This window comes from Flavobacterium kochi (assembly GCF_048286715.1).
GTDB lineage: Bacteria > Bacteroidota > Bacteroidia > Flavobacteriales > Flavobacteriaceae > Flavobacterium.
Map to the genome: position 1 here is coordinate 1 of NZ_JBLVPW010000025.1, position 51,526 is coordinate 51,526.

Consider the following 51,526-nt stretch of genomic DNA (forward strand, 5'->3'; position numbering starts at 1 on the left):
AGCCAATACAAAACGAGATTTACGAAGGGCTGGTTAAACAAAAACGTATAGCTGCCGTCAAACGAATGATGAAAAACTCAAACATTTCATTTGAAGAATTAGGTATAACTTAAAAACTACTGAATAGATGGTTTCTCTGAAGAATTAGGCAATATATTATTGTGAAAATCAGTATGTTATATAATTCCTTATAATAAGTTAGATAGAATAGGGTGTACACCCTATTCCGGGCAAAGCAAACATACTGCCAATGCTTTAGAAATCGGAAGAAGAATCCAGCATCAGAACGCTAGTGTACACTTTTACTGCTATAGGTACTAGTATAGCAGCTTAAAAAAACATACAAAACTTCCTTAGGTAACGTGTGTTTTGTTCAGACCAAAATCATGCTTTTTTTAACAAAAATCACCTAAAAATGAAAAACACCAACCTTGAGCAAATCAAAATTGGTGTTTTTTTATTTATTCTATTGAAATCTGAGCTTACTTCTGAATGTGTCTAAACAAAAAAAGTCGAAAAGAATAGTTCTTTACGACTTTTTTTTTAACGCTCTAAAAGCAATTGTTAGTTGTCTAATAATTCAAAACTGGAATTCATACTTTTAAACTCCGGTACAATTTTTTTCATTTTCATTACGATGTGATCGTTTTCATGGTGATTGGCAGCCTCTATCAGCTCCTCAATATCAGTATTAAGGTCTTCAAATTCATCTAGAATTTCTTCTGAAATCATAATTTTTTCGTGGTAAGTAGGTAATGTTTTTGAGGTATCATTAAGCAGTTCTTCATATAATTTCTCTCCGGGTCTTAATCCGACAATCTGTATTTTGATTTCTTTATCTGGAATAAATCCAGCCAGCTTAATCATCTTTTTTGCCAAATCAATAATTTTCACCGGTTTTCCCATATCAAAAATATAAATCTCTCCACCATTCCCCATCGCTCCCGCTTCTAAAACTAATTGACAGGCTTCCGGTATGGTCATAAAATACCTAATGATATCAGGGTGGGTAATCGTAACCGGTCCCCCATCAGCTATTTGTTTGGTAAACAAAGGGACTACAGAACCATTGGAACCTAAAACATTTCCAAAACGAGTGGTAATAAATTTTGTAGCATTTTTTTCCTCTTCATTCTTATTTTTTAATTGCAAGGATTGCACATATTTTTCGGCTATTCTTTTGCTGGCTCCCATTACATTACTGGGGTTTACTGCTTTGTCAGTAGATACCATCACAAATTTTTTAACTTTGTACAAACAAGACAAATCAGCAAGATATTTGGTCCCCTTTACATTCGTAAGAATTGCTTGACTAGGATTTTCCTCCATAAGCGGCACATGTTTATAGGCTGCTGCATGAAAAACCACCTGAGGTTGATAGCGTTTAAAAACCTTGTTCATGGCTATTTTATTTCTTACATCAGCGATAACATTATGAATTTTTATATTGGAATCCAGATTTTGCAATTCTAAACAAAGATGATGTAAAGGTGTTTCAGCCTGATCTAAAATAACGACTTTTTTTGGATTAAAAACTAATACCTGACGTACAATTTCACTCCCAATAGATCCTGCAGCACCGGTAATAAGTATGGTTTTATCTTTAAGCTGCTTAGAAATCAATTTACTGTCTAATACAATGGGCTTTCTTTCCAGTAAATCTTCAATTTGAATGTTTTTTACTTTTTTGGAAATTTCTTTTTGATTTTCCCAATCGGAAATCAATGGTACCGTATATACAGTGTAATTGAATTCTAAACATTGGTCAACAATAATTAATTGTTCTTCTTTTGACAAACTTTTATCGGCAATAATAACCGCTTGGGCATTAACGGAACGCATTAATGGTGGTAGCTTTTTCTTTTTAATTAATATTGGCAAATCCAACATGCGTTTAGTTGCATTTTGGTTGTTTTTATCAACAAATCCTACAATTTTAAATCGGGTAGGTGTCTCAAATTTTAAAGCGTTGGCAACTGATATGGCATTAGCATCCGTACCATAAATAATCGTTCTAATTAATTTATTTGTTCCTTGTTCTGAAAAATAAAACTCAAAAGTTTGCTTAATTATAACCCGGTACAAGAATAACCCGCAAAAAGAAAGCACTATATTGATAAAAAAAGCAGTATTTAAAAAAGCTTTATCGCCATACAACAACTCATACCCAAAATTAAAAAAAAGAAATATGACAAGCACTGCCATTTGTGAAAACAAAAGCTTAACCGCATCAATATAAGAAGAGTGACGAATAATTCCGGAATAGGTCCTAAACAACCAAAAAAAGAAAATATTAACCGTAAAAAAAGACCCTATGAATAAAAAACTATGTGGTGTAATTATATAGTCTAATCCTGTTCCTTTAAATATTAGAATAGTAAAAAAAAACGACAAAACTAAAACTGAAAAATCTATCATAATAATAATCCATCTGGGCAGATAGCTCAAATTATGAATATTAAATTTCAAGTTTTCTCTTGAAAAAAAATTAGAGTTTATAGGCGATGAACCAGAGTTAGTATCACTCAAAATAATGTTTTTTAAAGATTACTGTTTTTATTAAAAACAAAAATAACAATTAATTAATAGATAAAGGGAAACAAAGCAATCCAATTTAATTTTTAAAAGCAATTAAACAACAAAACTGAATCATGTCATCTTTTTTTTAGAAACAGCTTCTTCATTTCTATTTCCAAAACAATTGTAAGATTACGGATTTTATACGGTTACAATCATCCGGAGACATATTAGAACCTGATGGTAAACAAAGTCCATTATTAAAAAGGGTTTCGGCAATTTGATTGCCATAATAAGGGTAGTTGTAAAAGACAGGTTGTAAGTGCATGGGCTTCCACAAAGGTCTAGACTCAATATTTTCTGCTTCCAATGCCCATCTTAAGGTTTCTCTTGTAACCCCATTGGTTTCCAAAGGATTTATTAGAATAGTACTCAACCAATAATTAGAAAAATGATTAGCATTAGGGACTTTAAAAACGGTAACTCCTTCAATATCTTTAAATACTTCGACATAAAATTCATGCATGCTTCTTCTTAAGCCAATATGATGATCCAAAACTTCCATTTGTCCGCGTCCGATACCCGCACAGATATTACTCATTCTATAATTGTACCCTATTTCACTATGCTGGTAATGCGGTGCTACATCTCTGGCTTGTGTCGCCAAAAAAATGGCTTTATCTTTTAGTTCTTTCGAATGAGTTACTAACGCTCCTCCTCCAGAAGTAGTTATGATTTTACTTCCATTGAAAGAGAAAATCCCAACATCCCCAAAAGTACCGCATCGTTGTCCCTTGTAGCTACTTCCCAATGCTTCGGCGCTATCTTCAAGAATGGAAATGGAATACTTATCGGCAACCGCTCTGATCTCATCAATTTTATACGGAACCCCATACAAATGAACGGTGAGTATTACTTTGGGCTTTTTACCTTTTGCAATAGTATCTACAATAGCTTCTTCAAGTGCAATGGGACACAAATTCCATGTTTCCGATTCACTGTCTATAAAGACCGGAGTTGCACCCAAATATAAAATTGGATTGGCTGAAGCTGAAAAAGTCATACTCTGACAAATTACGATATCTCCCGCCTGCACTCCCAAAAGAATTAATCCCAAATGAATGGCTGCCGTACCAGAATTTAAAACGGCAACATGACACGAGCCTAAATAGGCCTCTAAATCTTGTTCGAAACAATCTATGTTTGATCCGACTGGAGCAATCCAATTCGAATCAAATGCTTGCTGTATGTATTTCAGTTCGCTCCCTCCCATATGAGGAGCCGAAAGCCAAATTTTATTTTTATGCATCTTCTAAAAAATAAAAACGATGGAAATCGTATTTTGCTAAATTAAGAAAAAAATCACTCTTAGATTCTGGTCATAACATTCAACTATTTGCTTTATTTTTTTCAAAAAAAAAAAAACAAAGCAAATAGTTTTCAAAATAATGGTGATATCTCCCCAAAAACTTCGATGATAATAATAGTCTAAATTCAGTTTTACTTTATCCGAAAAAATTACACTGTTGCAAGCAGTAGGTGATGTCTGCTTTTCTAACAAACACCCCTCTTTGCTATATTTTAAAGAGGCTAAACTGGTTAATCCAGGTTTTAATTCCAATATTTTACGATTTTCACCTTCTAACAAATCATAATAACCTGGCAAATCTGGTCTTGGACCTACTACACTCATTTCTCCTTTTAAAACATTAAAGAATTGCGGCAACTCGTCTAATTTATAGCGACGAAGTACCTTACCTATTTTGGAAATACGGACTTTTTCCGAATAGGGTAAAACTTGAATCGTGCGGAGTTTATAAATTTTGAATAGCGCACCAAATTGACCAATCCGCTCTTGGATGAAGATTCCACTAGTACGTGTATCTATTGCTGCAAGCAGCCAAGAAATTAATACAACCCAAAAAAATAAGAGAAGTGAAAGAGGGAGAAAATAATATCAAAAAAACGTTTTATCATACCTTTTAAAGTATTTTATTGTAGATTAAAATACAAGTAAAAAAACGTATTACAAATTTCTCAGAATCATTTTACGAATAACAAACTTTCGGACTAGTAAATAAATAAAAGTCAGTACTAGTAAAAATCCCCCTATAAAGAATAGGGTTAAATATCCTTTGATATCCATATAAATAATAAATCCATTTATTCCTACTTGAAATCCTGCATAAATTAAGGAAACTAAAATATGAGAATAGCCCATTTCATTGGCCAAATACTGATACAAATGAGAACGGTGTGGTTGAAATATATTTTCTTTTTTAAGTAATCTATTCACGATGGTAATAATGGCATCAATCCCATAAACGGAAAAGAAAAGAATATAGCCAAATTGCCCCGAATCAATAATAGTCTTTATCATAAAATAGCCTAAAAAAAGTGCCATACTAATACTACCAACATCCCCTGCAAAGGTTTTTGCTTTTTTTCTAACATTAAATATCCCAAAAGCAAAACAAGACAATCCCATAGTAATTAGCAATGGCAAACTGGCTTTGTTAATGGATAAAAAAGAAAAACTAACGATAGCCGTTAATGCATATAAAACGGTTATTCCATTAATACCGTCCATAAAATTAAAAGCATTTACCCAACCTATTAATAATACAAACACAATAGGAAGCAGCCAAATCGGTTCAAAAAATAAGTGTAACTCGTAAAAAACCAAACCAACGGCTATAACATGTGATACAAATCGAGGCAACTGGGATAACGGTTTGATATCGTCAATAAAACTAACAACCGCTACCAATACTACTGCCAGTGCTATTGACCAGGAAACATATCCCAGAAAAAAAGCGAGACTAATCGCTATTGGAAAAATAATACCACCGCCTCTTAAAGTAACGGAAGTATGAGACGATCTACTATTGGGTTTATCGATTATATTGTATTTATCTGCAATTTTGAAATAAATAAGTTCAATACCAACCAATAAAATAATTAATGTAATGTATACCATATTTTAAACTATGTGTAATCCGGAAATCTACTATCTAAATTCAGTCTAAAACTTGAACGATGCTACCTAAAACACTTACAACTTGTGCTTCAATAAGCTCAAAAGATATTCGCCATAGCCCGATTTTTTCAAAGGATCAGCCAGGTCTTTTAGTTGTTGCTCAGTAATAAAACCTTGCCTCCAGGCAATTTCTTCAATACAACCGACCTTCAATCCCTGACGTTCTTCAATAACCTGAACAAATTGTCCCGCCTGCATCAAGCTATTAAAAGTTCCGGTATCTAACCAAGCGGTCCCTCTACTTAAAATTCCTACTTTCAAAGCTCCTTTTTCTAAATACACTTTGTTCACATCAGTAATTTCATATTCTCCACGAGCACTGGGTTTGATATTCTTGGCAATTTCCACTACTGTATTATCATAAAAATACAAACCAGGCACCGCATAATTTGATTTCGGCTCCACTGGTTTTTCCTCAATAGAAAGCGCTTTAAAATTAGAATCAAATTCAACAACACCATATCGTTCAGGATCTGAAACGTGATAAGCAAACACAACCCCACCTGCCGGATTAGTATTGGACTGTAACAACTCATCCATATTGGAACCAAAGAAAATATTATCCCCTAAAACTAAGGCTACACTATCTTTTCCGATAAATTCTTCCCCAATAACAAAAGCTTGCGCTAAACCGTTAGGAATAGCTTGTTCAGCATAACTGAATTGACAACCTATTGTATTTCCGTCTCCTAATAATTTTTTAAAATTAGGCAAATCATGTGGGGTTGAAATAATTAATATTTCATTGATCCCTGCCATCATTAAAGTAGATAACGGATAATAAATCATAGGTTTGTCATACACCGGCATCATTTGTTTACTCATTGCCAATGTTAAAGGATGCAAACGGGTTCCTGAACCCCCAGCTAATATAATTCCTTTCATATTATTTTTAGCTTTTGATTAGTTATATTGTTTTTCGTAATACGTAGCATATTCCCCTGAAGTAATATTATTCAACCAAGTTTGATTTTCCAGATACCAGTTTACGGTTCTTTCCAATCCCTGCTCGAAAGTAACGGAAGGCTTCCATCCCAACTCTTTGTTTATCTTACTGGCATCAATAGCATAGCGCAAATCATGTCCTGGACGGTCTTTTACATAAGCAATCAATTGCTCGGATGTCCCTGGCACTCTTCCCAGTTTCTCATCCATTATCTTACAAAGCAACTTTACCAAATCAATATTTTGCCATTCATTAAAACCGCCAATGTTATAAGTGTCATGATTGACACCTTCATGGAAAACTAAATCAATCGCCACGGCATGATCTTCTACAAAGAGCCAATCACGGGTGTATTTCCCATCACCATAAACGGGCAAAGGTTTGTTTTGAATGATATTATTAATAAATAAAGGAATCAATTTTTCCGGAAAATGAAAAGGACCATAATTATTGGAACAATTAGTTAACACGTAAGGTAAACCATAAGTTTCGCCATACGCTCTGACAAAATGATCAGAACTGGCTTTTGAAGCCGAATAAGGCGAATTAGGATCATATGCAGTGGTCTCGGTAAATAATCCTTCTGCACCTAAGCTTCCATACACCTCATCGGTACTGATGTGGTAAAAACGCTTTCCTTCATAATTATTTTGCCAAATAGCCTTAGCAGCATTCAATAGATTCATGGTTCCAATGACATTTGTTTTCACAAAGGATAATGGATCAGTTATAGAACGATCCACATGTGATTCGGCAGCCAAATGCAAAACACCATCAAATAAATGCTCCGCAAATAATTGATTAATAAATTCTGCGTCAACAATATCTCCTTTTATAAAAGTGTAATTAGGGGCCGCCTCTATATCAACAATGTTTTCTAGATTTCCTGCATAAGTTAGTGCGTCTAAATTAAAAATTTGATATTGTGGATACTTGTTTACGAAACGCCTTACTACGTGGGACCCAATAAAACCGGCTCCACCTGTTATTAAGATTTTTTTCATTTGTATATTTTTATTACTTATCAGTTTGAGTGATTTTATAAAATAGCAAAAGCATTTTTATAAAAATTATATCGAGCACTGGTGAAACCTTTAACCTGTAACCTGTATGCATTTTTTCAAACTTTCTTTATATTCTGGCACTATAACTCCAAAAGTGTTTTTTATTTTGCTTTTATCCAATAAAGAATACTGTGGTCGTTTTGCAGGAGTTGGATAATTAGAGGACGATATTCCAATAATTTTACAGTCAAAATTACCAATTTCCTTTATCGCCAAAGCAAATTCATACCAGCTGATTTCCCCTTCATTGGAAAAATTATAAATACCTGCTTGCCAATTATTATGTGTTAGTATTGTCATAATGGCTTGCGCTAAATCCGCTGCATAAGTAGGGCTCCCAATTTGATCATTTACCACATTCAAACTATCTCTTTCTTGCATTAATTTCGACATAGTTTTTACAAAATTGTTGCCAAAGCTAGAATAAACCCACGAGGTTCTTATAATAATTGAATCTGGATTTTCTTGCAAACAAGCCTTTTCCCCTGCTAATTTTGTAATGCCATACACATTAATGGGATTGGTTTGAGCAGTTTCGGTCAATGCTATTGCAGCACTTCCGTCAAAAACATAATCTGTAGAAACATGTATTAATTGACACGCATTCGAATGACTCCATTTAGCAAGAACAGCTATCGACTGATGATTTAAAACATCTGACAATTCAACTTCCGACTCCGCTTTGTCAACTGCCGTATGCGCAGCACAATTTATAATTATCTGAGGATTAATAGTGCTTAGGTCAGATTCCAAATTTGTTAAATCACATAGATCGAGTTCCTCTCTGTCTGTAAAAACCCAATCAAATTGATTATAATTTTTTGATAATAATACTAATTCTGAGCCTAATTGCCCTTTTGCTCCTGTTACTAAAATTTTTTTCATATTATTCAAAAATCCAATCGATTTGATTAAAATTAGGCAATATCAAATCCTTTTCAGAAACAATAATCTCCCCTGGATTTACTTGCCAATCAATAGCTAAAGTAGCGTCATCATAACGAATCCCTCTTTCGCTCTCCTTGTGATACAATTGATCTACTTTATAAAGTACCGAAGCGGTTTCACTCAAAACTGAAAATCCATGAGCAAATCCGTGAGGCACCATCAATTGTTTTTTATTGTCTGAACTTAAAAGCACACTAAAATGTTGTCCGTAAGTAGATGAGTTTTTACGTAAATCTACTGCTACATCCAGAATTTCTCCTTGCAGTACTCGTACTAACTTCGCTTGAGCAAAAGGATTAATTTGCAAATGCAATCCTCGAATCACCCCACGTTTGGAGAAAGATTGATTGTCTTGTATAAATTGATAGTTGATTCCATTTTCATGGAATTTAGTCTGATTGTACGCTTCAAAAAAATAGCCTCTCGAATCTTCAAAAACTGTCGGAGTAATGATTACTAAATCTTCTATAATTGTTTTTTCAATGATCATATTATTATTTTATATTTCTAACTATCCCTTATTTTCAACCTGTTTTATCATCCGTGGTCTATTTACCATATGTAAACACATTTATAACCATTAGTTTTTAATTTTATTTTCACAATTTCAATTGATTTTCTACAGAAAATTGTATCGAAAAGAAGAAAACTAAGAATTAAGAAGAGCATATTATTCGAGGGACCAGTCATAATCTTTTATTTCCTGATATACTTTTTGAATGCCTGCTTCCAAACTAATTTTCGCTTTCCAACCCAATCTATTCAGTTTAGAAACGTCCATCAATTTACGAGGTGTTCCATCTGGCTTTGTAGTATCTGTCAAAATTTCTCCTTCAAAGTCAACTATTTTCTTTACTAATTTAGCTAAATCAAAGATAGAAATATCTTCTCCGATTCCAATATTAACCAATCCAGCTTCATCGTAATTTTCCATTAAAAAAAGGCACGCCTCTGCCAAATCATCGGCATGCAAAAATTCTCGCTTTGGACTACCAGTTCCCCAAATGGTCACAGCTGCATCTCCATTGTGTTTCGCTGTTATAAACTTCCGCAACATGGCAGGCAAAACATGCGAATTATTAAGGTCATAATTATCATTTGGCCCATATAAATTAGTTGGCATTACCGATATAAAATCGCAGCCATATTGATCCCTGTATGCATCACACATTTTGATGCCCGCAATTTTAGCAATTGCATAGGGTTCATTAGTAGGTTCTAAAACTCCCGTTAATAAATAATCTTCTTTCAGAGGCTGTGGCGCTAACTTTGGATAAATACAGGAGGAACCAAGGAACATCAATTTCTTAACTTTATTCGCATAGGCTTGATGGATCACATTATTCTGAATCATCAAGTTCTCGTAAATAAAATCGGCTTTATAGGTATTATTGGCGACAATCCCACCAACCTTTGCGGCGGCCAAAAACACGTAATCCGGTTTTTCTTGTATAAAAAAGTCAGCAACTGCCTGTTGATTTCTCAAATCCAATTCTGCTGAAGTACGCAATACAAAATTACTGAATCCCTGCGCTTGCAAAGCCCGAAAAATGGCAGAACCTACCATACCCCTATGACCTGCAATATATATTTTACCGTTTTTGTTCATATTTTATTTATTTTGTAAATGAAATAACAATAATATTTGTAATCTGAAATGTAATATCTTTAAAAACAACACGATCGATCTTTGTCTAAAAAACACTCCCAGTGACATTTTTAGTGTATCTAGAGTTCGTCAGTTCTTGTGTTTTTTATAAAAATGCGATAGCTTTTTTTGTATCGAGAAACGAGGACCTATTCAAATTGGTTTTTGATAAAATAACCTGCTTCTTTTAACATTTTCTCTTTTTGAAAATGCTCTACATCTGAAGCCATCATTTCTTTAACCAACATAGGTAAGTCGTACTTGGGTTTCCATCCTAATTTTGTATTAGATTTGGTTGGATTACCAATTAACAAATCTACTTCAGTTGGACGGAAATATTTATGATCTACCGCCACTACTTCTTTTCCTATTTCAATTTGATAATCACGATTAGAGCAAGAAACCACATATCCTTTTTCCTCCACTCCCTCTCCTTTAAATTCAATAACAATTCCTACTTCAGAAAAAGACATACGCACAAAATCACGAACAGTAGTCGTAACTCCGGTAGCAATCACATAATCTTCAGGTTCCTCTTGCTGCAAAATCAACCACATTGCTTCTACATAATCTTTGGCATGACCCCAATCGCGTCTAGCATCAAGATTTCCTAGAAATAAATTATCTTGCAATCCCAAAGCCATTTTAGAAACCGCTCTCGTAATTTTGCGAGTTACAAAAGTTTCTCCCCGCAAAGGACTTTCATGATTAAACAAGATTCCATTACAAGCAAACATACCATAAGCTTCCCTATAATTCACAGTAATCCAATAGGCATACATTTTAGCAACTGCATAAGGGGAACGTGGGTAAAATGGAGTAGTTTCCGATTGCGGAACAGCTTGCACCAATCCATACAATTCCGAAGTTGACGCTTGATAAATTTTTGTTTTTTTTGTCAAACCTAATATACGCATCGCCTCCAACAAACGCAATGTCCCAATACCATCTGCATTAGCAGTATATTCTGGAGTATCAAAACTTACTTTGACATGACTCATTGCTCCTAAGTTATAAATTTCATCCGGTTGCACTTCTTGGATAATACGGATTAAGTTAGTGGAATCACTCAAATCACCATAATGTAATTTGAAACGAACATTTTTTTCATGTGGGTCTTGATACAAATGATCAATACGATCCGTATTAAACAAAGAACTACGACGTTTAATCCCGTGAACTTCATACCCTTTTTTTAATAATAAATCGGCAAGATACGCCCCATCTTGGCCAGTGATTCCTGTTATAAGAGCTATTTTCATTTTTATGATTTTAATATTTTTATTTTTTAAACGACCCAAAAGTTTTCAGTAATCCATCCTTTGCCGAAACTGGTAAAGGTTTCCCAATTGCCTGCATGACTTTCCCATTACTTACAATATAATTCTCCGTTAATTTTTCCAACCGTTCTGAATTTAAAGGTAAATGGAAATAATCCCCTAGTTTTGAAATTGACTTTAAAAAAGAAGAATTAACAATCCAAATATCGCTTTTGCGACCAAGACTAACTCCCAACAATCTAATTAATTCATTGGTTGAGACCGGCTTATCATCGGCTGCTTGATAGATGCCAGAAGGAATCGACTCATTTTCCAATAATTCTTTAACTATAAAACAAAGATTTTCAATACTCAAAAAGGAGCGTTGATTCTCAAAAGCCCCTAAAGGCCACGGCAAACCTTTGGAGACCAATTGATATAATAAATTTAAATTCCCTTTGTTTCCTGGCCCATGAATCATACATGGTCTAAGAATATAAACTCGTTTTTCTTTTGGAATTTCTTTACCTAGAATATATAGTTCTGCTTGATGCTTGGCAATTCCATAATGCGTTTTGGGATTTGGAACTTGATCTTCAAGCAAAATTCGATTTACAACATCTGTTACGGCTTTTACAGTACTCATAAATATAAAAACCGGGGCTTTTGAAACTAAAAAAGCATCAAACAATTGCTTGGTCAACTCAAAATTGGAGTCATAATACTCCTTCGGAATAGAAACCTTCTTTAAATCATGCGCTTTACCAGCTAAGTGAATAAAAGCATCATCTATTATCTGGAACTCTTGATTGGTTTTGTAGCGAACACTCATAGGTGTCACTTCATGTTCTGTTTTTAGATAATTTTGAAGATTCATTCCAACAAATCCCGTCGCTCCTGTAATTGTTATTTTCATTTACTTAAATTGAGCTAAGGCACGTTTATTTATTTCTTTTCTATCCGAATCAAAAAACCATCCCCATTTATTAAAATAGACAATAGCCGAATTGATGAAAATTTTAAATAGTTTACTACTCTTATTAGCACCCGAATCATACCCATGATAAACTGAAACTTCAGGAAAATAAATAGTCTTGTATTTGACATGCATTCTTCTAGACAAATCCCAATCTTCAAAATACATAAAATAAGTATCATCATAAAAACCAATTTCTTTGATAGCCTTCAAATTAAGCAAAGTAAAGCATCCAGATAAAATAGGTGCGTTGTAGATTAATTCTTTAGGTACTTTACGAAGTTCATATTCATTAATAAACTTTTGGTAGGCCATCTCAGGTTTTTTTATTTTACGCCATAATATATTCAAAGGACTTGGCAATAGCTTTGGCAAGTTTTGAACCGTACCATCCAAATTTAATATTTGGGGCATCATCATACCTATAGTTGTATCATTTTTCATGTAATCAATCATAGGAGAAATGACATCACCCTCAAAATAAATATCGGGATTGATAATAAAATGATAATTTGAACCTGAATCTATCGCATTTTTGATGGCTTTATTGTGAGCTGCTCCAAAGCCTGGATTGGTTGGATTATGGATGTAAATTATTTTATCACTCGAGCATATGGAAATCAATCTATCTGATAAGGAATTATCAACAATGAAGATTTTAGCTAATTTAGAAACAGCCAAACAGCGCAACAATCTAGAAATTTCATCAAAATCATTATTATATAAAACAACTGAAGCAGTAATATTCATTTATAATAATATTATTTTTTATAAATATGCTTAGTCTCTACAATTCTTTTTCCTGTAATCTGACGAGCTGCTTGTCTTAAAAATGCATCAGCTCTTAAAAAAATATTCTTAACAGGTTCTTCCGGTCTTCCATAAAAAGAAGTAACATGGAAATATTCAGAAGCTTCAGCCGGTTTCTTAGAAAAATAATAATTAGACACACAGCATCGTTTTCCTAATGCACTAACTTTACTAACAGAATGTATAGAAGTTTTATTGGTAATCATCAGTACCAAACGATTAAATTTAGAATGGATTACTCTTTGAGGTTTACTCATACCATTATCCCAGAGTTCCAAATTACCCCCATTACTAATATCCCAATCGGGAGTTACATAATACAACAAATTTAAAACACGGTAATTTTCTCTGTCATTATCGTGTGAATTATCCAAATGAGGATTTAAAAAATTACCCATAGCCATCAAACTAATTCCTCCAGCGTACAAGTGCTCATCTGGAGTCATTTCTTTTAAACCAGTAATTTCTTCTACAATTCTTACTATTCTCTCATCTTGAAATGCAAATACTGCTTCTTCTAATATTGGATTATATAAATCCATCTGAGCTGCAATTCTCTTATTTTCCCTTAATGATTTATGCAATGCCATTTCCTCTGGAGTAGGATATGCTTCATAAATTTCTTTAGCTACTTCCTCTGGTAAAAGATTATCAATAGCACAGGAATTAATCCTTCCTGTTTGATTAAACTCTTTCTTTAATTCCTCCTTGTGAATTGATAATTTATCAAATATCAAGTCTGCCAAATATGTTCTAGTTAGTTTCATAATAATTTTATTTTTTTATCCATTTATTAATTTCAAAATCATACTCTTTAACTACTTTAGCTGGACTGCCTACTGCTATTGAATATGGAGGTATAGATTTCGTAACTACAGATAATGCTCCTATAACACATCCTTCTCCTATAGTTACACCAGGCAATACGCAAACAGATTCTCCCAGCCACACATTATCTCCAATTACAACTGGTTTACATGTTGCTTTTCTATCCATTGGTAAACTCATTGGGTGATCGCTTATTAAGTCATTATAACTTCCGTGGTTATGATCTGATATATATATTTTACTTGCCATAAGCACATTATCTCCAATTGTAATAGACCCAACAGCTCCAATGTGAACATAATCGTTTATTTGCACATTTTTTCCAATTATAATGCAACATTTGTTTTCATCATTTAAAGGAAATGCCTCTATTCTACAACCATAACCCGAAGTAAATCCTTCACCAATTTCAATGAATCGTTTATTCCTTATATCAAAAGGTAATCTAATCAATCGAGCTTGCCTAAAAAAAAGCTTTGTATAGATTAATGAAAACAACAACCTTGCTCCTCCACTTATACCGTATCTTTTTATCATATCATTTTTATTTTAAAAGGGTCGAAAATAATTCACCCCAGCCAAGAACATAAGGTTGCTCATACTTAATACCATTGGTTTTATCATAAATTGATTTATTTCCCAAAAAATCAATCATCAATTTAGATAACTGAATTGGATCATCAATATTGAAAAAATTAACAAAATCGTACCTTCCAACTGTTTCCTTTGCATAAGGCAAATCGGCAACCATCATAGGCTTATTAAATTGCTTAAATTCACTTATTGGCAATCCCCATGTTTCGAGCTTAGAAGGAAAAATCAAACAATTTACCTTTGAATAATAATCATATACTTCTTCTCTTTTTATTAATCCAATAAAATCAATAGTACTTATGTCTTTATAAGCTTTAACAATTGATTCAGAATATTTATTTTCAGAGCCATCAATTGTTATTACAACTCTGAAATTTTTGTTTTTTTCCAAAACCAATTTAGCAGCTTCACAGATAACCTCAATATTTTTGAAAGGCCTCGGAAAAGTAGGAAAGAAGAAAGTTTTTATCTTATTTTCCTCCTTTATTTTTAAATATTCTGATGGAATATTTGTGATTTGGGGAGGTGCAACAATGACTTTATCTTTATCCAAATTGAACATTTCTACAAATCTATTCTTCATCCACAACTGCTGTACAAATACATATTTATTCCTTTTTATATTTATCTGGTAAAGAAACCTATAAAATAACCTAAAAAAAAACTGTGTCGGTTGTATATGGATATCTTTAAAATTCACTGTATTAAAAGGAGAAGGGTTATGACAATATACTGCCTGAGGTATATTTCCAATAGAGGGAGTTATGTCATGCAATGAAAACCAAAATGAAACATTATTTTCTTTTGCAAATTTTTTAAAATAAATATATTCGTAATACAATCTGTAAAAATATGATTGCCTAGATTTCGGATATTCTACAAATTCTATATTCGGGTATTCTTCTTCTAAAAACAAATCTACCTTATGCACTAGGGCTATAAATTTATATTTATTTTGATATTTACTTCTACTTGCAAAATCTAAACAATCATTAAGTACAGATAACGGCCCTCCTTCAAAGAAATTTATTGCCGATATTATTATTATCCTTCTATTTAACATACTAATATTTTTAACCTAAAGTTTAGAAATTATTACAATAGTAAATTACCCATCGACATTACAACAAAAACTTTAACGCATTTCTCTATCAAAACCTGTGTTAATCAATATTCCTTTATAAGGCACAAATAAATCAGAATAAACTGAAATAGATTGAAATAATAAAAAAACACAAACGACTAACAACAAAACGAGAATGTAACTTCTTTCAAGTCTGGTTTTAATAATCAAAAATTGACTTGCCAAAAGAAAACATTCCATTACATTAAAATACAAACTACCTCTATTTACCAAAATTAATAATGTACTTGAGAATAAAAAATAAAAAATTAATCCAAAATAATATCCATTAAAAATTAATTTGTAATATTTTAATTTAGCAGTTAAAAAATTATAATTCAAAGAGAATAAGACAAGAAAAAAAAGTCTTTTGATTAGACCGAAAATCCCCAGCGGATTTTCAGCCAAAAAATCTTTTGCTCCTTCCGTATAAAAATCTGCTTTATTTGCACTTGCTCCACCAATACTATTACCGACAAAGGAAAAAATGAAAAAAGGAAGGTTTGTTTTGCCCAAAATAAAAGATAAAAAAAGAACGCCAATAATCCAAATTTTCCTTATGTCTTTGTTTAAAAAAAAGAAAACACAAAATATCAATGCTGTAGAATGAAATAAAAAAGCAATTCCAATCAACAAGAAAAATTTAAATGCGTTCTTATCGATAATATATTTTAGAGAATATAAGCAAATAGCCAATGCTATTAATTGTCGATTAGACCCCATTACACCTAAAGTTGTAACGTAAAAAATCATTAATGAAGTGAAATAAAAAGGACTTAATTTCTTAAATGCATGAAAAACAAGAAAATAATAAATCAAAGTATGTATCACTAGAAATACCGTATAATCATCCGACATTTTTTTTACAAGCAAAACAAAAAACGCATAACCAGGTTCAAAGCCAGACAGAATTGAAATCAAAGTATCAGATAACTCAAACGTATTGTTAAAATGATTTAAATAGGGTGGCCAATCTGTACCAGTCTTCCAACGAAATCCAACTTGAAAAACTAAAATCACAAATAGAATAATTCTCAAAATCCTTTTTTGCTTTTCAGTTAATTCACATCTAATTTCAAAAAAAGAGAATAAAAAAAACACTAATAATGTAATTATATAAACCTCCATTATTTAATAGTTTTATATAATTGATTAAAACTATTCATCACCATTGAATTTGAAAATTTACTTTCGTAGTACAATCTATATGAACCTTTTAGATTATCACAAGCAAACCTAATTTTTAGAACAATACTTTCTAGTGTATTTTCAAATAAAAAATCTTTATTACAAATAACCTCTGGAATAGCACATCTATCAGAACCTATAACCGGTTTATCAAACAAATAACCCTCAATAATTGGAAGTCCGAACCCTTCCCCATATTCTGCAGGCATTAAAACTATATCACAATCTTTGTAATATTGTACTAAGTCATTATCCGAAACATAACCTAAAAGCATGATGTTATCCAATTTTAGAGATTTGATTTTATTGCTATAAAAATCTAATAGCGGGCCTTTTCCAGCAATAAAAAATTCAAAATTCTCTTCTTTAAGATATTTCGCAACTTCAATAAGTAAATCTATTCTTGCTCTTTCCTCAATACTTCTTACTATAAAAATTTTAGTAGCTAAAGAATTAAACTTCTTTATTCTATTAGTCTGAATCAAAATTTCGATGTCAATTTTAAAATTTTCCAAATGCGATGTATTTGGAATTATTATCCATTTTTTATTTCCAGAAAACAAACTCATTTCCTTGGCATATTCAGAAATAAAATGAACAAAACGAGTTCTTTGATATAAAATTTTTTCTAAAAGAAAGAATAGCTTTTTAAATTTATAATTATTCGCACTTGTTAAATAATATAATGCATCATGAACGGTATATAGGTCACTTTGATATATACTAAGAATAGTCATTAAAGGATTGTGAGAATGAATAAAGACCTTCCTATCTCTTTTCTTTATTTTATATAAAACTGAATTTAAACGTAAAAACCAAAAAAAATTCTTCTTAATTCCTATGCAAATCAAATTTTCATAATGACAAATTGTTTCTTCAGAATCCCAATGAAGATAATAATTAATTGCACTAAAACTAGCCTTGGATTGAAAATCAATAACATTCTCAACACCCCTCTTGTGATGTTTAAATGAATTGAAACCTAAATATGTTATTTTCATTAAGAAGTTAATTTCTGATTTTAAAATCCTTCAAATAACTTTTATCAATCAAATAAACATGATTTTCTGTTTTTGAGTATAATCGCATTAATCGAATCAACATAAAAAACTTATTTGTTCCAATACATTTAAATACAATCTTAAAAAATCTATTTAACATTAAAGTTTTCTGTTCTACATTGTCAACAGTAGCAATTGAAATCTTATCTGTTTTTTGCATTTTTTCATTAATCAGTTTTGCCCCCTGCAAGGACAAATAAAACGAATTACCCGCATCAAATGGATTAGAAATGATTTTTTTATCTTCATATAATCTCCTAAAAAGTTTTCTATAAACACTAGATATACTTACATGATTAGAAAAATAATTATACGAATATCCTAATTTAATGTATTTTGAGAAGTCACTTTGTTTTATAAATTTGGCATATCTATCGAAGATTTCTTTAAAATCCTCGTACCCTTCAAAATTTTTAATATTCCCTTGTATTATTTCTCCATCAATCAATGCTTTATAATTGTATCCCGAAAAATGAACAAATGTTAGTGGATAAACAGTATTAACCTCTTTTTTTATACGATTCTTTACAAAAAGCGAATTGTCCCTATTTATAATTTCCCGTTCATAAAAATTCCACGGAGCAACATTCAAACCCAAATCATGAGAAATCAATAACTGAGTTGGAAAAAACGAGGGCAAAAAATCCATCCACTTTTGATCGGTAAAATAATTCTCCATCATATTTTGAAAACATCTGTCCTCTAGACGAATTTCCCACCAATCCAACATTTTTTTTGCGTTGGCATCGTTTTTTAAGGCTAAAAATCCTAGATTAAACATTCCCGAATACAATAAATTGCGCTCGTTTAGCTTACCTGTATAAACATCCTGTATGGTTGTGATATGTGGTGTAACAATTATAGATTTGTATTCCAATTCATCATAAATAGTATCTAAGGAATTAAAAACTAAAATGTCTGGATCAAAATAAACACAGGCGTCAGGTTTAAACCGCTCAAATAAATATTTAAAACAAGATGGCTTTATGGAAGTACAGAATTCCGTCAAATCATATTTAAATGACATTTGCTGCCACTGTTCTTGAGAAATACCAATTGTGTTTTTAGCTACAATAATATTATCCGGAAGGTTTTCTATCTCTTCTTCTGCTGAAAACTCATCTGCTACAAAAATAAAAAAATCAACATCATCATTGCGTTCCCTAATTGATTTTTCCAAAGCTAATGCTAACCCAATATAATTCTTTGCACAAATAGTAAAAGTTATTTTTTTCATTTTATCACTCCTATTTAATATTCAGAAATTTTAATCCATGAATTTGGATATACATCTGTAAAACTATCATTTTTTAAAAATCGGCTTGGCGATATAACTATTTTATTTGCAGCCTTATTAAGCCATGCCCCCCACCAACTAAAAGTACTATTTGAAATAACATTGTGTTTGCATAAACTCATTAAATACATATCTTTCCATGAATCTTTTCCCGAATTACAAGCAACATATGCTACATTACTAATTATAAGATTTTCTTTTACCCATGTTAAATCATTAGAAAAAACAAAAAAATGTGGTTTATTAACTTTAGATTCTATTAATTTTATTGCTTTTTCAAAATAAGCCTTAGTACAAACATCTCCAAAAAGATTAACATTCTCTTCATTCAAAAAATCACCTCTTCTTACATGTATTGATACACTGTTTGTTTCATTTATCTTATTAATGTATCCAATATTTTCCTGATCATCAGGCTCACTAAATTGAAAGGCTTTTATAACACCTTTTTTAGATTCTAGAAAATATTTTTCGGCATGCCAACCCCCATAGTAAAAAGTAATCCCTTTAGAAGGGATCATAAAATCTTTATTGAAATTATAATTGAAATTTTCTTTTACAATTTTACAGTTCAATAAATTAAGTAATCGTTTTATAGGAGTGCTAATTATTTTTACTTTATCTGTTAGCAGAATTCTAAACAAAATATAAAGCATTTCTTGAATAAGGGCTTCTTTACAATTTACTCTAAAAACTCTATCTAATTCCAGTCCATTGTGATCTCGACAAAACGGAATAAAATATGTCGATTCATTAATGTTTTTTTTTCGCAAATAAAATGCATACTGAGACATTTGGTTGCCCAATCCATTGAAAATTAAAACTACATCCATTTAAAACTTATTTTTCTCATATTCTACAAATGCATTTAAGCACAAAAATGGTATGATTTATTTTTTACCATATTAAATTTGTTGATGTCTATGAAATTTATAGATCAACTAATTTTTAATAATCACTATAACTTTTTTAATTATATTTTTTAAATTTAAAAAAAAACTAGAAATAAAATTACTTCCTATGTAGATTTGAAAATAAAACAATCTATATATGACAGCATCCTTTAAAGACCCGTTAATACTAAATACTGATTTATAAATTTTTCTGTACAAATATTTTTTTTGAAGATAGGATGAATTATAAAAATCAGTTGATACTGTCCAAAATGGATTCATTTTGAAAAAGTTACGAAAATCATCAAAATCCTTTTTAGAAAGATTTAACGGAATATCATTAATAGACATGGCACCAAGATAAACAGAAACTAAATAATTACTAGAAGCACAAATTTCTGGTTCTTTATATTCTACAATTGATAGTGGTATAAACTTTAGCTTATCATTATTGTTAAGGCCAATAATTAACGGAATTATATGAGGAAAATATGAATACGAATATTCAAACGCTGATCCCAAATATGGCTTAATAATTTCCATATTATATACATTATTAGACATAAAAATAAAATTACCTAAATCTATTTCATTCTCTTTACAAAAAAACAATAGTTCAGATATACTGCCCACATCAGTCTGAATATACTCTTTCCTATTTAAATCGTTAATATTAGTAAATTTAAGTCCCATAATTAATGGATACATTTCTATAAATTTAATTATTGTAGCTATAGAATCCTGGGTTGTTTCATCATCGTCAGAAAGCAGCCACATCCATTTTGTTTTTACCAATAAAAAAGCGCTAGAAATATTCCCAATCATTCCAATATTAAAAGATCTTTTAATAATTTCTATGCATGTTAATTCTTTTGAAGAAAAGGAATTAGACAAAACTTCAGCTACATTATAATCAGAACAATTATCACAGACAACAATATGTAAATTTTCGTATAGAGGCTGATTGAAAAGACTTTTCAATTGATTTATTAATCTATTTTCACGATTGAAAGTGGTTATTACAACTGTTAATTGTTTGTTCATATTAAATTATTTAAAAACTCTAATGCAATTTTAAGTTTTAAAAATTCTATTTTTAATTTTTGCTAATCTAGGTAAATAATTTAAAAATAAATCACTGTTAAAATAAATTAAACAAGTAGAAATTATTAAAAAAATACCTAGACAATGTAACAAAAAACGAAACCAGTCTTCTTTCATTAGAAAGAAATTCTGATAAAAAATTGCTAATATGATAAGCAAAATAAATTCAAAAAAACCAAAGAATAAAACAATATTCTTTTCTTTATTATCAAATCCCATCTTTCGTATAAATAATCTATTTAAAAAAAAACCTGAAAATATTGTAGCAATTAATTCCGAAACAGGAATGGAAATAACCCCTAAAAATTTGATTAAGAAAAAAATCAATAAAAGTCGCATAAGGGCTCCTATTTGATCAAACAACACCGTTTTACCAAAAATACCTAATGCAAATAAATTAAAATTGATATAGGAAAATCTGGAACTAACAAATAAATTCAAACACAACATTAAAGATAACAGAGTCCCCCCATATTTATCTGCACCAACCCACATTATGACAAAAGAATTATTTAATGCAAAACTAGTCGCAAGTATTAAAATCGAAAATAAAGTAAATAATGAAAAAATTTTTAAAACATTAGATTTTAAATGAGTCGAATTATTCTCACCAACAAGTTGAGATAAACTTGAAAAAATAGAGGAACCAATTGGTGCAAGCAAATTATTACATACTTGAAAAACTTTACTTGTCAGTGAATAAATGGCCGTTGCAGTGGGGTTAATGAAATTTGTTATGATCAGTAATTGTCCATTATCAATTAAGGACTTAGAAACAGTATTTCCAAATACTGGTAATGAATCTTTGAGTATTCCATAAATTAAATTTATTTCTATTTTAAATTTCGGATAATTGTCTTTTTTATAATTAATTATTAAAAAAGGTAGTAAACTCACTACACAGACAAGAGATTTAATAAGTATTCCAACAGAAATAGACATTACGCCAAAACCAAAATAAAGACTTACTATAGTTCCAATAATACCAAAAAAAGCTGAAGCGACATTTATAATACCAGAAATTTGAACTCTGGACCATGCTTGAAATATAGAAGTTATTGTGTTACTATAAATATTTAATCCAATACCCAAACTATTAATAATAAATGCATGTTTTATATCTAAATAATCTTTGGGAGAGGCTTTAACCCATTCTGGTACAAATGGTGATATTGCAAATGATAAAATCATTAAAATACTAACCAAAATAAATGAAGCTATTAATCCTGCACCCATTAGCTTAGAAAATCCGCCGTAATTTTTATTTTTATATAAAACAGATAATTTTTGAGTAAATACTAAACTTAGACCAAATTCCAACAACCCCAAAATACCAGCAATATTAGCAGCTGCCAAATAGGACCCATAAATACTTAATGAAAAATATTCGAAGTAAATTGGGACTAAAACTAGTCCGTTTAAAATTAAGAAAAATGTGTTTGAATAATTAACTACCAAGTTAATTATTGACATTTTTTTTTTGGAAGAAATTGCTCTTTTCATTTTATGCTACTGTTTATAAGCAAATAAAAGTTTAGAATATACATTATCCGGAGTATTTATTGCCAATAATGTTTTAAATCCGTTCTCCCCAATAATTTTTCTCAATTTTTCGTCTTGGTCCAATTCAACGATAGCTTTAGCAAAAGAAATAATATCATTAGACTCAATAACCATTGCATTAAATTTATTTTTAAAAATATCTCTATGCACTCCCACATTAAAAACAACAACTGGTTTTTTCATCAACAAAGCCTCACAAAGAGCATATTCCGTAGAAGTTGACCATAGCGAAGGCATTAAAACAGCTTTAGAATTTAGGATAGCATCTTCTAAACCATTTGACCAATTAACACCATTAATAATTTCTATATTACTATTCTTTATAGTATTTTCTGGCAAATTTGATAATGGATATATTTTTAGTTTTTGTTCTGGTAAAAGTTCAAAAATTTTTATCAGAACATTAAGTCCTTTATGAGAGTTGGCCTGTCCATAAAAAATAAAATAATCTTCCTCATTTTCTTCTTTTTGTTTTAAAAAACCGCAATCAAAAGGTATAGGAAATCTTGATATTTTATCTTCTTTTATGCCATATTTAAGTAATATTTTATCTAATTCTGTGTTACTAGATAATAAAACATCTGCTTCTAAAGCCCGATTATGTAAAATCTTTTTTTCAATCAAACTTGGGATCCCCTTATAAGTAACACATTTTTTTGTCAAAGCATTTAAAAAATTTCCATTTGCACACAAAGTACATTTTTCACCATCTCGAAATCCAAAGCCTTGGGCGCAATAAAATTGCATTGTCCAGGGCTGTAATACAACTTTAGCACCAAATTTCTTTGCATCACTTATAAACTGTGGTGGTTTTCCACTATCAAAAGAAGCAAAATGAACAATCTCAGGCGAAAATTCATTTAATACTTCTCTGAAACGTTTTAATTCTTTTGTCTTATAAAGTAAATTTCCAATCCTGAAACGTAGATTTTTTCTTAAAGGAAGAAATACAACATCATTTTCTTTATAAAAACAATTTAAATCAAAATCGTCTCTCTGTTCAGACAAAACAACCAACTTTACTTGGTTATTTTTTTCTTTAAGAAATTTTGTAATATAACGAACAACTCTCCCGCCAGATTCATAAATGTGTGAGGATTCGCAAACTAATAATATTCTCATTATTTTATTTTTCGACTTAAACTTATTATAAAAATCTACTGCAAATACTCTCTAATCACATCCGCAATATAGTCATAATGTGACTCGTTCAATCCTGGCCAAACCCCCAACCAAAAAGATTGATTCATAATCGTATCCGTATTACTCAAATCACCTACTACACGGTGTTCTATATTAGCGTAAGCTGGTTGGCGCAGTAAGTTTCCTCCAAACAACAAGCGAGTACCAATTTTTTTCTCTTCAAGATGTTGTACTAGCATGTGACGGTCAGCCGCATCGCCTTCTCTCAAAGTCAACAGGAATCCAAACCATGAAGGATCGGAATTTGGAGTAGGCTCTGGAAGAATAAATACTTCTTCAAACTCTTTCATACGCTCGTATAAAGCGGCATAATTTTCTCTACGCCTTTGTACAAACCCATCTATCTTCTTGATTTGCGAAACCCCGAATGCTGCTTGCATATCTGTTACTTTTAAATTGAAACCAATATGAGAATAGGTGTATTTATGGTCATATCCATAAGGTAAAGTTCCTAGTTGTTGTCCAAAACGACAGCCACAAGTATTATCTTTTCCTGGCTCACAATAGCAATCACGTCCCCAGTCTCGGAAACTTTCGGCTAACTTAGATAATATTGGATTGTTAATCAATACTGCTCCTCCTTCTCCCATAGTGATATGGTGTGCAGGATAAAAAGAGAAAGTGGAAATATCTCCAAAAGTTCCTGTTTTTTGTCCTTTGTAAGCCGCTCCAAGAGAATCACAATCATCCTCTACAACCCAAAGATTGTATTTTTTAGCCACTCGCATCACTTCATCCAGATCAAAAGGATTTCCTAGTGAATGGGCAATCATAATCGCTTTTGTCTTTGGACTTACTGCTGCTTCCAGCATATCCGCTTTCACATTATGCGTAGCAATATCTACATCTATAAAAACAGGAATTGCCCCAAACTGAATGATTGGGTTGATGGTAGTAGGGAAACCTGCTGCCACTGTAATCACCTCATCGCCTGATTTGATCGCACGCTCGCCCAATTTAGGGGAAGTCAAAGCATAGAACGCCACTAAATTAGCAGATGAACCTGAATTAACCAATAAAGCTCTATGAGCTCCAAAATATTTTGCAAAATCATTCTCGAATGTATTGGCGAAACGACCTGCCGTAAGCCAACCGTCTAAAGCCGCATCAACTCCCATTAAAATATCTTCTTCGTCTAATACTTTCCCTGTAACAGGAATGTAATTTTCCCCCGCAATGATTACTTGCGTCGATTTCTTTTTAGCTATTTCTCTCAAACTGTTTAGGAGAGTAGTGTCTTTTAAATTTTCTAACATATAAAATTATTATTTAATATTGTTTTAAGAATTTGAATTAGGTCGATTTAATGCAATCGTTTTTGTAAAATGCACTATTTCGTTAATGACCTTCAAAAAACAAATTCATCAAAAATATTCGTAATTCGGTTTAATTATTTTTTACAGCAACTGATGCCAATTATGTATTCATATTCATTCCCAAGCATTTCTAAGTGTCATTGAGGTTTACCTTCTGAAACAGCCAATTTATTCAATTCAATTTCAACCATTCTTTGAATTGCTTGTTTAATGCTATATTTTGCTTCCCAACCTATTTCTTTTAAACTAGAGACCTTAGCTACAGAATCTTGAATTTCTCCAATTCTTGCTGATAAAGCTCCAAATTTCAATTCGGATTTCGAATGAGTTACTTCCGAGAGTATTTCAACAAACTGACGCACTTTTATCGACTCCCCTCTTCCTACTTCAAATTCCGTAAAATCTTTGAGATGTTTATTTTTTCCTAGCACTTTTAGATACGCACTTACTACGTCTTCAAGATAAATAAAATCCCTTTTTTGCAATCCATCCGTCAATAAAATCTCCCGTTTATTTTGAATCAATTGATTTAAAATATTTGTTACAAATTTATTATTAGAATCATTTTCTCCAAAAACATGTTCCAAGCGCATATTTACAATTTTTAATTTGTCTTTACAGTCAGATAAATAATCTAAAAAATATTTTTTTGAAGTAGTATATTCATTTAAATAGGATGAATCTTTGTACATGGGTTTTCCAAAAAAAGTATCCGAATTAATAAATAATTTCAAATCATTTTTAATTCCCTCTTCAATTAATTTCACGGGAAAAATCAAATTAGCTTGTAATATTGAAGACATTGAACAACCTCTACCATATTCAGTTGCCGTATGAATTATAGCATCTATTTTATTATTAGAAAACAAATTATCCAAATTTCTATGATTTTCATCTAAACAAAACAGCTCGATTTCTTCTCTTAAATTTTCAATTCGAGATAAATCAGAATTCTTACGAACTAAAACAATAACATTGTAATCGAAATCCAACAAGCTTTTTAATATTTGACTTCCTAAAAAACCTGTCCCTCCAGTCAATAAAACATTCTTAATCATTTAAAAACTCATTTATTTGTTGAGAAGTAAATACAGAAATGTTTTCTTTATTTATAGCAAATTCACTATACCAATCCATAGTCATACTCACAGCTTTTTCCGCATTCATTTTGGGTTGCCATTTTAATTCAGAAATGGCTTTGCTAATATCCAATTTCAATAGCCCGGCTTCGTGCAGTTGCCCTTCTACTTTCTCCACTATATATTCCCCTTTGCCCCAGCTGGCGATGGCTAGTTTTAGCATTTCCTCAACACGAAGTGCATCGGATAAATGTGGTCCAAAATTATAGGCTCCGCTAAATTGTAATGGTTCAGTAGCTAAATTGATCCCCAACAGTAAATACCCGATAATCGGTTCTAATACATGTTGCCATGGTCTAACAGAATTGGGGTTTCGGATTAAGACAGGCTTTCCAGCTGCAAATGCTTTTGCAATATCAGGTATCAATCGGTCTTTCGACCAGTCGCCACCGCCAATTACGTTTCCAGCTCTTGACACTGCAATCGCTTTTTGATGGGTATCGTAGGTTTCTATATTGAAAAATGAATTACGGTACGAATCTATTACCAATTCGGCACAGGCTTTACTCGCGCTATAAGGATCATAACCACCTAATCTATCGTTTTCTCTATACGGATAAATCCATTCGTTATTATGATAGACTTTGTCGGTAGTGATTAATACTACATCACATTTTTTTTCTAATAATCGAACAGCGTCTAAAACATTGGCTGTACCAATTACGTTTACTTCAAAAGTTTCGGCTGGAATTTCATAAGATAAGCGTACCAAAGGCTGAGCCGCCAAATGAAAAACAAAATCAGGTTGAAATGAAACTAATTCGGCCTCTAATCGTTTTTTATCCCGTAAATCGCCAATCAACGAAGTACAGATGGAATCTCCATCAATTAAGTTAAATAAATCGTCTTTGGTTTGAGGCGCCAAAGCATAACCTTTTATTTCTGCTCCCAAAAGAGATAAGGCTTTTAACATCCAAGCTCCTTTAAAACCAGTATGACCTGTTAAAAAGACTTTTTTTCCTTTATAGTTTTTTTGTAGTTCTTCAAACATCATATTACCAAGTTTTCCATGCAGCTTCATTAGACTCCCAACTTTCCTCTAATTCTACCTTATCTCTAAGGGTATCCATGGGTTTCCAGAAGCCATCATGTAAATGTGCTCCCATTTGTCCATCAGCAGCTAAACGTTCCATTGGTGATTTTTCAAAAATAGTACTATCCCCTTCTATATAATTAAAAACTTCCGGTTGACATACAAAAAAGCCACCATTAATCCATGCTCCATCTCCTTTGGGCTTTTCTAGAAAAGAATCAACTTGATTTTCAGATCCCAAATTTAAAGCACCAAAACGTCCTGAAGGTTGAACAGAAGTTACTGTACAAAGCTTTCCATTTTTTTGATGCGTTGCCACTAAATCCTTGATATTTACATCCGAAACACCATCTCCATACGTAAGCAAAAAAGGTTTTTCACCTATATGCTTTTGAACACGTTTAATACGTCCGCCAGTCATCGAATTTAGTCCGGTATCTACCAGGGTAATTGTCCAAGGTTCCGCTTCCGATTCATGCACCTTAACCGAATTGTTTTTTAAATCAATCGTAACATCTGATTTGTGCATAAAGTAATTAGCAAAATATTCTTTAATCACGTAGCCTTTATACCCCAAACAAATGACAAAATCATTGTATCCATAAGACGAATAAATCTTCATAATGTGCCAAAGTATAGGCATTCCACCAATTTCTACCATTGGTTTCGGTCTTAGTACTGTTTCTTCTGACAATCTCGTTCCTAAACCACCAGCTAATATAACTACCTTCATTTTTATCTTTATATAATTATTAAATTTCTACATATACATCATCCGTCAGTGGATGACTACAGCACAATAAGTAATCTTCTTTTTCTAAATCTCCCCGATCTTTTGTCAATCCTATCATGCGCATTTTACCTTCTTTCAACTTCCCTTTACAGGTATTGCAACTCCCGGTTTGACATGAATAAGGCAATTCAATTCCAGCATCTAAAGCCGATTCCAAAACACTTTTCCCTTTTACTACTTCAACTAAAATATCGTTTCCTTGAAAACGAATGTTAACGTGCTGCGTAAGTATATCCTCAAAATCTTTTGGATCTTTCACCAATTCGAAATCTTCTGAAAAAATAGTTGCCTTGGGACATTCTAAAATATCCAAAACTTCTTTTATCGTGTTTTTTAAATCAACTGGCCCGCAAATATAATGAGCCGTTTTTTCAATAGCTACATCTTTAAGTAAATTAAGTATAAACTCTTGGTTAATTCGCCCACTTTTTACAAAATGATGCTTTTCGTTATGACTATATTGCGTATGAAAATGCCAAACTTTTAGTCGACTTGTATATTGCACAAGTAATTGATTAATTGTATCCAAAAATATCGTCGATTCAAAATTTTTATTTCCATAGATTAGATTCACTTGAACCAATGGATTTAAAATCAAAACTTCCTTAATTATCGATATCAACGGTGTTATTCCGCTACCTACGCCCCAAAAATAAATTTGGTCAATAGATTCGTCATTCGTATGTACAAAATCACCCATAGGTTCCATTACTTCTATAATGTCACCAACTTGTATGCTATCATGTATATAATTAGAAAAAACACCCTCAGGAACTCGTTTTATAGTTGTTTCTAAAAAAGCATCTGCCGAAGGAGCAGAAGAAAAAGAATAGGGCCTTGTATATTTTCTCCCGTTAATTCGAAAAGACAAAGTAAGATACTGCCCCGCTTGATATGTGATTTTTCGCAAACCCGGCTGTTTGAAACAAAGCGTTACAGTATCTTGCGTTTCCTTTTTAACATCGTGAACTTTTAAAGTATAATTTTTCATCGCTATAAAACAAATTAGGATATTCTGTTATATCATTTTTAATATCCGTTTCACAATCAAACCAAATACCACTAAAAGGCCCGCAAAAAACCCACCTAATATTAAGCCTTTTGCTTTCCCAAATTTTTCTTTCGCCAAAGGCAAAATAGGTCGGTCAATTACTTGAATCAAAGGCGTTTCCTTACGCAAAGTAACTTTAGCTAATTCCGATTGTTTGACTAGCTCAGTCAAAATTGCCGTATTGGCCTGTACATCAACCTGTCTTCGGGCAGAAGGAGCACGACGCACATTCAATGCTGGATTCAAATTAAAAGTATTGTCATTGGCAACCGCCACACCCGTAATGGCTCCATTGAGTTCACGTCTAATAGAATCTGTTTGTCGTTCTAGAATATCCATATTCTCTCGCGCTTTCTTACTTTTGGTAGCGACATAAAAATCGGACACTTCTTTAACTAGGGCCTCCGTAAAATACTTGGAAAACAATTCGTCCGTAGAAGAAACATCAATAGTTATAATTGCTATTTTTTTATCTTTTTGCCCCACAACCAATCCTGTCTTTGACAAATCTTGATATATCGCCCCCAAGATACTGTCATGCACTCTGGTAAAATATTTGCGCTTGGCATCCGGTAAAAACTGGATAGCCTTAAATTTTGGTTTATCGTCCCATTTATCTCTCCAACCATTATTCTGAATATACATTTCAGCTAAAGAAATAATCTTGTCATTGAAAGTAACAGGACTCAATAAAGTTTGTTCCACCATAGCGCGGGACTTGAACAACTCCGTTAAATTGGATCCGGTAAAGACACTTCCTCCCCCTCCGCCAAGGTCAATACCAAACGAACTTGCCAAACCTAAAGCACCTCCTAATCCGCCTCCTGACTTCTCGTCTTCTAGTGCAAAGGATAGTGTTGCAGTATATACTGGTTTTTTACTAAAAGAATACATTAACCCTAAAACAGCTCCCATTATTCCTGCTAGTACAATTATTCTCCATTTTGAAAGTAAATAAACGAACCATTCTTCGGCTTTGCCTATTAATTCCCTTAGGGAAATTTCATCTTTGGGTATATTTTGTTCGTTCATTTTTTTACTTATCTGTTAGCTAATATCCGTTTTCGGCTGACATTTTCTATTGACCTATATTGTCTTATTTAGAAATTCGTATGTTTCTTAGTATTCGCCTCTAATCATTTTATCTAATTAAAGCAATTACTATTCCTGCCAAACTGGCCAGTACTCCTGCTATACTTACAAACTCACCGGTACTCATCTTTTTAGTCTCTGGTTTCTCTGGTACTATAATTTGTGATCCTGGGGTTACTTTAGGATATGTTCGAATGAATAAGATAGAACCCACTACATCCGCTTTACCATTTGGATAAATGATATAGGCTTTTTTCTTCCAGCCTTTGGCATCAACCCCACCAACAGCATTCAAATAATATTTAAAACCTTTACCTTTAGTATAAGGAATCTCTGAAGTTAACAATACATTACCCGCCACTTTTACACCTTCATTATAAGCCGCCACTTCAATTTCATCTCCTGGAAACAAAGTAACATTGGTATTACTCTCCGGGTTTTTAACAATGGCTTTCCAATCTACCGGTATCGTGGCAAATTTTAAATCCTCTTTTAATTTTTTTGTGAGCTTATTTTGAATACTGTCTTTTTTCCCAAGATTCAAATTCACATTTTCCAATGCTTCAATTTGTTTAGCTTGAATTGGTCTTTTGATTTTTACACCGTCTATATTAGCAACTGATGTCAAACCACCAGCCCTTTGAACAATATCATAGACTCTATCTTTCTTGTTGGCCAAAACATATTTTCCTGCATAATTAACCGCTCCGCTTATTACTACCATTTCCGGTTTATCATAGACGGCCATTTTACGGATATTAACCACATCAAAAGGCTGCAATTCAAAGTTTTTTAACTGCTCATTGTTATTTGCAATAATTTCCAAATTAAACAGTTGTGCTTTACTGGGATTTGCATCATCTATTTCTTCCGATTTTATCATTCGGGCCACCTCTACTCTTTTGGAAGCAGAACCAGTTAATCCGCCTGCCTGAACCAATAAATCATTTAAAGTAAGGTTCTCATGATACTCATAAACTCCCGGCTTTTTAATTTCGCCATCAATGGTTATTTTATATTCTTCCACTAAATCTAAAATCGAATAAACTGTTACGATGTCTTCTTTATGCAATGCAATATCAGCTTCTAGATCCCCTTCTAAGGCTTTAGCCAAATTCACATTGACGATTTCAGTAGTCAAATCAGGTTTCAATCGTATAATTCTCGCTCTATTGCTATAGGCATCTTCTTTTAATCCATCCGCTTTTGCAATCAGATCTGAAATGCGCATGCCTTCATAAAAAGAATACGTATTAGGCCTAAAAACGGCTCCGTCTATTTTAATACGGTTTTCAAATCGATTTAATATCTTAGACACTCGGAATACATCTCCTGAGAGCGGCTTATAACTATTGAATTCAGCTGCATTGATATCTTTTACTTTAAATTCTTTATTTGTTTTTTGCAATACGTTTACTGATGCAGTATAAGCAAATTCATTGAATCCTGAAGCAAAAGCTAATAAATCAGAAAATGTTTCTCCCTTTTTCATCTCAAAAATTCCAGGACGTTTTACCTGTCCTTCAAGAGTGACTCTTTGATTATACGCAGGAATTCGAATAACATCATTATCTTTTAAACCAACATTATCAGATTGATCCCCATTCACAAGAAAGTGATAAATATCAATGTTTCTGTATACCCTATTATCTCTCAACAACTCTATATTTCTGTAACTGCCATTCTTCCCAGGACCTCCACCTAAAAATAAGGCATTATAAACCGTCGCCAAGGAAGATATTGAGTAATTACCCGGTTGTTTACTTCCTATTATAGTTACTCTAATGGTTCTAATACGGCTCAAACTTACAGCAACTTGAGATTGTCCAGATCCTACTGTACTATACACCCTTGCAATGGCTCCTTTTATCTTTTGGGTAGCAGCTTCAATCGTCATTCCCGAAACCGGAATCTGACCTACATATTGAATCGTTACTTTACCCTCTGTCGATACTGGCACACTGGCATTAAATTCTTGCACCCCATACACACTAACTTGCAACTCATCACCGGGCCCTAAAACATAATTTACAGGCGTGGCCAATTTTAAATTAGGCTCAAAATTCAAAGTAGGATTATCAAATAGTTCCGAACCAAAAATCAAAGCATTTATAGTGTCTTTTACTTTTTTGTTGACAATTTTTTCTTGTTTTCTGGTTAGCTCTTCTGACTCATTGTCTCCATTTGAATCTCCTTTTTTATCTAAAGTTGAAGCATTTTTATTTTCTGACAAACGAATTTTTAATTTAGCAAACTCACTTGCAGGCATTCCTTTGGCTAAAGCCATTGGTTCCGCTTGTTCAATTGTTACATTATTAGTTTGTAACTGTGTTTTAATTTTTGCAATATCACTATCTGATAAATAATCCACTTTTAAGGTACTTAAATCAGTGCTTTTTAATAAGTCCTGCGCTAAAACATTGGAAGACTGAAAAAGAGCAAACAACAATAAAAGGGTAACAATTATTTTTTTCATAAGTAATGTATAATAATGTAATAGTTATTTTTATATAAAAAGATAAAATAAGAAACTACTTTATAATTTCACTAGTGCATGGCTTTGCCATATTGTAGTAACAACTGCAAATCTATGTCAAAAGCTTTAGTCAGCAATTAAATATTCTTATTATAGATAAAAGCCTGTAATATTTTATTTTCAATTCAACAAGTCTGAATTTTTTCTCTCTAATTCACTGTATATATTCTTAACATCCTGAGATCTATCTTTTTGTAAAATCAAATTAGCTGTATCTGTATAAACAAAAATAGTATTCTTCAATCCAACAAAAGCAGTATAGTTGTTGGTTCCAATGACCATATTCCCATCTTTATCAACAGGGTGACCTTTAGAAACTAAATAGTCATATACGGAATCAAACGACCCTAAATCGGACCAAGTGAATTTAGAGGAAACCACTTTTATTTTTTTACTTCGTTCCATAACGGCATAATCGATGCTGATAGAAGGTATTTCGAGAGATAAATCTAAATCCAAGTTTCCATTAACATTAGTATCCCAGACATTTTTTGATTTTTCGTATACTTCTGGATAAAATTGCTTTAATTCCTCCAATAAAACGGAAGCTTTGAAACAAAACATACCACTATTCCAAAGGAAATTTCCATTGGCTATAAAATCAGTAGCGGTTACTTTGTTTGGCTTCTCTCGAAAAGAAATAACATCATCCCCTTTCCGCTCGATATAACCATATCCAGTTTCAGGTTTAGTCGGTATAATTCCAAACGTAACAATAAACCCTTTTGATGCTTTTTCTATCGCTTCGATTATCGCTTCATTATACTCTTTTTCTTGTTCAATAATATGATCGGAAGGCGTTACAATTAAGATATCTTCCGGGTGAGAAGCAAAAGCTGCAAAAGCTATTGCTGCAGCAGTATTTCTTGGGGTTGACTCGACTATATCTACATAAGGAGTATTCGATTTTTCCATCACTTTTCTACTGAGATGACAATTATCAATATTGCCAACTACCATAATTTTGTCTGCTATAGTACGATTACGTTCTACAGTCATCTCAAACAATGACTTCCCTTCAAATAAATCAAGATACTGTTTAGGCTGGCTTTTACGCGATAATGGCCATAATCGGCTACCTACTCCACCGGTAAGAATGACATGTGTAATTGAAGGCTTATTTTTCATAGTAACCGCTATCAGTTATTTGTTATTTATTGTCAGTAATTTCAAGGATTTTAAAGCTTAAAATAAATAGCTTCATGAAACAGCCTAACCTTTAAAATTGTATTGAGAACTGTACGTCTCGGGCACAATCAACAGGCATTACAACCTTTTATTTTCTTTTAATAATTCTTTCTCCTTTACTTCCTTTCGCAAACTGCTGCTGGAAAATCGGTGATCCCTAACATTAAAATAGAGTTCAATCCCTTTTTCTTCGCAATATATTCGACCTGTAAAATCTTTATCTTTATATTCATCTCCAATAATACGAACATCAATTTTGAATGAACGTAAGATATCTTCTAAATCCTGCTCTGTTGTATAAGGCACAATTTCATCAACAAATCTGCATCCTTTGAGTTGAATATAACGCTCTACAACAGACTGAGTAGGCCTATTCTTTTCAGGTCTGTCGATAGTCGGGTCAGTTTGCAACGCCGTTATTAAATAATCACATTGTCGCTTCGCTTCTTCCAGCATAGTAATATGTCCCGCATGAAGCAAGTCGAAAGCACTAAAAGTTATTCCTATTTTCATAAGTCTATAAATATAAGTTCGTGCGAAAATATTACTATTTTACAATCTTCCATCAACTTCATCACCCAAAATTCCTTTGACATCGTACAACAAACTGCTTTTGTTTTGCAATTTTGTGATGTCAATAGACAGAAATTGGTTGTGTGCCACGCCTAAAACTACTGCATCAAATTTTTGATTCGGCAATACATTGGCAGTTATTAAACCGTATTCCTTTTCAACCTCAGCTGGATTAGCCAAAGGATCATATATAGTTACTGTAATTCCATAATCAGTTAAAGCGGCAATAACATCGACAATTTTTGTATTGCGAACGTCGGGACAGTTCTCTTTGAAAGTGATTCCAAGCATTAAAAGCGTAGCGCCATTAACAGAAATTCCTTTTTTTATCATCCCTTTTACTACTTGAGATGCGACATAGTCACCCATGCTATCGTTCAATCGTCTCCCTGCCAAAATAATTTCAGGATGATAGCCAAATTCTTGGGCGCGTTGAGCCAAATAATAAGGATCTACCCCGATACAATGACCTCCAACCAATCCGGGTTTAAAAGGTAAAAAATTCCATTTGGTTCTTGCTGCTTCCAAAACGGCGTGGGTATCAATATTCATTAGATTGAATATTTTAGCCAATTCGTTGACAAAAGCAATATTGATATCGCGTTGTGAGTTTTCAATAACTTTCGCCGCTTCGGCAACTTTTATAGAAGGCGCTAAGTGTGTTCCTGCCGTAATGACTGATTGATACAATTCATTTACTTTTTGTCCAATTTCTGGAGTAGAGCCTGATGTCACTTTCAAAATCTTCTCTACGGTATGCTCCTTATCTCCAGGATTAATTCTTTCAGGAGAATAACCTGCAAAAAAATCAACATTGAATTGTAATCCGGAAGCCCTTTCCAATACCGGTACACATTCCTCTTCGGTTACACCGGGATACACTGTAGATTCATAAATCACAATATCTCCTTTTTTCAAAACAGTTCCGATAGTCTCACTGGACTTGTATAAAGGAGTCAGATCGGGACGATTATTTTTATCAACCGGCGTAGGAACTGTCACTATATAGTAATTACAGTCCACTATATCAGCTAAAACCGAAGTACAATACAAACCAATAGCATCACCGGGTTTTTCCAGCAATACGTTTTGCAATACTTCGTCAGTTACTTCAAATGTAGTATCAGTACCTGATTGCAAAGAAGCAACTCTGGCCTGATTAATATCAAATCCTACAACAGCAAATTTCGTGGCAAATAGCCGAGCCAGTGGCAAACCCACATAACCCAGACCAACAATTGCTATTTTTATATTTGAACTCATTTATCAAACCAATTTTAATCAACCATGGTTAATTTCAATCCACCGCTTCGCGATTCCCACTCACAAAAACGAGTCGAAATCAGGATGATTTTTAAGTGCGCAAAGATAGGCACAATAAACCACACTTTTTTAAATTTTAATGCATTCAAAACCTCAAAACACGGATAAAAAGCAAAAAAAACCGATAACTAACTGACAAACAATTATAAGAAAGAAAAACAACCAGCTTCTTTTTTTAAAAAAATCACCTAATTTAGTGATGCCAAAACTACTACAAAAGATGAATTTTCAAGGTCTAACCCAACGGATTTTCATAAAAAACCATCCGATAATTCACTATCGAAAACGATATTGCTATTTTCTTGAAATAAATAAAAAGAGACCTATTCATCGATTCCAAAAATTAACGTTTGGCATAAGAACTACACGTTGCAAATGGTTTTAATGAACCATCTTCTTTTGTCGGAGGGCAAAATAATTGCACCTACCTTTGACTATTTAAACTTCATTTTCAAAACACACCCCAATGATTCCAAAACAAGTACATAATGGTTATTATTTACTTCTTGTACAATTGCCGTTTGAGCTGAAAACGGTCCTGAATCCAATGCTATCTTGTCACCAACCTGAAATGGAACCACTGAAACCTCACAATCGTCAGGTCCATCCAGTCCTTTCTTAATGATGTTAATTTCTTCATCCCTTACAATTGCAGGTTTCCCTAGCCAAAATAAATAACGCACCACTCCAACCGACTGGAATACCAAATTCCGGTCAGCGTCTGCTAATTGAACAAAAACATAGGAATTAAAAAGCGGCACTTCCACCTTTTTTTTTCGATCAGACCATTGACGCACCTGCATAATCAAAGGACAGTAGCATTCTATTCCATTTTTTTTCAATTGCTCTGCTACCTTTTTCTCCCACTTCGGTTTTGTATATACCACATACCAATTCATCTTGCGTTTTGTATTGAAATAAAAATATATCTTTTTATTTATTTGTATTTCTCTTTAGTATTGTTTTTACAAAAACATTTAAAGGCTATTGTTATGATTGCATCATCATTTAAGAACCTATTCCCTGATAAACAAATCCAATCGCTTCTAAAGCCGGACCATCAAGTATGTTTCTTCCATCAAAGACAAAAGCTGGTTTTTGCATCGCGTCATAAATTTTTTGCCAGTCATACTGAACAAATTCATCCCACTCTGTTAGAACTGCCACTGCATGCGCATTTGCACAGGCTTCATAAGGATCATCAAACGACATAATTTGATCTGAATTAGCTCTCGCTGCTCTGGTCTCTAAACAATCCAAATCAGCCAGCACCTTCTTTCTGGATACTTTGGGATCGTATACCGCAATTTTCGCATGTTCGTTTATCAAATCATCGGCAACATAAATGGCTGCTGATTCACGGGTATCGTTCGTATCTTTTTTAAAAGCCCAACCCAGAAAGGTTATCTTTTTATCAGAAACGGTATTGTAAAGTGTTTGAACGATATTATTGGAGAAACGTCGCTTTTGATGATCATTCATTATAATAACCTGTTCCCAGTAATCGGCTACTTCGTTCAATCCGTAGGATTTTGCAATGTAAACTAAATTCAAAATATCTTTTTGGAAACAAGAACCACCAAATCCAACCGATGCTTTCAGGAATTTTGGTCCTATCCTACTATCCATGCCTATGGCCTTGGCGACTTCATTTACGTCAGCTCCTGTTTTTTCACAAAGCTCTGACATCGCATTAATAGAAGAAATGCGTTGTGCTAAAAAGGCATTGGCTGTCAGTTTTGATAATTCTGACGACCATACATTGGTAGTCAATATTTTATCTGTAGCAACCCAATTCGCATAAACATCAACAAGTGCCTGTATTGCTTTTTGTCCCTCTTGTGAAGGATCTCCACCGATTAGTATTCGATCCGGATTCAATAAATCCTGAACTGCAGTTCCTTCTGCCAGAAACTCCGGGTTAGAAAGAATTTGAAACTGAACCCCGTTACCGGTATGGTCCAGAATACTTTTAATCGCTTCAGCAGTTCGTACCGGAAGTGTTGATTTTTCAACTACTATTTTATTGTCTTTTGCCACATTGGCAATTTGTCTGGCGCACAATTCAATATATTTTAAATCAGCAGCCATCCCTTTTCCTTTTCCATAGGTCTTTGTAGGCGTATTTACCGATATAAAAATGATTTGGGCCTCATCTATTGCTTTTTCCACATCGGTAGAGAAAAACAGGTTTCTTCCCCTGGCTTCTGCAACAATTTTGTCTAATCCAGGCTCGTAAATGGGAATATTGTCTATATTTTCATCGTTCCAGGCTGCGATGCGCTCTTTATTCAGGTCAACTACGGTAACTTGTATTTGCGGACATTTTTGGGCAATAACTGCCATGGTAGGTCCCCCAACGTATCCAGCGCCAATGCAACAGATTTTTGTGATTTTCATTTTGTAATTTTCAATTCGCAAATATACTTTATTTTTTTGCCCTCCTTTTCCTTAAAAAAGGTTTTTTATTTAAGATTATCCCAATACCAATTCACGGCTTCTTTTAATCCTGCCTGCATCGAGTAATGCGGATTATACCCTAACAATTCTTTGGCTTTATCAATACTGGCCAGGGAATGCGGAATATCTCCGGCTCTGTTGGGTCCATATTCTACTGCAACATGCGCTATCCTTGGATCATATTCAGACAAAAATTCTTTCAAATAATCAACCAGGTTGTTTAAGGTATTGCGATCCCCGTAAGCGGTGTTATAAACGGTGTTTATGGCGGTTGGATTTTTTGTCTGCATCGCCAGCTCGTTCATTTGAATCACATTATCAATGTACGTGAAATCACGGGAATAGTTTCCGTCACCATTTATTTTTGGGCTTTCCAATTGCATCAGTTGCATTACAAATTTTGGAATAACTGCCGCATAAGCCCCATTGGGATCTTGCTTTCTTCCAAAAACATTAAAATAACGCAGCCCAATGGTTTCCAGACCATAGGTTTTGCTAAAATTTTCTGCATACAATTCGTTTACATACTTCGTTATGGCATAAGGAGAGAGTGGTTTCCCAATTACTGCTTCTACTTTTGGCAATCCAACGGAATCCCCATACGTCGAGGAACTGGCCGCATAGATGAATCGTTTTACTTTGGCATCGCGAGCAGCCACAAGCATGTTTAAAAAACCGGAAACATTCACATCATTGGTCGTAACCGGATCAATTATAGAACGGGGTACGGAACCTAAAGCGGCCTGATGCAACACATAGTCTACTCCTTTTACCGCATTTTGACAGTCGGTTTCATTCCGGATATCTCCTTCGATTAAACGAAAACTCGGATTATTGATAATGTCTTTTAAATTATGTCTGTATCCTGTCGCAAAATTATCGAAACAAACCACTTCATGTCCTTTGGACAAAAAATAGTCACAAAGATTGGAACCTATGAATCCTGCACCTCCAGTAATTAATATGGTACTTTTTATTTCCTCTATCATTTTTTTTAATTTAGAACAATCAATTACTTCGTTTGTTTTTTGCGAAATTTATCCATTACTTTTTCATAAATATTTTTGGGCCTGTCCTCTTCATGATACCCACTGGAATAGGTTCCGTAGCCGTAACCATATCCATATCCGTAACCGTAACCCGCACCATATTTGGCTTTATTCTCAAACCCGTTCAAAATAATGCTGGTATTATTTAATTCCCCGCGCTTTACCCTGTTGTTCAGCAGCGTGATCATTTCCTTTTTAGTAAAATTCTGCCTTACGATATACAAGGTTACATCACAATATTGGGCTAACTCCAGTGCATCGGATACCAAACCAACCGGTGGTGTATCCAATATAATATAGTCGTATTTCTTCTTTAATTCTTCAATTAATCCTTTCATTCCTTCGCTCATAATCATCTCAGCCGGATTTGGCGGAACGGGTCCTGAGAGAATAACATCCAAAAAAGGGATATGAGTATGATTGATGATTTCGTCAGCCGTTTTTTGCTTAATCAGGTAATTGACGACCCCTACTTCATTGGATAAATTAAACTCACCAAACAATTTGGGTTTTCTTAAATCCAGACCAATAACTACCGTTTTTTTCTCGCTGAGCGCAAATACCGTAGCAATATTGATAGAACAAAAGGTTTTCCCTTCACCACTCACCGACGATGTTATCATCAATGTTTTGGCTCCTTCTACATTTTGTTGTTTGTATAAAAACTGAAGTGAAGAGCGGATAGCTCTGAAGGATTCGGACAAAGCCGATTTGGGTTTTTCAAAAACTGCCAAATTGGTATTCTCTTTACTCATCCCCACCACCCCTATTAAAGGAATTTGGGTCAGCTTGCTGATATCCTCCGTGTTTTGAATCGAATTATTGACAAAGAAAATGGCAAAGACAAAAAGCAATGGAAATAGCATTCCCAGAAATAAGGCTAATACATAATTTACCGATGTTTTTGGACCAACAAGCCCTCCTCCTACATCTTTTGCAGGATCTATAAAATGAATATCCGACAAATTTGCTGCTTTAACAATATCAGCTTCGCTTCTTTTTTGAAGAAAGGTGCTGTAGATATTGTCGCTTAGATCATATTTTCTTTTAATCTTAATGAGTTCTTGCTGGTCTTCGGGAAGTTGCTTTATGGTGCTTTCCGTTTCATTAATTTTACTGCTTACCAAGGCTAAATCATATTGCAAAGAAGCTTTGGCTGTGGCAATGTTTTCCAACAACACATTTTTAACAGCCTCCATCTGATTGTCAAAATCCTTGAATATCTTATCGCTTTTTACCGCATAGGCCATTTCAGATCTTTGGGTAGACAGGGAAATTAGTTTGGAAACATTGACAACAATATTTGGATCTTCAATCCCGGCCACTGATGGTGCCGGAAGCTTAGCGTAGTTTACGCTATTTTTTAAATAGGCTTTTAGTGAATTATAATAGGCCATTTTACGATTGACCTCGTCTTTCTTGACATCAAATTCCAGGATCTTATCCGAAAACTTTGACCCGCCCTGTTCTATATCATAGATGTTTTTATCTTTTCTGAAGGTTTTCAGCTCATTGCCTGTTTCCTTTAGTTGAGATTCCATCGCAACCAGGGTACTGTCAATAAAAGCAATGGTATTGGTCGCAAACTGGTTTTTACTATCCAGTTGTCTTTTTATAAGCATCTTAACAGTCGCATTCAAATATTCGACCATTCTCGCTTTATTGGTACCCTGCATTCCCAGCGTAATGATGGAACCCCCTTTGTCATCGGATTTAACGTTTATTCCTTTGTAGGCAGATACTGTTGCGTCAAAATCATTAAACTGTACAAAATATTCGTTGCCCTTATAAAAACCCGGATTGTCTTTTAGTTCTAATTTCCAATTCAGAAAAGGCAATGATACCGACTCACCCACCTTGTATCTTTTTACAAAATCGCCCGTTGCAACAGCGGTGCTACCGGATGAGTTGGTAGCATAGGTTATTAATGAAGCGTTTTGATTTTCAAAGGGAATTCTGATTTCATATACATTGTCACTCAAAAATTTAATTCCTATCCGGTTCCCTGCCAATTGACCTTTTGATTTATCAATGGATACATAGAAAGGAACGGCGCCATAGGCATCTTCAAGCGCGTATTTTCCCTGAACCAAATAGCTAATATAGTATTGCAGCTTGTCTACCACCAACTCATTATGAGATCGGGACTGCAACGTGGTTGAAATAGTCTGAACCTGATCTGAAGTCCCCCCCCAATTAAAAACCAAACTGGTATTAGACGTGAAAAGGGGATTGCTTTCTTCCTTTACCGAAATAAGCGTTTCCATAGCGTAAATTTTTTGTTTACGAATGTTCACCTGATAGGCAATCGTGAAAGTGATTAATAAACTCAGTAAAAACCATTTCCAATAACTCCCGATTTTTATTAAAAATCCTTTAAAGTCAAAACTTACCTGGTTTTCAAAAATCGAAAAATCTTTTATATCTAACATTTTTTGAATTCTGTTTTAGTTCTTTAATAGTAAGTAGGTAGTTGTTGCCAATGATAACAGCGTAATAATGGTACCCAAAGATTCTATTCCGGTTTTTCCGGTTCCCCAAGTTTTTTGCTTGAGTGGTTTTACGTAAATATAATCATTCGGCTGCAAATAATAATACGGCGATTGCATTACATTGATATCGGTAAGGTCTAAATCCTGCATTAGAACCCCGGTGGGTGTTTTTCTCATGATGGTAACCGCCTTTCTATTTCCGGTAATGGTAATGTCGCCGGCATTTGCAATGGCTTCCATGATCGTTACATGTTCCTGAAATAATGTTTTGGTGCCCGGACCTCCAATTTCGCCATTGATCGTATAGCGGAAACCCGCTAGTTTTACGGTCACAAAAACATTAGCTTCCTTATTGAAATATTCCGCTAATAATTGCTTCTCAATTCTGACTCTTATTTCATCCAAAGTATATCCGATCACGTTTAACTCCCCCAAAACCGGAATTCTGATATTGCCGTGATCATCTACCGTAAAACCATCAAAATACAACCCAGACTCTGATTTACCGGCAGCAGCATCACTGTTGGTAGGACTGAAAATAGCCACTAACTTTGGATCTATTGCTTTTATCGTGATACTCAAAACATCATTAGTCTGTAATCTGTACGGCTTTGATTCCACTGCGGCAATCGAAGTATCGTCTTGTAGATTACCTTTTTTTTGAAGGTATATTAAATCTTGAGTGGGAATACAAGCAGCAAACAACACACTAATAATTAGTAATAAATAGACTCCGGATTTACTCATTTTTCACTATTTTTAATGACAAATATAGCTTTTCATTTACGATTTAAAAAGCGTAGCGATTCATTAAATGGATTAATTATTTTTAAAAGACTTTTCAAAAGGAACGCGCTGCAATATACTTCTTCCCAAGGTAACTTCATCCGCATATTCCAGTTCGTCACCCACCGAAATTCCTCTCGCAATTGTTGATATAATGACATCACAATCGCCGATTTGTTTGTAGATATAAAAATTGGTGGTATCGCCTTCCATGGTAGAGCTTAAAGCAAAAATGATTTCAGTTACACTTCCCGATTTTACTTTTTCGACTAAGGTGGTAATATTTAACTGACTGGGTCCAACACCGTCAATAGGCGAAATTTTACCTCCCAAAACATGATAAATCCCTCTAAACTGACCCGTGTTTTCGATAGCCATTACATCGCGAATATCTTCGACGACACAAATGATCTGGTGATTTCTGTTTTTGTTGGCACAAATTTCACACCGCTCACTGTCCGAGATATTATGACAGCTGTTGCAATACTTAATATCCTCCCGCATAGCAACCAACGCCTGTGACAAAAAACCCGTTTGTTCTTTGGGCTGTTTCAATAAATGCAATACCAATCGCAATGCCGTCCGTTTACCGATTCCGGGTAACTGAGACATTTCATTGACTGCTTTTTCTATTAATTTCGAAGAAAATTCCATAAATGCAAAAGTAGTCAATTTGTCCCGAACGTTCAGAATAGAAAATTTGAAAATATGAAGATTATTTGTGTAATTTGGCCTAAACAATATTTACAGCAAATGACTCCCAGCACCATTCTAACACTTATAATCATTTATTTTGGAATTTTATTTTACATCTCTCATGCCGTAAGCAACAAAGACAGCGGAAACGACGCTTTTTTTAAGGCTAATAAAAATTCAAGATGGTATCTAGTTGCCTTTGGAATGATTGGAACGGCACTTTCAGGAGTGACTTTTATTTCCGTTCCGGGAGAAGTGGGTGCACCAAGCGGAGAACAATTCAAATATTTCCAATTTGTCTTAGGGAATGCCATTGGTTTTGTCATTATTGCAAAAGTGCTCTTACCGCTGTATTACCGAATGAATCTGACTTCGATTTATGGCTATATCGAACACCGACTGGGAACCTATTCCTATAAAACCGCCGCGACGATTTTCCTGATCAGTCGTACCATAGGCTCTTCTTTTAGATTGTATCTGGTAGTGATTGTTTTGCAGCGTTTTGTTTTTGACTATTATGGAATTCCTTTTGCCGTTACGGTCTTAATTTCGCTGGCTTTGATCTTTGCCTATACGTATCGTGGCGGATTAAAAACGATTATCATCACCGATACGTTACAGACATTTTTCTTAGTGTCTTCTGTATTTCTGACTATTTTCTTTATTTGCAGAAGCTTAAACCTGAATATATTTCAGGCTTTTGAAGCCGTAAAGACCAGTAATTATTCCAAAGTATTTTTCTTTGAAGATTTTGTATCGAGTAAGTTCCATTTTGCAAAACAGATTCTGGGAGGTATTTTTGTCACCATTGCCATGGTCGGTCTGGATCAGGATTTAATGCAGAAAAACCTGAGTTGTAAGAACATTGGCGAAGCACAAAAAAACATGTTTACCTTTACGGGAATATTTGTGCTTATCAATATATTCTTCCTAAGCGTAGGCGCCTTACTTTATATTTATGCTAGTAAAAACGGAATTGAAGTACCAGCCGATTTAGTTACCGGAAAACCCAGAACCGATTTACTTTTCCCGGAAATCGCTTTTCATCATTTGACCTTAATTCCTTCGGTTATTTTCCTGTTGGGATTAACAGCGGCTACATTTGCCACAACAGATTCTGCCTTAACGGCACTTACGACTTCGTTTTGTGTTGATTTTCTTGGAATGGATAAAGCAGAAAATATTAACAAACCGAACATCGTACGAACCCGGCATTTTGTCCATATTGCCTTTTCGTTTTTGATGTTCCTGGTAATTGTTTTCTTTAATGCGATCAATGACAGTTCCGTAGTAGGAATGATTTTTAGAGTAGCTTCCTATACCTACGGTCCGCTTTTAGGGTTGTATTGTTTTGGATTGTTTTTAAAGTCAAAGACGGTTAAAGACCGGTTTGTTCCAATCATTTGTTTCTTATCCCCTGGGGTCACTTTCCTGATTAGCGAAAATTCGAAAGCCTTGTTTTTTGGATATGTTTTCGATAACGAACTGATTATCGTAAACGGACTGATTACTTTTCTTGGATTACTATTGATCAGCAAGAAGGCTACTGCTGAAACACGATTTTAATTGTAGCGGGCAACGCGTCATTTTCTGTCCCGTTTTTTAACGGGACAGAAAACATATATGAAACTGTCGACAACAACAAAGTGCTGACGAAGCAACTAGTTTACACTAATATTGATTGGTAGCCAACATAACCAGTGTGCACCCTATCTCTACTTTTATATCATTTAATTTCAACAATTGATAGAACTCCGGATTTTCAGTACCTGGATTAAAAATAACACGCTTTGGCTGTGCCTCTACGATATAATTATAGTAATCACGCTGACGTAACGGGTTCAGATAAAGGGTAACCGTATCGACATTTTTTAGTGGAATCGCTTTAGTCTGGATTTTTATTCCTTCTACCTCACCGGCGTTTTGACCGATGGCAAGAACGGAATGCCCTTTGGAAACCAATTTTTCAATTGCTAAAAAAGAGTATCTGCTTGGTTTTGTCGAAGCTCCAAGAACCAGCGTTTTTTTATTTTTTATCATTTTATGTAAATCTATTTTGCAAAAGTAATCAAAAAGGTTCATGAGTTGCCCAAATATTAGGTTTAGTTGCAAAAACGCTTCAAACAATATCCTGACATTTAAACCTTTCACAGCGTAAAAAAAAGAGTATTTTTACAGCATTAAATTAGAAAAACATGGATCTTTTCATCTATCTCTTTGTGGCGCTTTTTTCAGTATTAAACCCTATAGGTACTGTTCCAATATTTGTAGGACTTACGCAAAATGATACCAAACAGGAACGTTCCCGAATTTCCTTGTGGACAGCCATTAATGTATTTGCCATCCTGATCATCTCTTTTTTTATCGGTCAGTATGTTTTGATCTTTTTTGGCATCAGCATTGACGCGCTGCGCATTGCCGGAGGACTAATTATCGTAAGTTCCGGTTTTTCATTGCTTTCCGGAAAATTCAATAAGAAAAGAGGGATTAACAAAAAGATAGAAACCGATGCGCAGAAAAGAAATGATATTGCCCTGACTCCCTTGGCGATTCCGATGCTTGCGGGTCCCGGATCTATTTCTTTATTGATTGCCTTTTATCAGGAACACAACTCAACAAGTGATGTCATTATATCGTCACTGGCCATTCTGGCCATTGCGCTAGCCATTTTTATAATTCTGAGAAGTGCACATTATTTAGCCAAAATACTCGGAGCATCAGGGATTGTTGCCATTTCGAGAATTATTGGTTTTATTGTAATTGCCATTGGGATCCAATATATCGTCAGTGCGATTCTCAACATTATCAAAGGAAACTTAAGCTAAAAACAAATCGTTTATACTCTGACAAGATGGAGCGCTTTGTTAGTAAAGAAATTAGGCAATAGTTTACCTGAGCATTTTTTTGTTTTTTAATCCTTTGATTTATAATAAAAACAGAAAAGTTTAATACTATTCAATTACTTCCGAATAATGTCGTTTATATTTTCTTACTTATAGCCAATAAAAAAAGCCCTCCTTTCAAGAGCTTTAAATGGATTATCAAAAATAATAATCTATAATGAAGTAGGTTTTATCCTTACAATTTTGCCATTTTCCATTACAACTAAATCGCTGTTTTTTTTCTTTTTAAACTCGATTAAATTTTCATAAACTTTATCCATTGCATCTATAATCTTCTGCTGAGTCGATGTTGTTTTGTACTTTCCCATGTTTCGCTGTTTTTGAGTTTATCGAACTTAATTTTATTTTTAATTTCAATATCGTAACCTAATATTTTCTGTGCAACTAATTCAGCTTTTACAGCTGTATTGTCAAAAATCAATGCCTCATCAACTATAGGCAAATATATATCAAATAAGTTTTTAATTCCATTTTTATATCGTCGTTTAATAACATCTGTTTCAATATTATGTCCGCCTTCCCGGACTCTGGTCTTTACCCTTTCAATAGCAAGATCAACGTCTTGCAACCAAAAGAACAATAGCACAACTTTATATCCTTTTTCCTGAGCTAGGGTAACTTTCGACCTATCACTTTTTGTCGCCAAGGTTGTTTCAAATGCAAAATTTTCATTATTCGCTAACAACTCATTTATTCTGTGAAGCATTATCCTACCAGCTTCAAACGAGACCTTTTCCGGCTGAAATGGGGAGAGCCCTTTGGCAATTTCATCCGCATTTACAAACTCCTTACAGTTTAGTATTTCAGGAAGTATCGTAAATGAAGCGGTTGTTTTACCTGCTCCATTGCAACCTGCGATTATATAAAGATTTTTACTCATTTGTACAAAGATAAGAAATTTCAAATTTAATAATACTATTTTTCAGATACTTGGAAAATACCGATTAATCATTTCCCGTTGCTGTGAACTACCAATTGCTAATCACACTCATTCTTATGGTCTACGGGTTAAGTTTTCGATCTCGGAAACAACACCCTGACGACTCTATCATACCATGAATGCTATCTACCGTAATAGGCTTGCCAAGCTTGGTAATAATTAGTTTTTGGGTTTTACAGCGAAGCATTACCAATCTACACCCTTGCCAATTGCCAACACTTCCCATCAACGCACAGAGACTTACACTACGTCCGAAAATGACCATGTCCGACATACCAATCAACACAAGGTTGACCTAGTACAGATTCTCGTTGTTTAGCAGGAATAGCATTATTTGGTCTCTTATCTATCTTCATCCACTTCCACATTATCCTATAAAAGCCAAAAGCCACTCGGTTACGAAATGGCTTTTGGCTTATATCTTTTACGATTTATTTCAAATCTGGGTTATTACTGCAGTACCAAAAATCAGATTTTTTCCAACACCCCTTCTTTATATTGCTTATAATTCAGGTTCTTCTGTCAATCCAGCCAATAAAACTGCTTTTTTTAGTGTAAAGTTGCATATAATTCCCAAAAGCTACTCTCTGGGCAAGAAAATCTCTGCCATCATGCATCGGGCACTTCCACCGCCACAGGCTTCGATAGTATCTAGACTGGAGCTTAAAATTTCAGCATGTTTTTCGAGTTGTTCCAGCTGTTTCGGTGTCAGGCTTTGATGTGCCGCTGCACTCATCACCAAATATCTTTTACCATCTGACCCCTGAACTTCAAGCATATTTCCAGCAAAATTATTCATCTGGGCTTCGGTAATCAAAATAACTTCTTTTCCGTTTTCTTTCAGATTCTCCAAAACCATTTTGCGTTCTTTTTTATCATCGATGCAATCGGAACAGATAACTGCAAAAGTTTCTCCCACACACATCATTACATTGGTGTGGTAAATCAGTTTTCGCTCTGAACCGACGGTTTGAAAAGCCTCGAAAATTACTGGCGCATAATCAAAATCTTCACAGAATTCAATAAACAGCTCTTCATCGGCTCTCGGAGATAAAGCGCAGTAGGCTTTGCTGTTGGCTCTGTCCAGAACCAAACTCCCGGTTCCTTCGAGGAAAAAACCATCTTCCTCAGCCGAAGTGTAATCCATTATATTGTTGATGACAAAACCTTTGTCTTCCAGTATATCCAAAATATCTTCACGACGTTCGTAGCGACGGTTTTCTGCAAACATAGGATACAACGCGACATCACCCTCCTCGTGAAAAGAAACCCAATTGTTTGGAAAAATGCTATCCGGAGTATCCGGACTTGCAGTGTCATCCACGACAGTAACATCAACACCAACGGCTCTTAATTTTTCCACAAAAGCATCAAATTCCTGTTGTGCTTTTGCATTTACGGTAGCCGGTAAAAGCCCGTCCAATACTTTTTGGTAATAATTATTTACTGCCGTTTGCTCGTTCATTCGGAACGCCACCGGGCGGATCATCAATATTGAATTTGTTGTCTGTTTCATATTTTATTTTTTTTTATTTCATAGCATTACACTACTATACCACTAAACCCACTATACTATACCACCCCTAAAATTAATCTCTGATTAAAGGTAAGGTAGAACAGCGCAACAATCCTTCTTGTTTTGCAATTTCCGCATAGGGAATTTCTTCCACAACAAACCTATTGGCACGTAACCAGTTGTTTAATCTTGTAAAGTTTTTTTCGGAAACCACTACATTGGTAGCGATGGAAAAAACATTGGAATTCATCTGATACATTTCTTCTCTTGTAATGTGAAACAAGTTTTCTTTTCCAAAAAGGTTCACAAGAAAGAGATAATCCGCTTCTTCACGGAAGCCTCTTTTATATATAATTCCTTTATCTTTTCCAACGGGCTGAAAACAACAGTCCAAATGCAAGGCATTGTCCCGGGCTTCAATTTTTGATTTCACCAAATCAAACCCTCTGACCTTTTTATGGGGAAACAATTCTCTGATGTACTGCACTCCCTGCACATTAGTTCTTGCCGTAATATAATCTTTGTAGTCGCTCCCTTTATAGGTTCCGACAAATATGTAATCATTCCACAAAATGACATCTCCGCCTTCAATATGCACTTCCTCTGGAGGGCGAACCACTTTTTTGGGATCCATCTGATCAATAATATATTGGATCGCATCCAACTCCCGTTCTCTGTCGGGCAGTATATTGGATTTGATAAAAATATCATCGATCACAAAACCGATATCTCTTGCAAATATCTGATTGTAATTGGCAATCATTTCCGGTCGGAAAACAGTAACATTATATTTTTGAAGGACTTTATCGAAAGCATCCATTTCAGCTACCATATCCGCTTCTTTAGGATAAGTACCCGCTACAATATGCTCTAATGATTTGGGATCATAGGCTTCATCAGCCTTTGGTGTTGGTCCGTTATTAATTGCTGAACCTAAAACTACGGCTCTTAATCTGGAAGTTTCATTCTCTATATGTAACGCTAGCATGTATTTTCACTTTTGACAAATATAAAAAAAGCTTCACAAATTAGTGAAGCTTTTTGAATTGAAATTTATCTTTTGTCAGCGGAGACAAATTCTCTCAAAGGACTACCAGTATAGATCTGTCTTGGTCTTCCGATAGGCTCTTTGTTCTCTCTCATTTCTTTCCACTGTGCAATCCAACCCGGTAAACGACCAATGGCGAACATTACGGTAAACATATCTGTAGGAATTCCTAAGGCTCTGTAAATAATTCCAGAATAGAAATCTACATTTGGATATAATTTTCTGGATACAAAATACTCATCTTCTAAAGCTGCTTCTTCCAGTTTCTTAGCGATTGCCAGAATTGGATCATCCACTCCTAAAGTCGCCAACACTTCGTTAGCTGCCTTTTTAATGATTTTTGCTCTTGGATCGAAATTTTTATATACTCGGTGACCAAATCCCATCAATCGGAAAGAATCATTTTTATCTTTTGCTTTCGCTATGTATTTCTCAGCGTCACCACCATTTTTGTGGATTTCTTCCAGCATTTCAAGCACTGCCTGATTAGCACCACCGTGTAATGGTCCCCAAAGTGCAGAAACTCCTGCAGATATGGAAGCAAACAATCCAGCGTGAGAAGAACCTACCATTCTAACGGTTGACGTTGAACAATTTTGCTCATGATCTGCATGAAGAATAAATAATCTATCTAACGCATCAATCACAACAGGACTTGCTTTATACGGTTCGGTTGGCAATTCGAACATTAAACGCATAAAGTTTTCTACATATCCTTTTGTATTGTCATAATAATTCAAAGGATACCCCATGCTTTTTCTGTACGTCCAGGTTGCGATTACCAGGAACTTACCCATGGTTTTGCAAACTGCCTCATACATCTCTTTTTCATTTTCAACATTAACTGACTTTGGATTAAATGCAGTCAAAGCACTTGTCAAAGCAGCTAAAACACCCATTGGGTGTGCTGTTTTTGGAAAACCGTCAATGATGTTTTTCATTTCCTCGTTCACCAAAGTATATTTTCTAATATCATTTTCAAATTGCGCTAACTGAACTTTAGTTGGCAATTCTCCAAAAATTAAAAGATAAGAGACTTCTAAGAAATCGGCCTTTTCAGCCAAATCTTCTATTGAATAGCCTCTGTAACGCAAAATCCCAAGCTCTCCGTCAAGGAAAGTAATTTCACTTTTACAAGAACCTGAATTTTTGTAGCCCGGATCAATAGTAATTGCACCCGACAAATCACGTAATTTGTTAATATCGATAGCAACCTCATTTTCAGTCCCTACAGTGATAGGAAGTTCAAATTTTTTGCCATCTATTTCTAATGTTGCTGTTTTTGACATAATATAATTGGAAATAAAACTTTTAAAATAATAATTTACCAAATCTAGGGAATTTCAAATTAATTAAAAAACGAATAACACAATGAAATTGTTAAAACTCACAAAAAAAGCCACTCACTTTACAGAGGCCACTGAAAAACATCGCCTATTTTGATTAGTGCCGTTTTTTAGACAATAAAAAAACGCTTGTAACAGGATTTTAAACATCCGTTATAAGCGTTTTTCTTTTTGCAACTGTTTT

45 protein-coding genes are annotated in these 51,526 nt (G+C 33.8%); 2 read left to right on the forward strand and 43 right to left on the reverse strand.

Going from position 1 to position 51,526, the window contains the following annotated elements:
• Positions 1–564: 564 nt before the first annotated feature.
• The 38 genes from ACNQGH_RS17985 to recR all read right to left on the reverse strand — a co-directional run bounded on the left by ACNQGH_RS17985 (position 565) and on the right by recR (position 43,547).
• A complete protein-coding gene (locus ACNQGH_RS17985) occupies positions 565–2,529 on the reverse strand; it encodes a polysaccharide biosynthesis protein (RefSeq protein ID WP_417957393.1) in 1,965 nt (654 codons plus the stop codon).
• Between the two features lie 157 nt (positions 2,530–2,686).
• A complete protein-coding gene (locus ACNQGH_RS17990) occupies positions 2,687–3,826 on the reverse strand; it encodes a DegT/DnrJ/EryC1/StrS family aminotransferase (protein WP_417957394.1) in 1,140 nt (379 codons plus the stop codon).
• A gap of 36 nt (positions 3,827–3,862) precedes the next feature.
• A complete protein-coding gene (locus ACNQGH_RS17995; protein WP_417957436.1) occupies positions 3,863–4,426 on the reverse strand; it encodes a sugar transferase in 564 nt (187 codons plus the stop codon).
• Positions 4,427–4,543: 117 nt separating this feature from the next.
• On the reverse strand, positions 4,544–5,497 hold the full coding sequence (locus tag ACNQGH_RS18000; protein WP_417957395.1) for an MraY family glycosyltransferase: 954 nt from the start codon (positions 5,495–5,497) through the stop codon (positions 4,544–4,546).
• Positions 5,498–5,572: 75 nt separating this feature from the next.
• The gene (gene rfbA, locus ACNQGH_RS18005; RefSeq protein ID WP_417957396.1) at positions 5,573–6,442 is read right to left on the reverse strand and encodes a glucose-1-phosphate thymidylyltransferase RfbA; all 870 of its coding nucleotides are present in this window, start codon (positions 6,440–6,442) and stop codon (positions 5,573–5,575) included.
• Positions 6,443–6,460: 18 nt separating this feature from the next.
• Positions 6,461–7,507: a dTDP-glucose 4,6-dehydratase gene (rfbB, locus tag ACNQGH_RS18010; RefSeq protein ID WP_417957397.1), complete on the reverse strand. Its 1,047-nt coding sequence runs from the start codon at positions 7,505–7,507 to the stop codon at positions 6,461–6,463.
• A 90-nt stretch (positions 7,508–7,597) separates the two neighbouring features.
• Entirely contained in the window at positions 7,598–8,452 is an 855-nt protein-coding gene (gene rfbD, locus ACNQGH_RS18015) for a dTDP-4-dehydrorhamnose reductase (protein ID WP_417957398.1), read from the reverse strand.
• 1 nt (position 8,453) lies between these two features.
• Complete coding sequence (gene rfbC, locus ACNQGH_RS18020) at positions 8,454–9,005, reverse strand: dTDP-4-dehydrorhamnose 3,5-epimerase (RefSeq protein ID WP_417957399.1); 552 nt, start codon at positions 9,003–9,005, stop codon at positions 8,454–8,456.
• A 180-nt stretch (positions 9,006–9,185) separates the two neighbouring features.
• Positions 9,186–10,124, reverse strand: coding sequence for a GDP-L-fucose synthase (gene fcl / locus ACNQGH_RS18025; RefSeq protein ID WP_417957400.1), 939 nt, complete (start codon positions 10,122–10,124; stop codon positions 9,186–9,188).
• A gap of 188 nt (positions 10,125–10,312) precedes the next feature.
• On the reverse strand, positions 10,313–11,425 hold the full coding sequence (gene gmd, locus ACNQGH_RS18030; RefSeq protein ID WP_417957401.1) for a GDP-mannose 4,6-dehydratase: 1,113 nt from the start codon (positions 11,423–11,425) through the stop codon (positions 10,313–10,315).
• Positions 11,426–11,444: 19 nt separating this feature from the next.
• Positions 11,445–12,338, reverse strand: coding sequence for an NAD-dependent epimerase/dehydratase family protein (locus ACNQGH_RS18035; RefSeq protein ID WP_417957402.1), 894 nt, complete (start codon positions 12,336–12,338; stop codon positions 11,445–11,447).
• Positions 12,339–13,148, reverse strand: coding sequence for a glycosyltransferase (locus ACNQGH_RS18040; RefSeq protein ID WP_417957403.1), 810 nt, complete (start codon positions 13,146–13,148; stop codon positions 12,339–12,341).
• 11 nt (positions 13,149–13,159) lie between these two features.
• The gene (locus ACNQGH_RS18045; protein WP_417957404.1) at positions 13,160–13,975 is read right to left on the reverse strand and encodes a 2OG-Fe(II) oxygenase; all 816 of its coding nucleotides are present in this window, start codon (positions 13,973–13,975) and stop codon (positions 13,160–13,162) included.
• A gap of 7 nt (positions 13,976–13,982) precedes the next feature.
• Positions 13,983–14,573, reverse strand: coding sequence for a DapH/DapD/GlmU-related protein (locus ACNQGH_RS18050; RefSeq protein WP_417957405.1), 591 nt, complete (start codon positions 14,571–14,573; stop codon positions 13,983–13,985).
• A 7-nt stretch (positions 14,574–14,580) separates the two neighbouring features.
• Positions 14,581–15,693, reverse strand: coding sequence for a glycosyltransferase (locus tag ACNQGH_RS18055; RefSeq protein ID WP_417957406.1), 1,113 nt, complete (start codon positions 15,691–15,693; stop codon positions 14,581–14,583).
• A gap of 72 nt (positions 15,694–15,765) precedes the next feature.
• Positions 15,766–16,881, reverse strand: coding sequence for an EpsG family protein (locus tag ACNQGH_RS18060; protein WP_417957407.1), 1,116 nt, complete (start codon positions 16,879–16,881; stop codon positions 15,766–15,768).
• Positions 16,881–17,942, reverse strand: a complete 1,062-nt coding sequence (locus ACNQGH_RS18065; protein WP_417957408.1) for a glycosyltransferase — start codon at positions 17,940–17,942, stop codon at positions 16,881–16,883. Before ACNQGH_RS18065 ends, ACNQGH_RS18060 begins: the two co-directional genes overlap by 1 nt.
• Positions 17,943–17,949: 7 nt before the next feature.
• Entirely contained in the window at positions 17,950–19,239 is a 1,290-nt protein-coding gene (locus ACNQGH_RS18070) for a glycosyltransferase family protein (RefSeq protein WP_417957409.1), read from the reverse strand.
• A 14-nt stretch (positions 19,240–19,253) separates the two neighbouring features.
• Positions 19,254–20,132 (reverse strand): alpha-1,2-fucosyltransferase, encoded by an 879-nt coding sequence (locus ACNQGH_RS18075; RefSeq protein ID WP_417957410.1) that lies wholly within the window; start codon positions 20,130–20,132, stop codon positions 19,254–19,256.
• A gap of 108 nt (positions 20,133–20,240) precedes the next feature.
• Positions 20,241–21,236 (reverse strand): glycosyltransferase family 2 protein, encoded by a 996-nt coding sequence (locus ACNQGH_RS18080; protein WP_417957411.1) that lies wholly within the window; start codon positions 21,234–21,236, stop codon positions 20,241–20,243.
• A 30-nt stretch (positions 21,237–21,266) separates the two neighbouring features.
• The gene (locus tag ACNQGH_RS18085; protein ID WP_417957412.1) at positions 21,267–22,799 is read right to left on the reverse strand and encodes a lipopolysaccharide biosynthesis protein; all 1,533 of its coding nucleotides are present in this window, start codon (positions 22,797–22,799) and stop codon (positions 21,267–21,269) included.
• Between the two features lie 6 nt (positions 22,800–22,805).
• Positions 22,806–23,981, reverse strand: coding sequence for a glycosyltransferase family 4 protein (locus tag ACNQGH_RS18090; protein ID WP_417957413.1), 1,176 nt, complete (start codon positions 23,979–23,981; stop codon positions 22,806–22,808).
• Between the two features lie 35 nt (positions 23,982–24,016).
• Entirely contained in the window at positions 24,017–25,318 is a 1,302-nt protein-coding gene (gene rfbH, locus ACNQGH_RS18095) for a lipopolysaccharide biosynthesis protein RfbH (RefSeq protein ID WP_417957414.1), read from the reverse strand.
• 197 nt (positions 25,319–25,515) lie between these two features.
• The gene (locus ACNQGH_RS18100; protein WP_417957415.1) at positions 25,516–26,436 is read right to left on the reverse strand and encodes an NAD-dependent epimerase/dehydratase family protein; all 921 of its coding nucleotides are present in this window, start codon (positions 26,434–26,436) and stop codon (positions 25,516–25,518) included.
• On the reverse strand, positions 26,429–27,511 hold the full coding sequence (gene rfbG, locus ACNQGH_RS18105) for a CDP-glucose 4,6-dehydratase (RefSeq protein WP_417957416.1): 1,083 nt from the start codon (positions 27,509–27,511) through the stop codon (positions 26,429–26,431). The genes ACNQGH_RS18100 and rfbG overlap by 8 nt, the downstream gene beginning before the upstream one ends.
• A gap of 1 nt (position 27,512) precedes the next feature.
• On the reverse strand, positions 27,513–28,283 hold the full coding sequence (rfbF, locus tag ACNQGH_RS18110; protein ID WP_417957417.1) for a glucose-1-phosphate cytidylyltransferase: 771 nt from the start codon (positions 28,281–28,283) through the stop codon (positions 27,513–27,515).
• 19 nt (positions 28,284–28,302) lie between these two features.
• Positions 28,303–29,334, reverse strand: a complete 1,032-nt coding sequence (locus tag ACNQGH_RS18115; RefSeq protein ID WP_417957418.1) for an FAD-binding oxidoreductase — start codon at positions 29,332–29,334, stop codon at positions 28,303–28,305.
• A gap of 27 nt (positions 29,335–29,361) precedes the next feature.
• Positions 29,362–30,426: a lipopolysaccharide biosynthesis protein gene (locus tag ACNQGH_RS18120; RefSeq protein WP_417957419.1), complete on the reverse strand. Its 1,065-nt coding sequence runs from the start codon at positions 30,424–30,426 to the stop codon at positions 29,362–29,364.
• A gap of 109 nt (positions 30,427–30,535) precedes the next feature.
• On the reverse strand, positions 30,536–32,962 hold the full coding sequence (locus tag ACNQGH_RS18125; RefSeq protein ID WP_417957420.1) for an SLBB domain-containing protein: 2,427 nt from the start codon (positions 32,960–32,962) through the stop codon (positions 30,536–30,538).
• A 180-nt stretch (positions 32,963–33,142) separates the two neighbouring features.
• Entirely contained in the window at positions 33,143–34,150 is a 1,008-nt protein-coding gene (locus ACNQGH_RS18130; RefSeq protein ID WP_417957421.1) for a mannose-1-phosphate guanylyltransferase, read from the reverse strand.
• 138 nt (positions 34,151–34,288) lie between these two features.
• A complete protein-coding gene (locus ACNQGH_RS18135) occupies positions 34,289–34,723 on the reverse strand; it encodes an adenylyltransferase/cytidyltransferase family protein (protein WP_417957422.1) in 435 nt (144 codons plus the stop codon).
• A 39-nt stretch (positions 34,724–34,762) separates the two neighbouring features.
• Positions 34,763–36,046 carry a nucleotide sugar dehydrogenase gene (locus tag ACNQGH_RS18140; protein WP_417957423.1) on the reverse strand — a complete coding sequence of 428 codons (1,284 nt, stop codon included), beginning with the start codon at positions 36,044–36,046 and terminating at the stop codon, positions 34,763–34,765.
• Positions 36,047–36,540: 494 nt separating this feature from the next.
• Positions 36,541–37,005 carry a UpxY family transcription antiterminator gene (locus tag ACNQGH_RS18145; protein ID WP_417957424.1) on the reverse strand — a complete coding sequence of 155 codons (465 nt, stop codon included), beginning with the start codon at positions 37,003–37,005 and terminating at the stop codon, positions 36,541–36,543.
• Positions 37,006–37,114: 109 nt separating this feature from the next.
• A complete protein-coding gene (locus tag ACNQGH_RS18150; RefSeq protein WP_417957425.1) occupies positions 37,115–38,506 on the reverse strand; it encodes a UDP-glucose 6-dehydrogenase in 1,392 nt (463 codons plus the stop codon).
• 65 nt (positions 38,507–38,571) lie between these two features.
• Positions 38,572–39,555: an SDR family oxidoreductase gene (locus ACNQGH_RS18155; RefSeq protein WP_417957426.1), complete on the reverse strand. Its 984-nt coding sequence runs from the start codon at positions 39,553–39,555 to the stop codon at positions 38,572–38,574.
• A gap of 23 nt (positions 39,556–39,578) precedes the next feature.
• Positions 39,579–42,047 (reverse strand): polysaccharide biosynthesis tyrosine autokinase, encoded by a 2,469-nt coding sequence (locus ACNQGH_RS18160; protein ID WP_417957427.1) that lies wholly within the window; start codon positions 42,045–42,047, stop codon positions 39,579–39,581.
• Between the two features lie 15 nt (positions 42,048–42,062).
• A complete protein-coding gene (locus ACNQGH_RS18165; RefSeq protein WP_417957428.1) occupies positions 42,063–42,854 on the reverse strand; it encodes a polysaccharide biosynthesis/export family protein in 792 nt (263 codons plus the stop codon).
• A 72-nt stretch (positions 42,855–42,926) separates the two neighbouring features.
• The gene (recR, locus tag ACNQGH_RS18170) at positions 42,927–43,547 is read right to left on the reverse strand and encodes a recombination mediator RecR (RefSeq protein WP_417957429.1); all 621 of its coding nucleotides are present in this window, start codon (positions 43,545–43,547) and stop codon (positions 42,927–42,929) included.
• Positions 43,548–43,646: 99 nt separating this feature from the next.
• Between recR and ACNQGH_RS18175 the strand changes: the two genes are divergently transcribed.
• Complete coding sequence (locus ACNQGH_RS18175) at positions 43,647–45,155, forward strand: sodium:solute symporter (protein WP_417957437.1); 1,509 nt, start codon at positions 43,647–43,649, stop codon at positions 45,153–45,155.
• Between the two features lie 105 nt (positions 45,156–45,260).
• Here the strand turns inward: ACNQGH_RS18175 and ACNQGH_RS18180 are convergent, their stop codons facing one another.
• Entirely contained in the window at positions 45,261–45,626 is a 366-nt protein-coding gene (locus ACNQGH_RS18180) for a CoA-binding protein (protein ID WP_417957438.1), read from the reverse strand.
• Positions 45,627–45,784: 158 nt separating this feature from the next.
• On the opposite strand from ACNQGH_RS18180, the gene ACNQGH_RS18185 reads away from it, so the two are divergent.
• Positions 45,785–46,414, forward strand: coding sequence for a MarC family NAAT transporter (locus ACNQGH_RS18185; protein ID WP_417957430.1), 630 nt, complete (start codon positions 45,785–45,787; stop codon positions 46,412–46,414).
• A 343-nt stretch (positions 46,415–46,757) separates the two neighbouring features.
• Here the strand turns inward: ACNQGH_RS18185 and ACNQGH_RS18190 are convergent, their stop codons facing one another.
• The 4 genes from ACNQGH_RS18190 to ACNQGH_RS18205 form a co-directional block, all read right to left on the reverse strand.
• Complete coding sequence (locus tag ACNQGH_RS18190) at positions 46,758–47,372, reverse strand: ATPase (RefSeq protein ID WP_417957431.1); 615 nt, start codon at positions 47,370–47,372, stop codon at positions 46,758–46,760.
• 640 nt (positions 47,373–48,012) lie between these two features.
• Positions 48,013–48,948, reverse strand: a complete 936-nt coding sequence (gene ctlX / locus ACNQGH_RS18195) for a citrulline utilization hydrolase CtlX (RefSeq protein ID WP_417957432.1) — start codon at positions 48,946–48,948, stop codon at positions 48,013–48,015.
• 73 nt (positions 48,949–49,021) lie between these two features.
• Positions 49,022–49,936: a dimethylarginine dimethylaminohydrolase family protein gene (locus tag ACNQGH_RS18200; protein WP_417957434.1), complete on the reverse strand. Its 915-nt coding sequence runs from the start codon at positions 49,934–49,936 to the stop codon at positions 49,022–49,024.
• 65 nt (positions 49,937–50,001) lie between these two features.
• Positions 50,002–51,285: a citrate synthase gene (locus ACNQGH_RS18205; protein WP_417957435.1), complete on the reverse strand. Its 1,284-nt coding sequence runs from the start codon at positions 51,283–51,285 to the stop codon at positions 50,002–50,004.
• Positions 51,286–51,526: the final 241 nt, after the last annotated feature.

Coding starts and splice junctions, on each gene's coding strand:
- recR (WP_417957429.1), bottom strand. CDS start 43,547: ATGGAATTTTCTTCGAAATTAATAGAAAAAGCAGTCAATGAAATGTCT.
- rfbH (WP_417957414.1), bottom strand. CDS start 25,318: ATGTTAGAAAATTTAAAAGACACTACTCTCCTAAACAGTTTGAGAGAA.
- ACNQGH_RS18125 (WP_417957420.1), bottom strand. CDS start 32,962: ATGAAAAAAATAATTGTTACCCTTTTATTGTTGTTTGCTCTTTTTCAG.
- ACNQGH_RS18045 (WP_417957404.1), bottom strand. CDS start 13,975: ATGAAACTAACTAGAACATATTTGGCAGACTTGATATTTGATAAATTA.
- rfbD (WP_417957398.1), bottom strand. CDS start 8,452: ATGAAAAAAATTTTAGTAACAGGAGCAAAAGGGCAATTAGGCTCAGAA.
- ACNQGH_RS18100 (WP_417957415.1), bottom strand. CDS start 26,436: ATGATTAAGAATGTTTTATTGACTGGAGGGACAGGTTTTTTAGGAAGT.
- ACNQGH_RS18115 (WP_417957418.1), bottom strand. CDS start 29,334: ATGAAAAATTATACTTTAAAAGTTCACGATGTTAAAAAGGAAACGCAA.
- ctlX (WP_417957432.1), bottom strand. CDS start 48,948: ATGAAACAGACAACAAATTCAATATTGATGATCCGCCCGGTGGCGTTC.
- ACNQGH_RS18130 (WP_417957421.1), bottom strand. CDS start 34,150: ATGAAAAATAAGCCTTCAATTACACATGTCATTCTTACCGGTGGAGTA.
- fcl (WP_417957400.1), bottom strand. CDS start 10,124: ATGAACAAAAACGGTAAAATATATATTGCAGGTCATAGGGGTATGGTA.
- ACNQGH_RS18080 (WP_417957411.1), bottom strand. CDS start 21,236: ATGAACAAACAATTAACAGTTGTAATAACCACTTTCAATCGTGAAAAT.
- ACNQGH_RS18055 (WP_417957406.1), bottom strand. CDS start 15,693: ATGTTAAATAGAAGGATAATAATAATATCGGCAATAAATTTCTTTGAA.
- ACNQGH_RS18175 (WP_417957437.1), top strand. CDS start 43,647: ATGACTCCCAGCACCATTCTAACACTTATAATCATTTATTTTGGAATT.
- ACNQGH_RS18160 (WP_417957427.1), bottom strand. CDS start 42,047: ATGTTAGATATAAAAGATTTTTCGATTTTTGAAAACCAGGTAAGTTTT.
- ACNQGH_RS17990 (WP_417957394.1), bottom strand. CDS start 3,826: ATGCATAAAAATAAAATTTGGCTTTCGGCTCCTCATATGGGAGGGAGC.
- ACNQGH_RS18040 (WP_417957403.1), bottom strand. CDS start 13,148: ATGAATATTACTGCTTCAGTTGTTTTATATAATAATGATTTTGATGAA.
- ACNQGH_RS18205 (WP_417957435.1), bottom strand. CDS start 51,285: ATGTCAAAAACAGCAACATTAGAAATAGATGGCAAAAAATTTGAACTT.
- ACNQGH_RS18135 (WP_417957422.1), bottom strand. CDS start 34,723: ATGAAAATAGGAATAACTTTTAGTGCTTTCGACTTGCTTCATGCGGGA.
- gmd (WP_417957401.1), bottom strand. CDS start 11,425: ATGAAAATAGCTCTTATAACAGGAATCACTGGCCAAGATGGGGCGTAT.
- ACNQGH_RS18165 (WP_417957428.1), bottom strand. CDS start 42,854: ATGAGTAAATCCGGAGTCTATTTATTACTAATTATTAGTGTGTTGTTT.
- ACNQGH_RS18185 (WP_417957430.1), top strand. CDS start 45,785: ATGGATCTTTTCATCTATCTCTTTGTGGCGCTTTTTTCAGTATTAAAC.
- ACNQGH_RS18050 (WP_417957405.1), bottom strand. CDS start 14,573: ATGATAAAAAGATACGGTATAAGTGGAGGAGCAAGGTTGTTGTTTTCA.
- ACNQGH_RS18155 (WP_417957426.1), bottom strand. CDS start 39,555: ATGATAGAGGAAATAAAAAGTACCATATTAATTACTGGAGGTGCAGGA.
- ACNQGH_RS18085 (WP_417957412.1), bottom strand. CDS start 22,799: ATGAAAAGAGCAATTTCTTCCAAAAAAAAAATGTCAATAATTAACTTG.
- rfbC (WP_417957399.1), bottom strand. CDS start 9,005: ATGATCATTGAAAAAACAATTATAGAAGATTTAGTAATCATTACTCCG.
- ACNQGH_RS18190 (WP_417957431.1), bottom strand. CDS start 47,372: ATGAGTAAAAATCTTTATATAATCGCAGGTTGCAATGGAGCAGGTAAA.
- rfbF (WP_417957417.1), bottom strand. CDS start 28,283: ATGAAGGTAGTTATATTAGCTGGTGGTTTAGGAACGAGATTGTCAGAA.
- ACNQGH_RS18000 (WP_417957395.1), bottom strand. CDS start 5,497: ATGGTATACATTACATTAATTATTTTATTGGTTGGTATTGAACTTATT.
- ACNQGH_RS18200 (WP_417957434.1), bottom strand. CDS start 49,936: ATGCTAGCGTTACATATAGAGAATGAAACTTCCAGATTAAGAGCCGTA.
- ACNQGH_RS18035 (WP_417957402.1), bottom strand. CDS start 12,338: ATGAAAATAACAATTACAGGAGCGACGGGATTTGTTGGAATGAATCTT.
- rfbG (WP_417957416.1), bottom strand. CDS start 27,511: ATGATGTTTGAAGAACTACAAAAAAACTATAAAGGAAAAAAAGTCTTT.
- rfbB (WP_417957397.1), bottom strand. CDS start 7,507: ATGAAAAAAATCTTAATAACAGGTGGAGCCGGTTTTATTGGGTCCCAC.
- rfbA (WP_417957396.1), bottom strand. CDS start 6,442: ATGAAAGGAATTATATTAGCTGGGGGTTCAGGAACCCGTTTGCATCCT.
- ACNQGH_RS18150 (WP_417957425.1), bottom strand. CDS start 38,506: ATGAAAATCACAAAAATCTGTTGCATTGGCGCTGGATACGTTGGGGGA.
- ACNQGH_RS18090 (WP_417957413.1), bottom strand. CDS start 23,981: ATGAGAATATTATTAGTTTGCGAATCCTCACACATTTATGAATCTGGC.
- ACNQGH_RS18120 (WP_417957419.1), bottom strand. CDS start 30,426: ATGAACGAACAAAATATACCCAAAGATGAAATTTCCCTAAGGGAATTA.
- ACNQGH_RS18070 (WP_417957409.1), bottom strand. CDS start 19,239: ATGAAAAAAATAACTTTTACTATTTGTGCAAAGAATTATATTGGGTTA.
- ACNQGH_RS18145 (WP_417957424.1), bottom strand. CDS start 37,005: ATGAATTGGTATGTGGTATATACAAAACCGAAGTGGGAGAAAAAGGTA.
- ACNQGH_RS18140 (WP_417957423.1), bottom strand. CDS start 36,046: ATGAGTTCAAATATAAAAATAGCAATTGTTGGTCTGGGTTATGTGGGT.
- ACNQGH_RS18060 (WP_417957407.1), bottom strand. CDS start 16,881: ATGGAGGTTTATATAATTACATTATTAGTGTTTTTTTTATTCTCTTTT.
- ACNQGH_RS18075 (WP_417957410.1), bottom strand. CDS start 20,132: ATGGATGTAGTTTTAATTTTCAATGGATTGGGCAACCAAATGTCTCAG.
- ACNQGH_RS18065 (WP_417957408.1), bottom strand. CDS start 17,942: ATGAAAATAACATATTTAGGTTTCAATTCATTTAAACATCACAAGAGG.